Raw genomic sequence first — 43,858 nt, 5'->3', positions numbered from 1 at the left:
TCATACGGTCGATACGTCTTCTTGCTCATGCTGAAGACATTGGACACCGAACCCTTTTGCTCCTACAGAACTGGCTTACTCAGACAGGCTCCTAGGTAAGAAGTGGTCATTCGGAAAACCCTTAGCGATGTCATGTTCCACATGGCCGTTTCTGGGACGTGGAGGTCATCGGGCGTGGGAGTCGGTTCGAAACCTGATGGCAAAGACTGTAGCGTAGGCCAGCGAGCCGCCCCCCGACTGGGGCAGCACCGTCTCCAGCCAGGAAAAGACTATGAACTACGCGTACGTTTTCTGACATCCCGGACGGAACAGACGACCATCGCTAGCCAGTTCTTACCGGGCGTAGGAAGCGGACCGTCACACGCAGACAGGGTATTTGAGTCGGCTGCGAGAATCACTGTGGCAAAAGGGGGACGAAGCGCCACCATGACCTCCGCTATCGAACGTGACTTTCCGATCGAGCACATCAACCGTTTGGCCAAGGTTGAGAGCTACCGAAAGAACATCTATCGTCCTGTGTACCATATGCACAAATGGTGGGCCAAACGCCTTGGAAGCGTTTTCCGTGCGACTGTTTTGGGGTCCCTGCTTCCCGAGGATTCCGACGTGTGGGGGCAGTATTACATCGGATGCGATTTCACGGGCAAGGTCGTTCTTGACCCGTTCATGGGGTCGGGCACGACCCTAGGCGAAGCCTTGCGGCTGGGAGCTAAGGTTATTGGCCAGGACATCAACCCGGTAGCATGGTTCCAGGTCCGGAAGGCTTTCGAGGATGTTGCACTGGTAGACTTGGACCGTGCGTTTGAATACCTAGCGTCTCATGTTGCTCCGAAGATTACCCGCTTCTACAAGACCCAGTGCGGCAAATGTGGCAGTAATGAAGCCGACGTCATGTACACGTTTTGGGTCAAGGAACTCCCTTGCCCCGCCTGCGGGACTGTTACTCCCCTGTTTCCGACGCGAGTTTTTTCCAAAGCCGTCTATGCGGCCAAAGATCCCCGTGGGCATTCCTCCTGCCCAAAGTGCGGTGAGGTAAACGCCCTGCCGGATGTTCGTCACAAGATCGCACAATGTGGTTCCTGCCATCATATGTACAACCCGCATGAAGGTACGGCGACTCAGTCCTCCTTCAAGTGCCAGAATCCAGTCTGTGGCAAGACACACAGGATCATCGACGTAGTTCGGAAGCTGGAGAAAGTCCCCACTCATCGGATGTATGCCCTTGACTACCGTTGTGATAGGTGCGGATACCGAGACTACAAAGCTCCTAGCGAAGCTGACCTGAGGTTGTACGAAGAAGCGAGCAGGCTGTTGGTTGAGGAGGAGCATCTCGTCCCGGATGTCGCCATCGAAGACGGGTACAACACCCGACAGATCCTCAACTTCAACTATCGCCTATGGCGGGACTGCTTCAACCCTCGGCAACTCTACTGCCTCTCCACGCTGCTCCACGGGATCTTAGACCTACCCCCGCACGTAGCCACAGATAATGTGAAGGAACTCTTTGTTCTATTGTTCAGTGCCACTCTCGAGTTCAACAACATGTTCACTAGCTTCAAGGGTAGAGGTACGGGTGCTGTTCGGCATATGTTCAGCCACCACGTTCTGGCTCCTGAGAAGGTGCCGCTGGAGAACAATCTGTGGGGAACACCGGACTCCTCTGGAGCCTTTTCGACGCTGTTCTACTCCAAACTGCGGAAGGGCAAGGAATGGTGCCAGTATCCGAGTGAACGGCTGATCAATGACGAGGGTGAGAAGAGCGTTGTTTATCCTCCGCTAGACAAGCCGCTTCGAGCGCGCTTCGCCCGAACGTGGGATGACCTGGTGAACACCGACGCTAACGCTTTGGTACGGTGTGCTTCGTCAACCCGCCTGGAAGGAATTCCCGACGGTTCCGTCGATGCAGTGATTACCGACCCGCCATACTTCGATAACGTCAACTATTCGGAACTGGCGGACTTCTTCTATGCTTGGCTTCGGTTGGCCTTGAAGGGCCGTTACCCTGAGTTTGAGGAACCGACCACCCGGCGTGCCGAAGAGGCCATTGTCAACTCCGCCCAAGGAAAGGACGCGGCATTCTATTCGGATGTGATGACGAGGGTGTTCAAGGAAGCCCACCGGGTGCTCAAGGACGACGGCGTTCTGGTCTTTACGTTCCACCATGCCGACGAAAGAGCGTGGGTTAGCGTTGCTGAGGCGATCATCGATGCAGGGTTCAAGTGCGTGGCCGCATGGCCGGTGCAGGGGGAGATGAGCGTTGGGGTCCCGTTGCTAGGGAAGAACTCTATCGAGCATGACATCATGTTGGTCTGCAAGAAGGTAACTCCCAACGATGTCACGACCAGTGAAGCAGAATGGGAAGAAGTACTTCGGACCATTCTTGATGAAAGTACGGCTCTGTTTGACCGGCTGGTTAGCAGTAACCCTGATGCCCCGGCAGGCGACTTGGTCGTTATCGCAGAAGGAGTATGCTTGAAGCACTACAGCCAGCTGCGAACCGCGATCAGGAAGTCTGGACAGCCACTGGATGCTGCTACTGCTGTTGGAGACGTGGCTAGAGCCGTCTTGGACCGCTTGGTTAAGGCTAAGGCTAGGGCTGAGGCCAACGCCAATACCAACGCCAACGCTAAAGCCGAAGTCGCAGCCCTTCCCAGCGCCTCGGCAGACTAACAGAACAACGAAAAACGGGTCGGTCGTCATGACCGCCCCGTTTGTGCTTATTGGATCTCAACCGGTACTCGGAACTTGCCGCGTCTACCCTGCTGACGTTCCTTGGGAGTGGGGAACGGGTCGGTTACTTCGGCGGCACCCTTATACGTAGAGAGGTCGCTGTCTTGGTAGCAGTAGAACGTGTTGAACTCCTTACCGTCTGTTCCGGCGAGGGTACGCTTGATGGTACAGATTCGGCGAAGCCGACCGTCTACCCTTTCGAGATCTGGCGCCGGATGGATTAGCGAAGGTGTCCTGTCCAACCAGTCCACCCCAAGCGGATTCGGGAAGATTAGCATCGGCCGATTGCGAATCGCACCTTCGCCGTAGCTACCGACATCAGTTTGCTTGTCACGGGGAGCAACGATCTGCTTGTAGAGGTCAACGTCGGTGTTCAGTGCGGCACCGTCGCACAGTGTGAGGGCAGTCACGATGGTGTTCTTCTTGTCGGCGGCTGCCTCGGTGGAAACGAACAGGTAGAAGCAACGAACCATGAACGCTCTGTCGTTCTTGTCGTAGAGATAGACGTGGCTGGAAGGCGGGGTGGAATTATAGTCCATTCCGGTTGCCCTCGCGACGACCCCGTTCCTGCCCCGCTCGACCTTCTTGACCTCGATAGCGAGCGCCTTGTTGAGGTCTTGCAGGTCACTCTCCTTCCAGGTTCCCTGCAGCACAGAGCTGTCGAGGATAGCCAAGTCAGGGCTGGTAATGGAACCGGCCTTGAAGCACTCAACGCCTTTGATAGCCCCCGTGATTAGTTCACTGATGTGCTCGTCCAGCGGGTCGGACTGGGTGTTCGCCTTCTCACGTAGGAAAAACGGAATCGGCTTACCTTGAGCATCAAAGAATGCAGCGTGAAGCACCCCGAACACCTTAACAGCCAAGTCGCCTTCCATGTGCCTATCACGGCTCCCATGCATGGAGTGCGTTTACCAGTTTAATGTTTCAACGGGCAGCGTATTGTTCCTTCAACCGGGATTCGGCTGAGTCAGCGGTTTCTACCGGCGATCCTGGCCTATCGCGATAACGTGGCTGATAGTACCAGAAGAACAAGGGACGCTCCGGCGATCAACAGGAGCATCGGACTCCACATCATGTCGGTCACTTCACATGCGGTAGCTTTCTGGCTACTTAGGGCACGTTCGCCTTCGCTCCTTTGGTTACAACCGACGCCCTCCGCTGCGAACGCGAGGCGGCAATATGCGGGCTCCCAGGCCCCCCCTGCGCGGGGGTCCTCCCTGCTTGCCTACCCAGTACTCGGTTAGGCTGGTTGCGCCTCGCCGCAGCGATCGGGAGAATACGGCCGCCGGCGTGGGCGGCGGGCTGCACCTGGCCGCAGCCGCGACGCGGGAGCGCACCGCCTGCCCGTACCGGCAGACGGGGCGCCCCCTGCAAGCGGCTGTTACCTGCCTTTCCGCCGGTCGCAGTAGATCCGCATGGCGTCCCGCAGGAAGCGGGCCAGGCCGGGCCTGGTCTTGTCGATGTTCTTCGTGAACCGCTCGTCCTGCACGTACATCTCACCCAGGCCCCGGAAGACCTCCAGCGAGCAGGAGTAGTACCACTTGTTGATGTGCTCGTGCCAGCGGCCGACCCACTCCTGGACCGCCTCGTCGCCGGGGTCCCGGTCCATGAGGTTCGCGATGTTCACGTAGATCTCGCCGGCCTCTGCCTTGATCTTCTCCCAGTCCGCCCGGGTGTACTTCCGGGTGCGCTCCATGGACTCTGCAAACTCGCGGCCGCCGCCCCAGCGCTGCCGGGCCTCGTCCTCGTACTCGCTCGGGTCGAAGCCGTCGAACAACTGCTTCATCTCTTCCCTCGTCATCGGGGCATCCTCCTTCTCAATGCTCTCCAGCGTCCGGTCGATCGTGTGGATCAGCCGGTCGATGCGTTCCCGTCGCTGCTGCAGGGCGGCCCTGTGGGCCAGCAGGGCCTTCCGGCGATCGAAGTCGGGGCTGTCGATGATCTCCCTGATCTCCTTGAGGCCGAAGCCCAGCTCGCGGAAGAACAGGATCTGCTGCAGCCGCTCCAGGTCTTGCTGGGAGTAGAGCCGATAGCCGGAGGCCGACTGCCCGGCCGGCTTCAGGAGCCCGATCTGGTCGTAGTGGTGCAGGGCCCGGATGCTGATGCCGGCCAGGTCGGCCACCGCCTTCACCGTCAGCGCCATCTGCTCACCTCCTGACGGTAGGATAAACCCTCACGTCGCGTGAGGGTCAACACCCAGATTCGCCTTTTCTGCGCGCGTTGGACTCCGCTCCCGCGCCTCGCCGTCGGGTGCCTGCGGCCCGCAGCACAGCGCGAAACCTACCGCACATTTGTTCCGTCTGTTACAGTTGGAAGGATCCGCCACCGTTTCGGTGCAGCGGGCGTCACTGCCCGGCGGCGCAGCCGGCTTCCGGGCGCGGCGACTCGCTGACGGTGGGGTCTGGACCGACCACAACGGACAAGGTGGGATGAGGCTGTGGACAGGCAGGATACCCTGGCACTCGAGTACATTCTCCAACACGGTACGACATGGGAGCAGTGGCGGGCGAAGCGGCTGACGGGGTCCGCGGAGCCGCCCCCGGCCGGTTGGGCGGAGCGGCAGAACCCGGACGGCGGCTGGCGGAGCCGGGAGTTCAACAGCCCCGTCTCCAACATGGGCTCCACGAGCGTCAGCCTGATGCGGATGATCTGGAGCGGGCTGGCCGACACGCCGGAGTGCCGGGCCACGGTAGCGTTCCTGCGGCGGACGCAGCAGGAGGATGGGCGGTGGACGGAGGATCCCGCACAGTACGGCGCGAACCCGCCCGAGTGGAACCGGCCCGGCGACCTGCACGTGGACCTCTGGGAGACCGCCAACAACGCGGCCTGCCTGTGTGCACTGGGACTGGCCGGCGACCCGGTCACCGAGAGGGCCGTCGCCTGGATGGAGGCCAACCGGCGGGAGGACGGGCGTTTCCCCGGTTACCTGTCCACCACGCACGCGATGGCGGCCGTCTACCACATGCGGGGACAGGCGCGCGCGGCGGAGAGGTACCTTGACGATTCGCTGCGGTTCCTGCGGCAGTACCGACATGAGCCGTGGTTCGATGTGATGGACCTTACCTGGGCCCTGATCCTGTGGGGGCTCGCAGGGCTCGACACCCGGGCGGAGGCCGTGCGGGCCTACCGGGACGAGCTGCTGCAGCGGCGGGGAGCCGAAGGCGTATGGACCAGCCGCTATCCGGGGTGCGACGCGCAGTATACGCTGGAGGCGCTGGAGATTCTGAAGGCGCTGAGCTGATGAGTGCCCGGCGACATGAGCTGGGGTGAACGGGCAGCGACCAGGGAGCGTGATCCCCCTGGTCGCTGCGTGTGACGGGCGGCCGTCGCCGAAGCGGGTCAAGCCGTGGCGCCGAAGGGCCGCGCGAAGCGGACAGGCCTCCGGGGCCAGAAGGTTCCGGCCGCGGCGAGAACCAGATCGGCGTTCGTCTGAGTCATACTCATTGACGGTCCCCGCTGAAGGGGTTCCCCGCACCGGGACGTCTTACGAGTATGTACCGCCGCACTGCGGCCCCGAGGAGGTTGAACTGCATGGCCCGGCTGGACGCACTCCTGTTCCAGCATGTCGCCCCGCTGCGCGCCGGTGCGGTCGCGCTGCCGGAGGGCGGTGTGCTCTTCGCAGACGGCTGCTTCGAGGACTTCCTTCGCGAGGGCCGGGTGGCGGCCGACGCCGAGGGGCCGCCCGGGCTCTCCGCGGGCGCGGACTGGGAGGAGCTGCGCACGGCCTGGCGGCGGGTTCTGCCCCTGGAGACCGTGTCGTACGAGGGGTGGCTCGCCGAGCTTCAGACATACGCCAACCTGGACTGGAGCGGCCTTGACGCCCTGGGCATCAACCTGTAGCGGAGGGGTGCAGATGCAGGACCTGATCTTCCCGGCAGTGGGCCGGTGGGTGGGCGCCCAGCGGGAATGGGACAACCTGGTGGCCGAGCTCAGGCACGAGCTGCCCGAGCGGCTGGCCGAGCACCTGATCAGGCGGGCCGAGGCGAGGGCACAGGAGTCCAACTGGGCCTTCGTCAAGCCGCTCGCGCGCCGCTTCAAGGAGATCGAGCACGCACGCAAGAAGGAGACCAAGCACCCCGGGCACAAGGAGGAGCTGAAGGCCCTGCGCAAGCGGCTGGTGCTGATGAACCCAGCCGCCATCGCCCGCGACCTGGCGGCGGGCCTGACCCCGCCTGACCTCAGCGACTACAACCAGATCGTCGCAGACCTGGCGCGCGCCGTGCCGCACCCGGGCATCGCCCGGCGGTACGCCCTGCCGCCCCAGGCCCTGCGCGCCCTGGCCGACCAGATCGCCGCCGCCGGCCGGCCGGTGGCGCAGGCGCTGAGCGAGCACGCGCAGAACATGCGGCTGTACGCGGACCTGGTCGCCCGGCTGCGGTCCCAGCCGCTGATCCAGAAGGGCGCCCGCATCATCGGCAGCGCCGTGGCGTCGGCGCTGGAGCCGCTGGTGGGCCGCGAGACGGCCGCCCAGCTGCTGGGCGTCGACCGGTCGCTGGACCGCGTGGCGAAGGAGGTGGAGACGGGCTGGGCCGCCTTCCAGCGGGAGTACGCCGAGTTCGTCCCCGAGCGGCAGCGGCGGTTCCAGTTGATCTACCTGAGCCTGGTGGGAGGCCTGTTCCTGCGGGTGCAGCGCGACCTGAGGCGCCTGGGCTGCGAGCTGGACGCCGACGCCCAGGGCAACTGCCGGGTGGTGCCCACGGCCGAGCGGCAGGCGCGGCTCCGGCAGCACCTGCGGGCGGCCCTGCCCCCGATCCGGGAGCTGCTGGACGCGGGCCAGGCCGCCGAGGCCGAAGCCAGGGCAGCGAGGCTGGTGGCGCAGGTGGTCACCGACCCGGTGGCCGCCCGCACGCCGGTGGACGGCAAGTCGGTGGGTTACCTGGCCTACGCCGTCCACCTCAGCGCCTTGCTGGCCCGGGCGAGGGAGGCCTGGGGCGAGGGGCGGCCCGAAGAGGCCGCCGCCATCTGGCGACAGGTCTTCACCGAGTACCCCTGCCTGGTGGCCGACGCCGACCTGCACCCGGTGCCCGGCGAGCCCCTGCCGCTGGTGACGGCCGGCTTCCGCCTGGCCGCCTACGCCGAATGGCTGCGCCAGTCCCAGCGCGGGGCCGAGGCGGACGCCCTGCTCCTGGCCCAGGTCCGGTTCGTGGAGCGGGTGGCGCAGCTGAACCCCGAGCTCTGCCTGCCCGGCGAGTCGCTTTCGCCCGAGATGCAGGAGTGGGCGGCCACGCTCTCCGCCTACCTGCGCCGGTCCGTCGCGGATCCCCACGTCCTGGATCTGCCTGAGCGGCCGCTGCCGCTTACGCGCTACCCCAGGGTGCTGCGCCGCTTCCGGGAGGCTGTGGGCGAGAGCCTGGAGGTCTCGCCGCTGGACCGCTACCTGCGCGGGCGGGTCAACCTGATTCGCGGGGCCGCCGCAGCCGCCGCCACAGGCGGCGTGGGGCTGTTGGCGACCCTGGCCTGGCTGCTGCTGTAGCTCCGCCCCTGTTGGGGCCGGGAGCGGCGTGTGGCGCAGCCCCGCTCTGCTCGGGAGGTGAGCGCATGGATTTGCGGGAAGTGCAGCGGGAGGTCGACCGCTGGATCGCTCCCTTCGGCTACTGGGATCCGCTGGCCAACCTCGCCCGGCTGACGGAAGAGGTGGGCGAGCTGGCCCGCGAGGTCAACCACCGGTGGGGGCCGAAGACGAAGAAGCCGACGGAGGACACGGGGGATGTGGCCCTGGAGCTGGGCGACATTCTCTTCGTCGTGGCAGCCATGGCCAACCAGATGAACATCGACCTCGAGGAGGCGTTTGGCCGGGTACTGGCCAAGTACCGGGAGCGGGACGCAGATCGCTGGAAGCGGCAACCTTAGGCGTGGCCCCGCAGTCAAGATCAGACAGACTCAGCTTGGAGGTGCATATGGGGCGCTTCTGGGATGTGTTCAACACGGTGGCCGGGTAGCTCGCGTTCGTTGCTTTTGTGGCCGGCAGTGTCTGGGTCTTTCGGCTGGAAACGAGAGTGAGGCGCCTGGAGTCTCGCAAGGACCGACGGCCCAAGGATTGAGGGAGTTGTGGGCGCACTGCCAGGCACCGGCCAACGCCCTGAGGGATCTCCGCACGATGTCAATACGAACCCCTTGACAGGCGCGGTCGGGCCGCCTATACTCAAACAGGCGACGGCGCTGTCAAGGGGAATTCCTTGACAGGGGATCACGCCGGAGGGGGCGGCTTCGATGAAGGATATTCCACGGATCGCCCTGCTCTTTGATTTCTACGGCCCGCTGCTCACGGAGCGGCAGCAGGAGCTGATCCGGGCCTACTACCTCGAGGACCTCTCGCTCGCCGAGATCGCGGACGCCGACGGCGTGAGCCGGCAGGCCGTGCACGAGCTGATCCGGCGGTCGGAGGCGGCGCTGCAGGAGTACGAGCAGCGGCTGGGCTTCGTGGCCGAGCACCTGCGGCGCAAGGAGCTGCTGGCCGAACTCGCGGCGGCCCTGGACCGGGATGACCTCGCCGCCGCCCGCCGCACGCTGGCGGCCCTGCAGGCGGAAGCATGATGCCAACCCTTCTATATAAGAAAGGGTGGGAAGCGCTTGTTTGAATCCCTTCAAGAACGCCTTCAGGAGGCGTTCAAACGGCTCAGGGGCAAGGGTAAGCTGACGGAGTCTGACGTGACCGAGGCGCTGCGGGAGGTGCGGCTCGCCCTCCTGGAGGCCGACGTCAACTTCAAGGTGGTCAAGTCGTTCATCGCCCGGGTGAAGGAGCGGGCCGTGGGCCAGGAGGTCCTCGAGACGCTGAACCCGGCGCAGATGGTCATAAAGATCGTCTACGAGGAACTGGTCACGCTGATGGGCGGCGCCAACGTCGGCCTCACCATGGCCGACCGGCCGCCGACGATCATCATGCTCTGCGGCCTGCAGGGCGCCGGCAAGACCACGCACGCGGCCAAGCTGGCGCTCAGGCTGAAGAAGGAGGGGAAGAAGCCTCTCCTGGTGGCCGCCGACGTCTACCGCCCGGCCGCCATCAAGCAGCTGCAGGTGCTGGGCGAGCAGGTGGGCGTGCCGGTCTACGCCGAGGGCGACCAGGTGAGCCCGGTGGACATCGCCCAGCGAGCCTTCGACTACGCCGCACAGGAGCGGCGCGACGTGATCATCGTCGACACGGCGGGCCGGCTCACGATCGACGAGGAGCTGATGGAGGAGCTCCGGCAGATCAAGGAGCGCCTGAAGCCCCACGACACCCTGCTGGTGATCGACGCAATGATCGGCCAGGACGCGGTGACGACGGCCGAGCACTTCCACGGCAAGCTGGGAATCGACGGCGTCATCCTGACCAAACTGGACGGCGACACCCGCGGCGGCGCTGCGCTTTCGGTGCGCGAGGTGACCGGGCGGCCGATCAAGTTCGTCGGCGTCGGCGAGAAGCTGGACGCGCTGGAGCCCTTCCACCCCGACCGGATGGCCTCCCGCATCCTGGGCATGGGCGACGTGCTGACGCTCATCGAGAAGGCCCAGGAGCAGGTGGACCGCAAGCAGGCCGAGGAAATGACCAGGAAGATGCTGAAGGCGCAGTTCGACTTCGAGGACTTCCTGGAGCAGATGCGGGCCATGCGGCGCATGGGGCCCCTGCAGGACATCCTGAAGCTGCTGCCCGGCGTCGGGGCCCAGCTGAAGGACATCAACATCGACGAGAAAGAGCTCAAGCACATCGAGGCGATGATCCTCTCCATGACGCCGAAGGAGCGGCGCAACCCCGACATCATCAACGTGCGCCGCCGGGAGCGCATCGCCAAGGGCTCCGGCCGGCCGATCGCCGAGGTGCACCGGCTGATCAAGCAGTTCGAGCAGGCCCGGAAGATGATGAAGCAACTCGGCGGTCTGGAGAAGATGATGAAGCGAGGCGGCAAGATGCCCCGGCTTCCGGGCGGGGGCTTCGGCGGGCTCTTCGGCCGCCGCTAGGACAGTGCGGTGCTCCATCCCTCCCGTCCGGGACGGGATGTGCACAGATAGATTGGGCTGTGAACACTCAAGGAGGATGAACCAGAATGGCTCTCAAGATTCGCCTGAAGCGGATGGGTATGAAGAAGGCTCCGTTCTACCGGCTCGTCGTCGCCGAGTCCACCTCGCCCCGCGACGGCCGGTTCGTGGAGGAGATCGGCTACTACGACCCGACCAAGCAGCCGGCCGTGCTGAAGGTTGACGAGGAGAAGGCGCTGAACTGGCTGCTGAAGGGCGCCACCCCCACCGATACCGCCCGCTCGCTGCTCTCCCAGGCCGGCGTGATGAAGAGGCTGGACGAGGCGAAGAAGTAAGGGGCGAGGACGACCCACCCCAGAACAGGGGGTTGTTGCTTCATGCTGGAGCGGCTCGTAGAGATCCTGGTGAAGGGGCTCGTGGAACACCCGGATCAGGTCAAAATCACGGCGGTGGAATCCCCCCGGTCCGTCACGCTTGAGGTCCGCGTGGCCGACAGCGATATGGGCAAGGTGATCGGACGGCAGGGGCGGGTCGCTAAGGCGATTCGCACGGTGGTCAAGGCGGCCGCCGTGAAGGATGGCCGCCGAGTAATGGTGGAGTTCATGTCATGAGCTTGCAGATCTTGCGTCCCGTCACGATCAAGGCGCGGGTGACCGACGGCCTCAAGGCCCGGCTGACCGCGGAGCTGAACGCGGCGATCCAGCAGCTGGACGCCGAGATGAACGAGCTGGAGAGCCAGGTCAAGCGCGCCCAGCTGACCGCCTCCATCAGCCCGCAGCAGCAGATGCAGCTGCGGCAGCTGGTGGAGCAGGAGCGGGCGGTGCGCGCCGAGAAGAAGGCGCAGCTCCAGCAGGAGATCAGCCACATCCAGTCGCTGCCGCTGGGGTCTGAGGTCGTGCAGGGCACGGTGCAGGCGATTGCCACCGTGGGCGTCGGCGACAACCTCGAGGCCGTCATGGCGACCGAGATCGTGGTTGAGGACGGAAAGGTGATTGCGATCCGGGGTGAGGCGTAGTGGCCCAGCGGTCCAGTACCGAGCTGGTCCGGATCGGGCAGGTGACCGCGCCCCACGGGGTGCGGGGGGCGGTGCGGGTCTTTCCCGTCACCGACTTCCCCGAGCGGTTCACCACCCTCCGGCGGGTGTTGCTGGACGGTCCGGAGCGGCCGGCGGGGGTTCGGTTCCGCGGCTTCGTCAAGAACCTGGTGATCCTGGAGATCGAGGGCATCACCGACCGGAACAAGGCCGAGACGCTGCGCGGCGTGAACCTGCTGGTCCCGCGCGCCGAGGCGTACCCGCTGCCCGAGGGCTATTACTACGACTTCGACCTGATCGGCCTGGACGTGGTGGACACCCGGGGCACCCTTCTGGGGCGGGTGGTCGAGGTGGACCACAACAGCCCGGTGCACGATCTCTACGTGGTGGAGACGGCGCCCGGGAAGCGGTACATGGTTCCCGCCGTGCGCCAGTTCGTCAAGGAGATCGACCTCGAGGCCGGCCGCCTGGTGATCGACCCGATCCCCGGCCTGCTGGAGGACTAGCCCGATGCTGATCCAGCTTCTCACGATCCACCCGGCCATCGTGGCGCCGGTCTTCCGCGAGTCGATCCTCGGCCGCGCCAACGAGGCGGGGATCATCGACCTCAGGGTGGTCAACATCCGCGACCACGCCCTGAGCAAGCACCAGCAGACCGACGACTACCCCTACGGGGGTGGGGCCGGCCTGCTGATGAAGCCGGAGCCGGTCTTCGCCGCGGTGCGCTGGGCGGCGGGGCGCGGCCCCGCAGGCGCCCGGCCGCCGCGCATCATCCTCATGGACCCGCAGGGGCGCCGCTTCGACCAGCGGCTGGCCGAGGAGCTGGCGCAGGAGGATCACCTGATCCTCGTCTGCGGCCGCTACGAGGGGTTCGATGAGCGCATCCGGGCCCTGGCCACCGACGAGATCTCCATCGGCGACTACGTGCTGATGGGCGGCGAGCTGGCCGCCCTGGTCGTGGTGGAGGCGGTGGCCCGTCTGATCCCGGGCGTGCTGGGGGACCTGGAGTCCAGCGTCGCCGAGTCGCACACCTCCGGCCTGCTGGAGGGGCCGCAGTACACCCGCCCCGTCGAGTTCGAGGGGATGCGGGTGCCGGAGATCCTCCTGTCGGGCAACCACGGCGCCATCGAGCGGTGGCGGCGGGAGCAGGCGCTGCGCCGCACGCTGGAGCGGCGGCCGGACCTGCTGGAGACTGCTGACCTCACGCCGGCCGAACGGGCCCTCGTGGCGGAGTGGCGCCGGGCACAGGAACGTTGATGTTGCCAGGGGCAACCTGCCCTGGTATAATGGTTTGCGTGTAATCACGGACGGTCCGCTGCCGGCCCGCTTGCTACGCTCGGAAGCACCGGTACGAACGTCACGTACAAGGGGTGAAATCATGCCTGACATTATCAAGGAGATCGAGCGCGAGTACCTCCGCAATGATATCCCCGCCTTCCGGCCTGGCGACACCGTCCGGGTGAACGTGAAGGTCATCGAGGGTTCCCGTGAGCGCATCCAGGCCTTCGAGGGCGTCGTCATCAAGCGGCAGGGCTCGGGGGTGAACGAGACGTTCACCGTCCGGCGCATCTCGTACGGCGTCGGCGTCGAGCGCACGTTCCCCGTCCACAGCCCGCGCCTGGCCTCCATCGAGGTCGTCCGCCGCGGCGTCGTCCGCCGAGCGAAGCTGTACTACCTGCGGAACCTGACCGGCAAGGCCGCCCGTATCCGGGAGCGTCGGGTTGCCCGGCCGGAAGAGGCCTGATCCGGGTTCAAAAGCGCATCGCTCCGCTCGACACCCTCACCGGGTTGAGCGGAGCGTTCCACTATAGGGCGCAGGCGCGGGGGCAGACCCCGCACCCACATCGGAATCCGACGGGGAGGAGAGGCTAGATGGCGGAAGTCTCGGAAGAGAGACCGGCCGTCAAGCGGAAGTCGCCCGTGCGTGAGCTGCTGGAAACCCTGGTTCTGGCCCTGCTGTTCGCCTTCGTAATCCGCACCTTCGTGGTGGAGGTCTACCAGGTGTCGGGCAGTTCGATGACCAACACGCTTCACGACCACGAGCGGGTGCTGGTGAACAAGTTCATCTACCGGTTGCGCGACCCGCAGCCCGGTGACATCGTCGTCTTCCGTTACCCGCGCCAGCCGGAGCGGGACTTCATCAAGCGGGTGGTGGCGGTGGCCGGCGACACCGTGGAGATGCGCGGCGGCGAGGTGTACGTCAACGGCGTGCGCTTCCCCGAGGTGAGCACCGTCCGCATGAGCGCCGGCGATTTCGGTCCGTACGTGGTGCCGGAGGACTCGGTCTTCGTCCTGGGCGACAACCGGTCCAACAGCGAGGACAGCAGGTACTTCGGCGAGGTGCCCCTGGAGAACATCCGGGGCCTCGCATTCGCCCGCATCTGGCCGCTTACGGAGATCGGCGGTCTCACCTCCCCGGCACAGGGAGACCGCTCGTAAGGGAGGGAGCCCCGTGCCGGTGATTCAGTGGTTCCCCGGCCATATGGCCAAGGCGCGGCGCATCCTGCAGGAGAACGCACCGCTGGTGGACGTGGTCCTGGAGATCGTCGATGCCCGCTGCCCGCTGGCCAGCCGGAACCCCGACCTGATGCGGCTGGTGGCCCACAAGCCGCAGGTGCTGATCTTGAACAAGGCCGACCTGGCTGACCCCGCCGCTACCTCCGAGTGGGTGCGGCGGCTGAACGAACCGGGCCGGCCTGCTGTCGCGCTGGACGCGGTGAAGGGAACCGGCGCCCGGGAGGTGCTGGCCGCCGTGCGCAGGGCGTTCGCCCCGGTTCTGGCGGCCTGGACGGCCAAGGGCCGAAAGCCCCGCCCTGCGCGGGTCATGGCGGTCGGCATCCCCAACGTCGGCAAGTCGTCGGTCATCAACCGGCTCGTGGGGGCTCGCCGCGCAGCGGTGGGCGACCGCCCCGGGGTGACCCGGGGCAAGCAGTGGATCCGCATCGGCGCCGACGTCGAGTTGCTGGACATGCCGGGCATCCTGGTGCCCAAGTTCGAGGACCAGCGGGACGGCCTGCTGCTGGCGGCCATCGGCTCGATCAAGGACGAGGTCTTCGACCGGCGGGACGTCGCCGGCGAGCTGCTGACGCTGATCTGGGAGCCGCTGGGTCCGGCCCTGGCGGAGCGGTTCGGGCTCACCCGGCTGGACCCGGATCCAGAGGCGAACCTGGAGGCGGTGTGTCGCCACCGGGGGATCCTGCGCGCCGGCGAACAGGTGGACGTGGATGCGGCCGCGGCGCTGGTGCTGCGCGAGTTCCGCGAGGGGCGGCTCGGGCGCGTGACGCTCCAGCCCCCGCCGCCTGCAGATGCGAAACTGTGATATTACGAGTACACAAGGAAATCCCTACACGTCCAATAATGAGGGAGGATTTTTCACACAACCCGCCGAAACTCACACTTGTGATTTCAACTGCAAACTGTGCTGAAGGCCTAAAGGGGTACGGCTGGCGAGTTGCGGCCGGGCTGAAGCAGTCAAGAGGGTGAGGGGTGACCACAGGTGAAGAGATTCATCCTGAAGAGGATGAGCTTGAAGCGTTTGCAAGCACTGATGGCGGAGCAGGGCCCCGATATCTACCCCGACATCATTGCCGCCCTGGCCGACGATCCGCGCGAAGGTGCGCAGAAGCTCGTACGCCAGTGCCGTACTCACCTGGAGGAGCGTGACCGGCGCCGCACCCAGCTGCATCGTATGTACAGCTACGAGCGGCAGCTCTGGTCGATGGGGTACCGCAACGTGGCCGGAGTCGACGAGGTGGGGCGGGGGCCGCTGGCGGGGCCGGTGGTGGCTGCGGCGGTGATTCTGCCGGGGGAGGTGGAGCTGCCGGGCATCGACGAGGTGAAGCGGCTGTCGCACCGGCGGCGCCAGGAGCTGTACGGGCACATCCGCGCGACGGCGGTGGCCGTCGGCGTGGGCATGGTGCAGCCTGAGGGCATCGACGAGGCCAGCGTGGTCGTGGCGACGTACAAGGCGCTGCGCAAGGCCGTGGCCGACCTGCCCGTCACGCCGGACTACCTGCTGATCGACGGCGTGCACCTGCCCGGCGTCACGCAGCCGCAGGTCCCCGTGGTGGGCGGCGACGCGCTCTCCTGTTCCATCGCAGCCGCCGCGGTGGTGGCCAAGGTGGTGCGGGACGAGTACATGATCGAGATGGACGCCAAGTACCCAGAATACGGGTTCGCGCACCACAAGGGTTACGGCACCGCGGAGCACAGGCTCGCCCTCGAGCGGTACGGCCCGTGTCCGCTGCACCGGAAGCCCGCCGAGGGCGGCACCTCCGTCGGTGCGCCCCTGCTCTTCACGGAGGGCTAGGTGAGCACGCGGGTCGGCCAGGAGGGGGAGGACGCGGCGGCCGCGTACCTCGCCTCGCTGGGCTACCGGATCGTCGCCCGGAACGTGCGCTTCCGGGCCGGCGAGATCGACCTGGTGGCGGAGGACGGGGGCGTCCTGGTGTTCGTGGAGGTCAAGACCCGTCGGGGCCGCGGCTTCGGCTCGCCTGCGGAGGCGGTCACGGCGGAAAAGCGCCGGCGCCTTGTGCGCCTGGCGTCGCTCTACCTGGCCCGCCGGGGCGGTCCGGTGCCGCCGTGCCGCTTCGACGTGGTCTCGGTGGAGCCCGGACCCGACGGACGCTACCGGTGCGAGGTCATCAAGGGTGCGTTCGGTGCGTAGCGAAAGGGCATAACAGGAGCCGTCCGGCACGGACCGGGCGGCTCCTTTCGCGCACTAGCTGATCACGGTACCGCCTGTGGTGGTGACGTCCGAAACCATGTTGTTCGCCGCGCCGGCCTGGCCCGTCACCTGCACCTGCGTACCCTGAAGGCTCACGATCGCGTTCATGGGCGGAACCGTCGTGGGGATGCCCGGATTGAGCACGCCGGGGAAGATCAGCGTCGGACCGACGAACGTGCCGGGCAGGAGCCCGGGCTTCGCCCGCGGGATCGTGCCGTTGCCGCCGGGGAAGAAGCCCGTGGAGCGCCGCTGCGGGCAGAGCATGGCGCCGTTGTTGTTGCCGTTGCCGTTGACGACGACCCCCGTGGTACTCGCGCCCATGCCGTTACCTAGCGTGTCGGTGACCACGTCGCGCACCACCTTCACGCAGAGGAAGATGATCGACTTGTCGACAAGTGACCGGAAGGCGCCGTTGGGCTGGATGTCGGCCGGCTCCTCCTTTTCGCCTTCCACGAACGCTTGAAGCACGACGCACTTGTCACCGGGCTGCGCGCCCGGTACAGGGATCAGGGCGTTGAAGGTGATCTCGACGTCGAGGTCCACCACGGGGCCGCTCACCGTTCGCGTGATGCCCGTGCAGCCCTGCACCGTGCCGGGGATGGGGAAGCCTCCGCTCGCCTGCTTGAACATGATGTCCTTGCGCAGGCGACCGTCGACGATCACCTTGTCGAAGACGACCAGACAATTGTCGATGATGACCGTCTTTGCGATCTGCTTGATTTCCTCGGCGTCTGCACCCAGCTGGATCGTTTGGCAGAGCAGCTGCTGCACGTTGCCGGAACCCACCACTTGTTCGACTTCAAACGCCATCGGCCTCCCTCCTGTGCCGTCCGCGTCAGGTCACGGCGGTCCGCTACCAGCCTATGTTTACATAACGACGGTGGTCACCCTCGACGCACGGGGGCGCTTGCGAAGTGCACATGCGCCGAGGCGCCCCTCCTGCGACACCCGGCGGTGCCTTCCATCTGGGGTTCACCCGGCATCCGCCGCCCCTGCCGTGTCACCCGAGATCGGTCCAGAGGGCAAAAGGAGTAAAATAACAGGAATGGCACGGATTGACAGAACACTCGCGGCCTGGCATGATGATGGTGAGGCGAACAAGTGTTGGCGGGGTGGGAACGGTGTTCGTGCGGGTGTGGAGCTTTGCCCTGCAGGGGATCGACGCGGTGCCGGTGGCGGTGGAGGTCGACGTGAGCCCCGGACTCCCTGCCTTCGAGATCGTGGGGCTGCCGGACGCGGCCGTGCGCGAGGCCCGGGAGCGCGTGCGTGCGGCCATCCGCAACGGGGGCTGGCCCTTCCCGCTGCAGCGGATCACCGTCAACCTGGCTCCGGCGCACACGCGCAAAGAGGGGGCCGGCTTCGACGCCGCCATCGCCGTGGGTGTGCTGGCCGCATCCGGCGCCTTCGACCCCGCCGCACTCGAGGGCGTGGCGGTGGCCGGCGAGCTGGCGCTGGACGGCGCCCTCCGCCCGGTCCGGGGCGCCCTGGCCATGGCCCTGGCGGCGCAGCAGGGCCTCCGGCTCATCCTCCCGCCGGAGAGCGCGGCGGAGGCGGCAGCGCTGTGTCGCGGGCACTCCGGGCCGCCCGGGGCGGCTCCCGACCCGGCGGGAGGGCATGCGCACCCGGTCGATGGCCGGGCCGCCGGCAGCGCTCTGGCGCCCGTCCTCTCCGCCCCACACCTGTCCGATCTGGTGGCCCACCTGCGGGGCGAGCGGCATCTGGCCGTGCCCGAGCCGGCCGCACCGGCCGAGGGCGGCGGCGAGCCGGACGGCGACCTGGCGCTGGTGCGCGGCCAGGCGGTGGCCCGCCGCGCCCTAGAGGTGGCGGCGGCCGGGGGCCACAACCTCCTGATGGTGGGCCCGCCCGGGGCCGGCAAGAGCCTGCTGGCGCGCTGCCTCCCCACGGTCCTGCCGCCGCTGGATGACGCCGAGTCGCTGGAGGTCAGCCGCATCTACAGCGTCGCGGGCGAGCTGTCGGGCGGCGGGCTGATGCGCCGCAGGCCCTTCCGGGCGCCCCATCACTCCGCCTCCCGGGCGGCGCTGCTCGGCGGCGGCACCCCGATCCGGCCGGGGGAGGTCACGCTGGCCCACCGGGGCGTCCTCTTCCTGGACGAGCTGCCCGAGTTCCGGCGCGACGTGCTGGAGGCGCTGCGCCAGCCCCTGGAGGACGGTGTCGTCCGGCTGGCCCGGGCGAGCGGCCACGTCGCCTTCCCCGCCCGGCCCATGCTCGTCGCCGCGGCCAACCCCTGCCCCTGCGGGCACCTGGGCGACCCCGTGCGGGCCTGCACCTGCTCCGCGTCCGCGGTGCACCTCTACCGCGGCAGGCTCTCCGGCCCGATGCTGGACCGGTTCGACTTGCAGCTCTTCCTGCAGCCCGTCGACTACGAGCAGTACCGTTCCACCGCCGCAGCCGAGCCCTCCGCGGCGGTGCGTGAGCGGGTCCTGGCCGCGCGGGAGCGGCAGCGGCGCAGGCTGGCCGGATCGGGCTGCAGCACCAACGCCGAGATGGGTCCGGCGCTGCTGCGCCGCTTCTGCCGGCTTCCCGCGGGCGGAGAGGCGTTGATGCGGGAGGCGATGGATCGGTTCGGCCTCACCCTGCGCGGGCACGACCGCGTCCTGCGGGTGGCCCGCACCCTGGCGGACCTCGACGGCCAGGACGCCATCGGTCTCGCCCACCTGGCAGAAGCCCTGCAGTACCGCGTGGCCGGAGCGGAGCCCGTCCCCGCCGGCGGGATGCAGGCGCAGCCCTCCCGGGACCGGGTTGGGCGGCGGCTCCCTGCGCATGCTAACGCCTGACCGCGCCCAGCGGTCAGCCCGAGCGGGGGGAGGGAGAGCGATGGCGAAGAAGGAAGGACAGCCGGTCCACGAGGGGCCGATGGCCGACCGCCGGGGAACCGGTTGGCGGGAGGATGCCGCCAAGCTGGAGGCCCGGGACCAGGAGCGGCTGGAGAACCCGATGAAGACGGCGCCCGACAACCTGACCAGCGTCGACAAGGCACACGGGATCAGGGCGAAGTCCGACGAGGGCACCGTCTACGGGCAGACGGGCGCAGCAGGTGGCGATGGCGTCAGGGGCGAAGATTAGCCCGACGACCGGTGGGGGAGGCAGGCGCCGCCGGCCTCCCCCGCGCTGTGGGACGGGGGGTGTGCGAGTGCAGACGGCCGAGATCCGGGAGCTCCTGGCGGCCACCGGCCAGGAGATCTGCGACGCCGATGGCCGGGTGATCGGATACGCGGCCCAGCCGGCCCGCTTCAAGCTGAACCGGCCGCATCTGGCGCGGGGCGGCTTTCTGGTGGTGGTGCGCGACGAGGCGACCGGCGAGTACATCGGCACGGAGTTCGACGCGCTGCCGCATCCCCGCACCGAGAAGCTCTACCCCGCCGGCCACTCGGAGCAGGTCTGGCGCACGGCCGACTTCGAGGAGGCGGTGCGGCTGGTTCAGGAGAGTCTGTCGCAGCCGGAGTAGCAACGGAGGAGGATGCCCCATGACGCCAACTGGCCCCGACGCGCTGCCGCAGCCGGACCGCATCATCGACCTGCGCGGCGATGTCTGCCCCATTACCTTCGCCAAGACCAAGATCGCCCTCGAGGAGATGGAGGTGGGCCAGGTCCTGCTCGTCCGGCTGGATTACGAGCCGGCCACCCGGAACGTGCCCCGCAGCGCCCAGATGTACGGCGACGAGGTGCTGGCGGTGCGCGCCGCGGGCGAGGGCGAGTGGGAAGTCGTGCTGCGCAAGCGGGTGGAGTAGCCGCCGGACTGGTCACTCTTTCCAACCTTACAACCTTCCGCTATAATCGGAGATTGAACTGCCAAAGGGGGCGACGCCGCATGCACTTCGAGCGCCCTACCGCCCTCCGCATGGTGGCCGGGGCGGAGACCGCACTGCCTGATCTTGTGCAGGAAGTCATCGCAATCTGTCAGATCCCGGCGCCCACCTTCCACGAGGAGCAGCGCGCCGCCTACGTGGCGCGGCGCATGGTAGAGGTAGGGCTGCGAGAGGTCAGCCGCGACGCCGCCGGCAACGTCATCGGCCGCCTGCGGGGGCGGGGCACCGGCCCGAACCTGCTGCTGGCGGCCCATCTGGATACCGTGTTTCCCGTGGAGACGGACGTGACCGTGCGCGTGGACGGCGAGATCCTGCGGGCCCCCGGCGTCGGAGACAACTCGGCCAGCGTGGCGACCATGCTGCACGCCGCCCGGCTGTTGGTGGAGTCGGATGTGAGCCTCACCGGCGACGTGATCTTCGCCGCCACATGCGGCGAGGAGGGGCTGGGCAACCTGGAGGGCATGCGGGCCATCGTGCGGGCCCTACAGGAGGAGATCGACTACGTGATCGCCCTGGACGGCAGCCTGGGCGGGATGGTGCGTGAGGCGGTGGGCAGCCGGCGCTTCCGCCTGGTGGTCACCACCAGCGGCGGCCACTCCTGGGGTGCGTTCGGGGCGCCCAGCGCCATCCACAGCCTCGGCCGGATCATCGCCCGCATCAGCGAGCTGCGCGTTCCTGCGCACCCGAAGACCACCTACAATGTCGGCCTCATCTCCGGTGGCACGTCGGTGAACACGATTGCGGCGCGGGCGGAGGCGGTGCTCGACCTCCGGTCGCTGGACCGGGCGGAGCTGATCCGCCTCGAGGAGCGGGTGCAGCGCATCATCCGGGCGGTGGAGCGGGAGACGGGCGTGAAGGCCTCGCTGGAGCTGCTGGGCGACCGGCCCACGGGGGCGATCCCCGACGAGCACCCGCTCTGCAATCTCGTGCGGGCCGTCCACCGGGAACTCGGCCTGCAGACCCGCACCTACCCCTCGTCCACCGACGGCAACGTCCCGCTCTCGATGGGCATCCCTGCGGTGACGGTGGGGGTCACCCTGGGTGGCAACGGCCATCGGCTTGACGAGTACATCTATACTTCCCCGCTCGCCAGGGGGCTGGCTCAGGTTCTGCTCCTGGTGCTGGGGGTTCAGGAGCTGCCCCTGCGAGCCCGGTAGCGGAGCCACCGGGCTTTTCGCGTGCGGGCAGGCGTGCGGCGGCTGGGAGGGGCCGCCGCATGCGCAGGGCGGCGGCCGGAGAGTCCCGGGGAGCCGCAGTCGTGGGGGTGAGCGCGATGGAACCGGCCCTGGTCTGGTTGATCTACGGGCGCGCCGAGGGCGTCGGCCGGCACCGGCTGGCGGAGCTGATGCGGGCGCACCCCAATCCGGAGGAGGCGTGGCAGCTGGGCGAGGCGGAGCTCGCCGCGGTGAACGGCTTCACGCCGGCCGTCGCCCGGGCGGCGGTGGCGGTGCGCAGGAGCGCCGACGCGCGGCGCGAGGCGGAACGGGACCTGGAGCGGGCCCGGCGGGTCGGACTCCGGGTGCTTTGCTTTGGGACGCCCGGCTACCCGGAGCGGCTGAAGCACATCCCGGAGCCGCCGCCCGTGCTCTACCAGTACGGCCCGTGGGAGCCCAACGCCGAGCCCGACCGCCCGGTGGTCGCCATCGTGGGCACCCGGCGGCCCACCAGCTACGGCCTGGCCGTGGCCGAGCAGCTGGGCCGGGAGCTGGCGCAGCTGGGGGCGGTGGTTGTCAGCGGCATGGCCCGGGGCATCGACACCGCCGCCCACCGGGGCGCGCTCGGCGCGGGCGGAACTTCCGTGGCGGTGCTTGGCGGCGGCGCCGATGTCTGCTATCCTCGTGAATCGGTGGCCATGTACCGGCAGATGCGGGAGTCGGGGGCGGTCTTCTCGGAACAGCCCCCCGGCAGCACCCCGCGCCCCGAGCACTTCCCCGAGCGCAACCGGATCATCAGCGGGCTCAGCCACGCCGTGATCCTGGTGGAGGCGGGCGAGCGGTCGGGCACGCTCATCACCGCACGCCACGCCATCGAGCAGGACCGGGAGCTCTTCATCGTCCCGGGGCCGATCACCAGTCCGCTCTCGCGCGGCCTGTTCCGGTTCGTCCGGGACGGCGCCGGGCTTGCGGTCAGCGGCCGGCAGGTGCTCGAGGACCTGGGCTTCCTGACGCCGCCCGAGGGGCCCCTGCACTTTGCGCCGCGGGGGCTGACCGAGTTGGAACAGCGGGTGCTGGGCTGGATGGGCGACGCCCCGTGGTGGCCGGGCGACCTGGCGGAGACGTGCGGTCTTCCCATCGCGGAGGTACAGGCCTGCCTGACGATGTTGGAGATCCGCAGCGCGATTCGGCGCTTACCTGACGGGCAATACATACGTATTGGATAGGCCACTGGCAGGAGAGACGCGTCCCCGCCGTGGCGTGTCGCACGGAGGTGTGATCTGGGTGCCCAAGAGCCTGATCATCGTAGAGTCCCCGGCCAAGGCCAAGACCATCGAGAAGTTCCTCGGGCGGAAGTACACCGTGAAGGCCTCCATGGGCCACGTGCGCGATCTGCCCAAGAGCCAGCTCGGGGTCGCGGTCGAGGACGGGTTCGAGCCCAAATACATCACGATCCGCGGCAAGGGCGACGTCCTGAAGGAGCTGCGGGACAGCGCCCGGAAGGCGGAGCGCGTCTACCTCGCCACTGACCCTGACCGGGAGGGCGAGGCGATCTCCTGGCACCTTGCGCAGGCGCTGGGCATTCCCACCGACGAGCCCGTGCGCATCGAGTTTCACGAGATCACCAAGGACGCGATCCAGAAGGCGATCCGGCGGCCGCGGCCCATCGACCTCGCCCGGGTCGACGCGCAGCAGGCCCGTCGCGTGCTGGACCGGCTGGTGGGCTACAAGCTGAGCCCGCTGCTCTGGCGCAAGGTGCGGCGCGGCCTCTCCGCCGGTCGGGTGCAGTCGGTGGCCGTGCGGCTGATCGTCGACCGGGAGCGGGAGATTCAGGCCTTCCGCCCCGAGGAGTACTGGACCCTCACGGCCCGGCTGCAGACCGGCGACGGGCAGAGCTTCAGCGCCCGCTATCAGGGCGCTGGCCAGGAGAAGACCGAGCTGAAGAACTGGGAGGAGACGGCCCGGGTGCTGGCCGGCGTGCTGGGGCGCCCGGCCGACAACCTCGTCCCCGGCGAGCCGGTCGACCTCAGCGGCGCGGGCCTCACCCTCGAGGTGCGCTCCGTCAAGCGGCGGGAGAAGAAGCGGAACCCGGCCTTCCCGTTCACCACCTCCAGCCTGCAGCAGGAGGCCTCCCGGAAGCTGGGTTTCACCGTGCGGCGCACGATGGCGGTCGCCCAGCAGCTCTACGAGGGCCTTCCCCTCGGCGAGGCGGGCCACACGGGCCTGGTCACCTACATCCGCACCGACTCCACCCGCGTCGCCGACGAGGCGGCCCGGGCGGCCGCGGCCTTCATCGAGGGGCAGTATGGCCGGGAGTTCCTCCCCGCCAAGCGGAGAGAGGCCGACAGGCGCGCGGGCGAGCAGGGTGCGCATGAGGCCATCCGCCCCACGGACGTGAACCGCACGCCCGAGTCGGTGAAGCCGTACCTGACCCCCGACCAGTACCGGCTCTACAGGCTGATCTGGGAGCGCTTCGTCGCCAGCGAGATGGCGCCTGCGGTGCTCGACACCGTGTCGGTGGACCTGGCGGCCGGCGAGCACCTGTTCCGCGCCACCGGGCAGACCCTGCGCTTCCCCGGCTTCATGAAGGTCTACATCGAGAGCGAGGACGAGGAGACCAACCGGGAGGAGGCCGAGGGGCTTCTGCCGGAGCTGACCGAGGGCCAGCGGGTGGAGCTGCGCCGCCTGGAGCCCAGGCAGCACTTCACCCAGCCGCCGCCCCGGTACTCCGAGGCGATGCTGGTCAAGGCCCTGGAGGAGCGGGGCATCGGGCGGCCCTCCACGTACGCCCCGATCATCCAGACGATCCAGACGCGCGGCTACGTGGTGAAACAGGATAAGCGCTTCCACCCGACCGAGCTGGGCATACTGGTGACCGACATCCTGAAGGAGTACTTCCCCCGGATCATCGACGTGGAGTTCACCGCACACCTGGAGAACGACCTCGACGCCGTGGCGGAGGGCGCAATTCATTGGAGGGATCTGATCCGCCAGTTCTACGAGCCCTTCGAGTCGACGCTGAAAGAGGCGGAGGAGAAGGTGGGCGGGTTCGAGCTGGAGGACGAGGTCTCCGACGTGCCCTGCGAGAAGTGCGGCCGGATGATGGTCGTGAAGTACGGGCGCTTCGGGAAGTTCCTGGCGTGTCCCGGCTTCCCCGAGTGCAAGACGACCAAGCCGATCTTCGAGGAGACCGGGGTGACCTGCCCGAACTGCGGCACCGGCCGCATCGTGGAGCGCAAGGCGAAGAAGGGCGGCCGCCGCTTCTACGGCTGCACCAACTACCCCGACTGCGACTTCGTCTCGTGGGAGAAGCCGGTGAACCGTCCCTGCCCCGAGTGCGGCGCGCCCTACATGGTGGAGAAGCGCACCAAGGAGCTGGGACTCGCCCACGTCTGCAAGACGCCGGACTGCGGCTACGCCGAGCCGGTGGAATCCATGGAAGAGGTGCATGCCTGAGTGAAACAGCCCCATATCACCGTCGTCGGCGCCGGCCTGGCGGGCTCGGAGGCGGCCTGGCAGGCCGCCTCGCGCGGCGTCAGGGTAACGCTGTATGAGATGCGGCCGAAGGTCAGCACCGCGGTGCACCGGACCGGCCTGTTCGCGGAGCTGGTCTGCTCCAACTCGCTCAGGGGGGCCAGCCTGGAGAACGCGGTGGGCCTGCTCAAGGAGGAGATGCGCCGGCTGGGCAGCCTCGTCATGCGGGAGGCGCTGGCCAATGCCGTGCCCGCCGGCGGGGCGCTGGCGGTGGACCGCACCGGGTTCGCCGCCGGCGTCACTGCGGCGCTGGAGCAGCACCCCAACATCACCGTGGTCCGGGAGGAGGTGCGGGAGATCCCGGACGAGGGCGTGGTGGTGGTGGCCTCGGGGCCGCTGACGTCGGAGCCGCTGGCCGCGGCCATCCTGCGCTTTACCGGCGAGAAGGCGCTCTCCTTCTACGATGCCGCCGCGCCGATCGTGAACATCGAAACGGTGAACATGGAGAAGGTCTTCCGCATGAGCCGCTACGGCAAGGGCGAGGGCGACGACTACCTCAACTGCCCGATGACGAAGGAGGAGTACGAGGCCTTCTACCAGGCGCTGCTCTCCGCCGAGAAGGCGATGCCCCACAACCCCGAGGACGAGAGGGTCTGCTTCTTCGAGGGCTGCCTGCCCGTGGAGGAGATCGCCCGCAGGGGGCCCGACGCCCTGCGCTACGGACCGATGAAGCCCGTGGGCCTGATCGACCCGCGCACGGGGCGGCGCCCCTGGGCCGTCGTCCAGCTCCGCCAGGACAACGCCGCCGGAACGCTCTACAACCTGGTGGGCTTCCAGACCAGCCTGAAGTGGGGCGACCAGATCAGGGTCTTCCGCATGATCCCCGGGCTCGAGCAGGCGGAGTTCGAGCGGCTTGGCGTCATCCATCGGAATACGTTCATGAACTCGCCGCGGCTGCTCCATCCTACCGGAGAGTCGCGCACCCGGACCGGCCTCTTCTTCGCCGGCCAGATGACGGGCGTCGAGGGGTACGTGGAGTCGGCGGCCGGCGGCCTGGTGGCCGGGATCAACGCGGCGCGGCGGGCGCTGGGCCAGGAGCCGATCGCCTTCCCGCGGGAGACCGCCATCGGCTCCCTGATGCACTACATCACGCACGCCGATCCGGAGCACTTCCAGCCGATGAACATCGCCTTCGGCCTCATGCCCCCCCTGGAGGGCCCGACGGTCAAGGACCGCCGGGCGCGCAAGCGGATGATCTCCGAGCGGGCGCTGGAGGTCCTGGCCTCCTGGGCTCCGGCGGCTCTCGGGTTGCCCGCGGCGGCCGAGTAGCTCTGTGTGCGCACCCCGGACAGCACTTCATCCTGCGCGCTTTTCGCCTGCCGAGAGGTTGTAACAAAACTGTCATCTGAGTGGAAGACCATGGAAACCCGTCGATTTCTCGTGAAAGTAGAAGCAAGCCGCCATTAAGTGGCGAAAATCGGAGAGCGTAAATTGGCACCGGGTAGAGGTATTTTCTGAATTGTGGCCTTGCCTTCTGGACACACTCTATGCTAGGATAGAGACCGATTGGATAAGCCCCGTAACAAAGTGGCTGGCGGGCAGGGGAGGTGCGCACAGGTGACGGCCGGTCCTGCTGGGGAACACCTCGGTCCGGAGGTCGCTGGCTTTCTCACCCGCCTGTCCGTGGAGAAATCGGCATCCGATCACACCCTGCGCAGCTACCGGCTCGACCTGGAACAGTTCTACGCCTGGCTGGCCAGCGGCGGCACCAGCGTCCCGGTGGTGGGGGGGCGCAGCAGCGGGCGCACTCGCCGGCACGATTTCGCCACCGGCGAGTATGCCGCAGCCCCTGCCGTGGGCCTGCCCGAGTTGCGCGCCGTGACGCACCTGACGATCCGGTCGTACCTCGCCTACCTCCAGTCCCAGGAGTTCAGCCGGCGGACCATCGCGCGCAAGCTGTCGTGCCTGCGCTCCTTCTTCAAGTACCTGCTGAAGTCCGACCTGGTCACCTCCAATCCCGTGGCCGGCGTGCACACCCCGAAGCTGGAGCGGCGGCTCCCCGTCTTCCTGGACGAGGAGGAGGTCGGCGGGCTGCTCTCCCAGCCGGACACGAGCACGCCCCTCGGCCTGCGCGACCGGGCGCTGCTGGAGCTGCTGTACGCCACGGGCCTGCGCGTGAGCGAGCTGGTTGCCCTGAACAGGGGCGACATCGATTACAGCGACGGATGGGTGGTGGTGTACGGAAAGGGGCGGAAGGAGCGGGCCGTACCGGTGGGGAGCGAGGCGCTCCAGGCGCTTGGCGCCTACCTGTCTCGCGCCTGGCCCGAGCTGCGGGCACGGGCCCCGGCGAAGGACCAGGCCCTTCCGGAGGCGCGGCAGCCGCTGTTCCTCAACAAGCTGGGCATGCGGCTCTCCGATCGGTCGGTGCGGCGCCTCCTGGACCGGTACATCGAACAGATGGCGTTGAACCGCCACATCAGCCCGCACAAGCTGCGCCATTCGTTCGCGACCCACATGCTGAACCGCGGTGCGGACCTCCGCGCCCTGCAGGAGATGCTGGGACATGCCAGCCTTTCCACGACTCAGGTCTACACGCACGTCACCACGCAGCGGCTGCGGCAGCAGTACCTGGCGGCGCACCCGCGCCAGCGGCGGACTCAGCCGGGCGGTGATTCCTGACGTGTTGGTCAGTTTGGGCGTCCCAGGCCGTTCTGGCACGTGATGGTTCCCGCGACCTTCACGGCGGCGACCCACATACACCCCTTTTTTGCATTCCTGGCAGCGGAGGCGATTGATTTAGCAGAGAGTTGGGGCATCATTAGCTTTGAGACAGAGTAGTCGGCGCATGACCTAGAACACATGGAGACAGCCGGGGCGGCTGTCAGGAAGGGAAGCGTTTGGCAGGGCCGCACCTAATTGCCATCACATAGGAAGACCGAAATGGAGGCAGATTTTCAATGAAGACACTGCTGGAGAAGACCCGTCGGATCAACCGCCTGCTGCAGAAGAGCGCTGGAACCCAGGTCAACTTCAACGAACTGGCCGGTGTGCTGGCCGATCTGGTGGGGGCCGACGTTTACGTTGCATCGCGCAAGGGCAAGATCCTCGGGCTCGGGCTGACGAGCGGGGAAGTCGAGTCCTATCAGAACGCGACGTTCACCGAGGAGTACAACAACGCCCTGATGAAGGTGGACGAGACGACGCCCAACGCATCCCAGGAGAACCTGACCATCGTCCGCGAGGGCAGCGAGATCCAGATGCGGGGCGGCCTCGTGACCATTGTGCCCGTCAACGGCGGCGGCGAGCGGCTCGGCACCCTCGTGCTCGCCAGGGGCGAGTCGCTGGGTGACGAGGACCTGATCCTGGCCGAGCTGGCGGCCACCGTCGCCGGCGTGGAGATCCTCCGGGCGCACGCGGGCGAGCTGGAGGAGGAGGCCCGCAAGAAGGCCGCCGTGCAGATCGCGCTGGCCACGCTCTCCTACTCCGAGCTGGAGGCCGTGCAGCACATCTTCGACGAGCTGGACGGGAACGAGGGCCTGCTGGTCGCCTCCAAGATCGCCGACCGGGTGGGCATCACCCGCTCCGTCATCGTCAACGCCCTGCGCAAGTTTGAGTCCGCCGGCGTTATTGAGTCCCGGTCGCTCGGCATGAAGGGCACCCACATCAAGGTGCTGAACGACCGCCTGGTGGAGGAACTGCGGAAGCTCCGCTGAAGAAGGCGAACAACCTCACCCCACGCCAAGCTGCGTGGGGTTTTCCTTCGTCCGGCCCGCGCGCAGAAGGGAACTGCGTGGCGGAGAGCGAACTTTTCGCTAGAGCTAGTGTCTGCCTTTGACCATTTGCCCTTGACCATGCTTATCCAGTGAGGCCAAGACCAGAAGGGGGAGGCGCCGTGATCAAGCTCCGGCGATTCAGGGCGAAGGGTGGGGAGTTCGTCGTCAACGCCGACCTGATCGAGACGGTCGAGGCGACCCCGGATACCGTCGTTACGCTGACCACAGGGCACAAGCTGATCGTGGAGGAGTCGGTGGACGAGGTCATCCGCCGAGTGGTCGAGTTCAAGCGTGCCTGCCACACCCCGCTCACCGAAGGCCGGGACCAGGCGGACTAGCTTCCCGGAAGCCCCTCTGCCACCTGCATGCACCCGGGGGCTAGCGGCCACACGCAGACCAAGGAGGATATGGCCCGTGCGATTGCCCACGATCAACCAGCGAGTGACGATCTTCATCCCGCAGGGCCCCTGGAAGGGCCGCTACTCGACGTACATGGAGGCGGTGGATGCGTCGACGATCCGGGTGGCGCACCCGATGTTCGGCTCCGCCCTGGTTCCGCTGATGCCGGGCGACGAGGTGGTCGTCGAGTACCTGGAGGGCGGCGACCGGATCGGCTTCGAGGCCACGGTCGTGCAGCGGGCCAACGACGCCACTCCCGGGTTGATCCTCACCCGGCCCGAGCCCAGCGCCATTCGCAGTCTGCAGCTGCGCGACTTCGTGCGGCTGGACGTCAGCCTGCCCATCGAGTACGTCCTGAGCGGTACGCACCGGGAGGAGGGCGGCAAGGTGCAGCTCAAGCCGGGGCGCCTGATCGATCTGAGCGGCGGCGGCGCGCAGATCGTGACGGAAGAGGAGTTCCCCGTGGGTACGCGCCTCGACCTGGTGATCCACCTGCCCAAGCAGCTGATCCCCGCCGAGGCCGAGGTCGTCCGCCGAGCGACGGACTCGGAGGGGCCGGTGCGGCTCGGGGTGCGCTTCAGCGCCATCGAGGAGCGGGACCGGGAGCAGATCGTGAAGTACATCTTCGCGGAGCAACGCCGTCGTCGCAAGAAGGGTCTGGTGTGAGTCTGTCGGGGAGGGGTGCTCAGTGAGTGACTGGGGCGTGACGCAAGGAACCGACCAGAACGCGCCGCGCGATGGTGAGGTTCAGCTCACGATCGCCCCGGACAACATGACCGTGGAGGCGCGCATCATACCGCCCGAACCGGGCGGCCAGCCGGTCACGGTGGAGCACGTGCTGGCGGCGCTGGCCGCGCACCGGGTAACCTACGGCATTGACCACGAGGCGATCGCGCGCCTGGTGGAGATGGCCGAGAAGGGGCATCCGCAGGTCCGCGCGGGCGTGGTGGTGGCCGAGGGCCGGCGGCCGGTCGACGGCCAGGACGGCGCAATCATCCACCACCCGCTGCTGCAGACGCCCTCGGGCTACCCGCGCCTCACCGAGGACGGCCGGGCCGACTTCTTCAACCTGAACATGGTGCGCAACGTCGCGAAGGACACGGAGCTGGCCCGACGGCAGCCGCCGACCGAGGGCGAGCCCGGCTGTGACGTGTTCGGGCGCACCATCAAGCCGCGCCCCGGCCGGGATGTCCGGTTGCTGGCGGGGCAGGGGACCCGGCTCTCGCCCGACAAGCAGGCCGTGATCGCCCAGGTGGAGGGCCACGCCTCCATCTCCGCCGGCGGGGAGGTGACGGTCTCGCCGGTGTATGTCGTGCCGGGCGACGTGGGCTACGCCACCGGCAATATCGACTTCGTCGGCACCGTGATCGTGCGCGGGGACGTGACGCAGGGGTTCACCGTGAAGGCGGGCCAGAACGTCGAGGTCCACGGCGGGATCATGGGCGGCAGCGTGGAGGCCGGCGGCGACCTGCTGGTGCGCTACGGCATCGTCGGCGGCGGCCGCAGCCAGATCAAGGTCGGCGGCAAGGTGCGCTGCCGGTTCATCGAGTCGGCCGAGGTGGAGGCCGGCGCCGACGTGGTGGTGGCCGACAGCATCCTGGGCTCGCGCGTCTCGGGCGAGCAGGTGATCGTGACCAGCGGCCGGAGCTCCATCGTGGGCGGCCGGATCCGGGCGCTGCGCGAGATCAGCGCGCAGATCATCGGCTCCCCGAGCGGGACGGCAACCGAGCTGCAGGTCGGCGTGCCGCCCGCAGTGCGGGCGGAGCTGGAGCAGATCCGCGAGCGGCTCGCCCAGGTGGAGGAGCGGTTCGGCTACGCCGGCCGCGGCACAGCCTACCCTGAACAGCCCGCCGGTGACCGGAACAGGCCCCGCCCGTCTTCGCAGTTTATCGAGAAGAGCAAGCGGCTGACCGCCGCCGAGCGCGAGCAGCTGGCCGCCCGGGCTGCGGCCCTGCAGGCGCAGTTCACGCCCGTCCCGGGGGCGTGCGTGAAGGCAATCACCGCGGTCTACCCCGGGGTGCGGGTCACGATTGGCGCAGAACGTCACACCGTTGTGGATGAGTCGACCAACAGTTGTTTCGTGATCGGCGAGGACGGCTCGGTGGTGCTCGTGCCGGCCTACTAGCGCCGAGGTGACATGTCGACGCGGAGGTCACCGGTGGGAGGTGTCTGACGATGTCGGTGCGACCGATCGACTCGCTCACGATGCTGCCGCGCCTCACGGAGGCAGGGCGTGCCGTGCAGCAGAACGAGCAGTACCCGCACGCGTTCCAGCAGGTGCTGGGGACGCAGGTCGTGCAGGAGGGAGAGCGGAGCCAGAAGCAGGTGCGGCGCCGCACGGAGGCCGAGAAGCCGACGATCAACCCCGACGCCCAGCAGCGGGGCGGCGCCCAGGCAGGGCCGCGCTCCGGCGGCGAGCGCCGGCAGCGTCAGGCGCCGGCGCCCCGGCAGGAGCAGCCGGCCGGCACGGGCCGCCTCGACGTGAAGGTCTGACGGCATGTACATATCAACCCCGGCATACCCTCGTGGTAGCCGGGGTCGCGTCGCGGATGGCGCCCCGGGCGGGGGAGTGTGCGGGATGAGCGGGGACATGCTGACAGGAGAGCGTTCGGCGTGGGTTCTGCGGGGCGTGGTGGCCGGGGTCGGGGCCGCGGCCGCGGTACTGGCGCTCGCCCTGGGTTACCTGATGCAGGCTGGGCTGGTGGTGACGGTGGAGACGGGCGCCCTCTCGGCGCGGGTGGCGGCCGAGGTCCGGTCGGCCGTTCGCCGGGAGCTGCCCGCCGCCCTGGAGGCTGTGCGCGCCGAGGTGCCGGCGCAGGTGAGCGCGGAGGCCCGACGGCGCCTGAGCGAACTGCGGGTGGAGCTGGGCGGGATGACGTTCGACCTGCCCGAGGTGGCCGAGGTGCAGGTGGAGCAGGCCCTCGACCAGGCGGTGCGGGCCGGGGTGGACGCGGTCGCGGGTGTGGTGGACATGGACGCGCTGGCCGAGCGCATCGCCGAGCGCGCGGCGGCCCTGGCAGAGGAGCGGGTGGCGGAGGTGCTGGAAGGGCAGCGGCTCGAGGTGCGGGTGGCGCCCGGCGTACCGGTTCCCGTGCGCATCCGTGCCCGGTGACGGTTACTCGCGGGTTCGCCCCGGCGTGAACCAGGCGCCGGGGCGTTTCGTATGTAAGGGTGTGAACATGCGCGGCAGAGGGAGGAGCGGGCGTGACAGACTGGCTGACAGAGCGCGAACTGCTGGTCCAGGCCGGAATCAGCGCCGCCGAACTGCGCTGGTTCAGCGAGCGGTTCGCGGCCCAGATGCGCTGCCTGACCGCACCCGGCCCGGGCGGCGAGGCGCGCTACGCGCCGGACACGGTTCTGCTTCTCCGTAACCTGTCGGCGATGGTCGCGCAGGGGGCGACACCGGAACAGATCCGGACGTGGTTTGGACTCTAGCTGCGAAAACCCTTTGCCACTGTCCCCTGATTATGCTAAGATATCGGTTGGTGTGTGACTACACACGTCCGTCGACCACAGCGGCGATGCTGCCTCAGGGCAGTTCCGGTGCGGGATGAGGCGGGCGGAGGCTCCAAAATCAGCGGAGGTGAATGTTACCCGTGTCTGTGATTTCCATGAAGCAGCTCCTCGAGGCGGGTGTCCACTTCGGTCACCAGACCCGCCGGTGGAACCCGAAGATGAAGGAGTACATCTTCACCGAGCGGAACGGCATCTACATCATCGATCTGCAGAAGACCGTCCGCATGGTCGACGCCGCTTACAACGCGGTGCGGCAGATGGCCGCCGACGGCGGGAAGATCCTCTTCATCGGCACCAAGAAGCAGGCGCAGGATGCGGTGCGGGAAGAGGCCGAGCGCTGCGGCATGTTCTACGTCAACCAGCGCTGGCTGGGCGGCATGCTGACCAACTTCGAGACCATCAAGAAGCGCATCAACCGCCTGATCGAGCTCGAGGAGATCGAGGGCACCGAGTACTGGACCAAGCTGACCAAGAAGGAGCAGGCCCAGCTGCAGCACGAGCGGGAGAAGCTCGAGAAGTACCTCGGTGGCATCAAGGGCATGAAGAGCCTGCCCGACATGGCCTTCGTGATCGACCCCCGCAAGGAGCGCATCGCGGTGGCCGAGCTGCGGAAGCTGCGGATCCCGATCGTCGCGATCGTCGACACCAATTGTGACCCTGACGAGATCGACCATATCATCCCGGGCAACGATGACGCCATCCGTGCGGTCAAGCTGCTCACCAGCAAGATTGCCGACGCCGTCATCGAGGGCCGCCAGGGTGTGGACGCTTCCGCCACGGTCGACGAGGTTGAGGAGGCGGCTGCGGACGCCGAGCCGGCCGAGGAGTTCGAGGCCGGCGTGGACGTGGAGGCGGAGTAGCTGCAGTTGAGCATGAGCGGGGCGGACTCGAGGAAGCCTATCCCACGAGACGGGATTGACGCCTTGGTCGCCCCGCCTTTCTATAGGAATACGGATCCCCTGCGCCAGGCGGGGGGCATGCCGGGGGAGAGTGGACGGCACGCCGCGTCCCCCGGTCCGTTATGACCGTGCGGACCAAAAACTGGTATCCAATGTCCCGGAAGGTGGAATCCTAACCAACAGGGGGTAGTTTGCACATGGCCGAGATTACCGCAAAAATGGTCGCTGACCTGCGGGCCCGCACCGGAGCCGGCATGATGGACTGCAAGAAGGCGCTGATCGCCACCGACGGCGACTTCGACAAGGCGATTGACTACCTGCGGGAGAAGGGGCTGGCCACCGCTGTCAAGAAGGCCGGCCGTGTCGCTGCTGACGGCCGCGTCTACGCGATCGTGGAGGAGGGCGACCGGCACGGCGTGCTGGTCGAGGTCAACTGCGAGACCGACTTCGTGGCCAAGGGCGAGCAGTTCATCGACCTGTGCAACCACGTGGCCCAGCTGGTGCTGAAGACCAAGCCGGCGAACATGGAGGCGCTGCAGGAGGCCCTGGGCGACACCGTCAAGGAGGCCGTCGCCCGCATCGGCGAGAACATCCAGGTGCGCCGCTTCGCCCGGTACGAGGCCCCGGAGGCGGGCCGCGTTCACGCCTACATCCACGGCGATGGCCGGGTCGGCGTGCTGATCGAGCTGGCGACCGCGAGCAAGGCCGTGGCGGACCATCCCGAGGTGAAGAACCTCTGCCACGAGCTGGCGCTGCAGATCGCCTCGATGAAGGCCCGCTACGTGGCGCCGGCCGACGTGCCGGCCGCCGAGATCGAGCACGAGAAGGAGATCCTGAAGGCCCAGGCCGTCAACGAGGGCAAGAAGCCTGAGATCGCCGAGAAGATGGTGGCGGGCCGGATCCAGAAGTACTACAAGGAGGTCTGCCTGCTCGAGCAGGAGTGGGTGAAGGACTCCAGCAAGACCGTCGGCGCCCTGGTGAAGGAGGTCGCCGCCACCGCAGGCGGCGAGATCACCGTCAAGCAGTTCGTCCGCTACGAGAAGGGCGAGGGCATCGAGAAGAAGCAGGACGACTTCCAGGACGAGGTCATGCGTCAGGCCGGTCTGAAGTAAGAGCATGTCGGGGGGCGGGAGGCGTTTGCACCTCCCGCCCTCATGGCCGAATCGGCCGCTTCCGGGAATCGCGGTATTTGCTGGAGGAAACGCTTTGGAAGACGTAGAAACGATTGAACATCGGCCGTGTGCGGCCGACGGGGAACTGGAGGCCTGAGCATGCAGACACCGAAGTACCGCAGGGTCGTGCTGAAGCTCAGCGGTGAGGCGCTGGCCGGGCAGAACGGTTTCGGCCTGGATCCGCAGGTGCTCACCACCATCGCCCGCCAGATCAAGGCGGTCCACGCCATGGGGGTGCAGATCGCCATCGTCGTGGGCGCCGGCAACTTCTGGCGCGGCCGCCTGGGCCAGCAGATGGGCATGGACCGCGCCTCGGCAGACTACATGGGGATGCTGGCCACGGTGATGAACGCCCTGGCGCTGCAGGACGCCATCGAGAAGCAGGACGTGGACACCCGGGTGATGTCTGCCGTGGAGATGCGCCAGGTGGCCGAACCCTTCATCCGCCGCCGCGCCATCCGGCACCTGGAGAAGGGGCGGGTGGTCATCTTCGCCGCCGGCACGGGCAACCCGTACTTCACCACCGACACCACCGCCGCACTCCGGGCCGCCGAGATCGAGGCCGAGGCCATTCTCATGGGCAAGCAGGGCGTCGAGGGCGTGTACGACTCCGACCCGCGGGTCAACAGGCATGCGGTGAAGTACGGCGAAGTAACGTATCAGGAGGTCCTGGCCAAGAACCTCCAGGTGATGGACGCCACGGCCACCGCGCTGTGCATGGACAACCAGATCCCGATCGTCGTCTTTGACATGATGGGGCCCGACTACGTCGTCAAGGTCGTCCTCGGCGAGGACGTGGGTCAAACCTATGTCAGGGGGGTATAACCGGTGACCAAGGAGATCATCAAGGATGCAGAGGAGCGCATGAAGAAAGCGGTTGATGTCTTCCGCCAGGACCTGGCCGGCATGCGGGCCGGGCGGGCCACGCCGGCATTGCTGGACAAGGTCCGCGTTGACGCATACGGCTCCCCGGTTCCGGTGAACAACGTCGCCACGATCGAGGTGCCCGACCCCCGCACGCTGGTGATCAAGCCCTGGGACCGCTCCCTGATCAAGGCGATCGAGAAGGCGATCAACACCTCGGATCTGGGGCTCAACCCCAATAACGACGGCACGGTGATCCGCCTCTCCATCCCGCCGATGACCGAGGAGCGGCGCAAGGAGATGGTCAAGGTCGTCCACAAGCGCACCGAGGAGCAGCGGGTGGCCATCCGCAACATCCGGCGCGACGCGAACGACCAGATCAAGAAGATGGAGAAGGACAAGACGATCTCCGAGGATGAGTCCAAGCGCGCACAGGACGAGGTGCAGAAGCTGACGGACAAGTACATCAAGGAGAGCGAGCAGATCATGGCCGCCAAAGAGAAGGAGATCATGGAGGTCTGACCTGTGCATGGCGGTTCATGGCGGTGGGATCTTGTCGGACTCCCCTGGGCTGAGGCGGAGCCGATCCTGATCGACCGCGGCCTTGCCTATACCTGGAAGGTTACCGCTCCTCCCAGCCGCCCTGTGGGGGTCGGGGAACTGAGGGTCGTCGCCCAGCGCGAGACGCCCGAGGGCCTGACCCTCGTGCTGGCGCACCGGGAGTATGCGCGCCGGGAGCAGGCGCCGGGGCAGGGAGGTTGTGGAGAGGCGTGCTAGACGACTTGCGCAGAATGGTTCGGCGGGAGCGGGAGGCCTCCCCCGGTGTGGGGCCGGGGCCGGAGCCGAAGGCGGAGGGGCCCCGCCACGTTGCCATCATCATGGACGGCAACGGACGGTGGGCGGTGCAGCGCGGCCTTCCCCGCACCGCCGGACACCGCGCCGGGGTCGAGGCCCTGCGCGGCGTGGTGAAGGCAGCCCCCGAACTGGGCATCAAGGTCCTTACCTGCTACGCGTTCTCCACGGAAAACTGGAAGCGGCCCAAGGACGAGGTCGATACCCTCATGAGCCTGCTGCTGGAGTACTGCAGGCTGGAGGCCACGACCCTGCACAAGAACGGCGTGCGCATCAACGCGATCGGCCGTATCCACGAGCTGCCTCCGGCGCAGCAGCGGGAGATCGAGCGGGCGGTGAACCTGACGCGGGGCAACGACCGGCTCATCCTGAACCTGGCCGTGAACTACGGCGGCCAGGCGGAGCTGGTGGATGCCTTCCGCAGCCTTGCTGCCGAGGTTCAGGCCGGCCGGCTGGACCCCGACCGCATCGACGCGGCCGCGGTGGCCAGCCACCTGTACACGGCCGGGCTTCCGGACCCCGACCTGGTGATCCGGACGGCCGGTGAGATGCGCCTATCGAACTTCCTGCTGTGGCAGGCGGCGTATGCCGAGATCTGGGTGACGGACGTGTACTGGCCCGACTTCACGCGGGAGCACCTGGAACAGGCTCTGCGGGAGTTCGCCCGCCGCGAGCGCCGCTTCGGCGCCGTCTGAACAGGGGCGGCCCCCGGCCAGCCGCAGCTCTAGTAAAGCAGGTGACGCTGTGCTCGTTCGCATTCTGACGGGCCTGGTGGGTATACCGGTGTTCCTGGGCCTGCTTTTTCTCGGGCGGTGGCCCCTCCTCGCGCTGGTCACGGGGATGGGCCTTGTTGCCTTCTACGAGTATTCGCGCCTGGGGCGGGCCATGGGCTTCAACCCCTCGCTGCCCCTGGGCGGCGCAGCCGTGCTCGCCCTCCTGCTCACGGCGGGGCTGATGCCGCCCGACGGCCTCTACCTGGGGGCGGTCCTCGCCCTCTCCGCCATGGTGATCCTCTCCCGGTCGCTCTTCCGGCCGGAGTCGTTTTCCGTCGTCGACGCGCTGATGACCCTGGCCGGCGTGCTCTACGTGGGGCTCTTCAGCCACCTCCTGCTGCTGCGCAGGCTCGGCGGCGGGAGCGGCTGGGATGTGGGCCTGGCGTGGGTGGGCCTCGCCTTCCTCTGCACCTGGGGCGCCGACACCATGGCCTACTTTGTGGGGATCTCGCTGGGCCGGCACAAGCTGGCGCCGAAGATATCGCCGCAGAAGTCCGTGGAAGGGCTGCTGGGCGGCGTGGCCGGCGCGGCGGCGGTGGGCCTGCTCCTCGCGCCGACCGTTGGCGTTCTCCACTGGCACGGGGCGCTCCTCGGGGTCGCCATCGCCCTGGTGGCGACGCTGGGCGACCTGACGGAGTCGGCGCTGAAGCGTGCCGCGGGCGTGAAGGACTCGGGCAGGCTGCTTCCGGGACACGGGGGCGTGCTGGACCGGTTTGACAGTAGCCTGTTTGTCCTGCCGTTCGTCTACTATATAGCGACACTGATATTCGGGCTCTCGTGAGCCTTCGCTGGTGCCGGAGGTGGAGCGGTTGGACCGGACCTGGCTCTTTTCGGTGCTCGGCCTCACTGGTTTCCTGCTCATCTCCTGGGCGCTCCTGACCTACGGGCTGCCCGTGGTGTTCCCGTTCGTGCTGGCCCTGCTGGTCGCCGAACTGATGGAGCCCCCGGTCCGCTGGCTCGTGCGCCGGGCCCGCCTGCCCCGGTCGCTGGCGGTGGCCCTGGTCCTGCTGATCGTGGTGGGCGCCCTGGGCGGGCTGCTCACCGTGGGCATCGCCTACCTGGTGGGCGAGATCCGCACGCTGATCAGCAACCTCCCGTACCTCTACACGGCGGGCCTCGACCTCTCGGGGCAGCTGCTCGCCAAGCTGGAGGAGCTGGTCGGCAACCTGCCGGAGACGGTGCAGCAGCAGATCAACGTCAATCTCGCCAAGCTCCAGTCCCACCTGGGTACTTATCTGGAGGGCCTGGCCGGCAAGCTGGGCATCGTGACCAGCGTCCCCGGCTTCCTGATTAACGTGGTCATCACGCTGGTGGCTACGTTCTTCATGGCCCGGGACCGCTCCCAGATCGGCGCGTTCCTGCTCTCGCTCTTCCCCGTCGGCTGGCGCGACCAGATCCGGCAGGTGAAGACCGAGGTCTGGAACAACGCCATCGGTTGGGCGAAGGCACAGGCGCTGCTGATCACGATCACGGCCGTGGTCTCGATGATCGGCCTCGCCATCATCGGCGCGCGATACGTGGTGCTGGGCGGACTGCTCATCGGCCTGGCGGACGTCCTGCCGATCATCGGCCCCGGCGCCGTCTTCGTGCCCTGGGCGCTCTACTCCGCCTTCACCGGCAACCTCTGGCTGGCCGTGAAGCTGCTGATCGTCTACGCCATCGTCAGCGCCAGCAGGCAGATGCTGGAGTCGAAGGTGGTGGGCGACCGGGTGGGCCTGCACCCGCTGGCGGTGCTGCTGGCCATCTACCTGGGCATCAAGTTCTTCGGCGCCCTCGGCGTGCTCTTCGGGCCGCTGATCACGATCCTGCTGAAGGCGATGATCACCTCGGGGCTGCTGCCGATCTTCCCCGACGAAAGCCGCAAGCGTTGATACCTGCAAGCGAAGGAGTACTGGTTTCATGAAGAAAGCCATCGCCATCCTCGGGTCCACCGGCTCCATCGGCACCCAGGCGCTCGACGTGATCGCCCACCTCCCGGACCGCTTCCGGGTGGTGGCCCTGGCGGCCGGGAGGCAGGTGGACCTGTTGGCGGATCAGGCCTGTCGCCACCGCCCGAAGCTGCTCGCGGTGGCCACCGAGGAGCTGGCCGGCGAGCTGCGCCGGCGGCTGCAGGCCCTGGCGCCCGAGTACCGTCCGGAGATCGCCTGGGGCGACGGCGGGCTGGAGCGGGTGGCGACACACCCCGAGAGCGAGCTGGTGCTCACCTCCGTGGTGGGTGCCCTCGGCGTGCGCCCGACCCTGGCGGCCATCCAGGCCGGCAAGGACATCGCGCTGGCCAACAAGGAGACGCTGGTGGCCGCCGGTGAGCTGGTGATGGCCGCGGCGCGGGCCCGCGGGGTGCGGATCATCCCGGTGGACTCGGAGCACTCCGCCATCTTCCAGTCCCTTGGCGGCGCGGACCCCTCCCGGGTGCGGCGGATCCTGCTCACAGCCTCCGGCGGTCCGTTCCGGGGCTGGAAGGACCTCTCGGGCGTGACGCGTGAGGCTGCCCTGCGCCACCCGCGCTGGAACATGGGGGCCAAGGTCACCATCGACAGCGCCACGCTGATGAACAAGGCGCTGGAGATGATCGAGGCCTACTGGCTCTTCGGTGTGGACATGGCGCACATCGAGGTGGTGGTCCATCCCCAGTCGATCCTGCACTCGGCGGTGGAGTTCTGCGACGGCAGCATCATCGCCCAGCTGGGTCCGACGGACATGCGGCTGCCCATCCAGTACGCCCTCTGCTACCCGGAGCGGTGCGAGGGCGTCACCGAGCCGCTGGATCTGGCGGCCCTGGGCAGCCTGACCTTCGAGCGCCCGGACGTGGAGACCTTCCCTTCCTTGAACTACGCGCGACAGGCCATTACAATGGGGGGGACGATGCCGGCGGTGCTCAACGCTGCCAACGAGGTCGCGGTGGAGCGGTTCCTCGCCGGCGAGATTCCGTTTACGGGGATCTTCAAGTTGGTTTCCGGGGTGATGGGGCGCCATGAGGTGGTCCACCAGCCCGATCTGGAGGCGATTTTCGCCGCGGACCGGTGGGCCCGGGCGGTGGCGCGGCAACAGGTGGTGAGTGCGTGACCCTGATCGACTGGCTGTGGGCAATCCCGGTCTTCGGGTTGATGATCTTCATGCACGAGCTTGGCCACTTCGCCGTGGCCAAGTTCTTCGGCATCCGCGTGCACGAGTTTGCGCTGGGCTTCGGCCCGAGCGTCCTGGGCTTCGACCGGGGCGAGACCCGGTACAGCCTGCGCGCGATCCCGTTGGGGGGATTCGTGCGCATGGCCGGCATGGACGCGTCCGAGCAGGACGACCCGGCCGGGTTCAACAGCAAGCCGATCCACGCGCGGGCGCTGACGATCTTTGCCGGCCCCTTCATGAACTTCCTGCTGGCCTCCATCCTGCTCTCGGTCTTCGTCTGGGTGCAGGGCGAGCCCCTGCAGGAGCCGATCATCGGCCAGATCGTCACGGACTGCGAGGGGCAGCCGTGCCCGGCGAAGGTCGGCGGCCTGCAGCCCGGCGACCGGGTGCTGGCGATCGGCGGCAAGCCGGTGGGGACCTGGCGGGACATTCCGACCTATGTGGCCGAGACCGGCGGCCAGCCCGTGGAGATCCGGGTGGAGCGCGGCGGGCAGCAGCTCAACCTTGTGCTGACCCCGGTGCAGGTGGGAGACGACTACCTCATCGGGATCCGGCAGGCGTTCCGGCGCGGCTCCTTCTGGAAGGCGCTGGCCCAGGGCCCGTCGATCACCTACGGGTACTCGAAGGCCTGGGTAGTCTCGCTGATCGACGTCGTGGTCGGTCGGGCGCCGATGGAGCTGTCGGGGCCGGTGGGCATCACCCGGGAGATCGCGACCCAGGCATCGGCCGGGGTGACCAACCTGCTCTGGCTGACGGCCTTCCTCTCGATCAACCTCGGCCTCTTCAACCTGCTGCCGATCCCGGCGCTGGACGGCTCGCACCTGCTCTTCATGGCGGTGGAGGCGATCCGCGGCCGTAAGCTGGACCCCGAGCGGGTCAACATGGTGCACTTCTTCGGCTTCCTGCTGCTGATGGGGCTGATCCTGGTGGTCACCTACGGCGACCTCCGGTCTGCGATTCTGGGGCGGTGACCGCCACGCCGTCTGCGGACGGCGCCGGGTGGCGGGCCCCGGCTGTGCGGAGACAGGTGGTGAGCGCATGACCCTGGCGCACTGGTTGTGGGCGGTCCCGGTCTTCGGGCTCATGATCTTCGTCCACGAACTCGGCCACTTCGCCGCGGCCAAGTTCTTCGGCATCCGCGTGCACGAGTTCGCCCTGGGCTTCGGCCCCAGCGTGCTCCGCTTCGCCAAGGGCGGGACGCGCTACAGTCTGCGGGCGGTTCCGCTGGGCGGCTTCGTCCGCATGGCGGGCATGGATCCCGACGAGCCCGAGGATCCGGCAGGCTTCAGCAACAAGCCGGTCTACGCCCGGGCGCTGACCATCCTGGCCGGCCCCCTCATGAACTTCCTGCTGGCCTCCCTGCTGCTCTCCGCTTTCGCTTACGCCAGGTGGGCGGAGGCGCCGGTCATCGGCCAGACCCTCGCGGAGTGCGGGGGGCAGCCCTGTCCCGTTGCCGTCGCCGGGCTGCAGCCGGGTGACCTGGTACTGGAAATCGATGGCGAGCCGGTCGGCGCCTGGTCGGAGGTCCGGCTTCGCGTGGCCGGCTCGGGCGGCGCACCGCTGGAAGTCCGGCTGGCGCGGGACGGCAGGCAGTTCAGCGCGGTGCTGACCCCGGTGCAGGTGGAGGGGGAGTACGTCCTCGGGATTCGGCAGGCGACCCCTTCCGTGTGGAGAGCCCTGGCCTGGGGCCCCGCGATGACCTGCCGGTATGCCGGGACCTGGATCGGCTGGCTGGTCGACACCGTGACCGGGCGGCAGCCGGTGGAGCTGTACGGCCCGGTGGGCATGACGCGTGCGATCGCCACGGAAGCCTCAGCCGGCGTGACCAACCTGCTGGCGCTGACCGCGGCCCTCTCCATCAACCTGGGGCTGTTCAACCTGCTGCCGATCCCGGCGCTGGACGGCGCGCATCTGCTGTTCATGGCAGTGGAGGCGGTCCGGGGCCGCAGGCTGGACCCGGAGTTCGTCGGCATGGCGCACTTCTTCGGGCTCCTGCTGCTGGTGGGGCTCACGCTGGTCGTGACCTACGGCGACCTGCGGGCCGCAATTCTTGGGAGCTGAGTCCGTACGGTTGTGGAACGGCTGCAGGCCGGCGGCAGTCTTACGAGCGAGAGGTACCAAAGAGGGAGCAGTGACGGGCGATGACGGAGCGGAGGATGACGAGGGCCGTACGGGTGGGGAACCTGCAGATCGGCGGGGGTGCCCCCATCTCCGTGCAGTCCATGACCAAGTGCGACACGCGCAACGTGCCCGAGGTGCTGGCGCAGATCCGCGCCCTGGAGGAGGCGGGCTGCGACATCGTCCGCGTGGCCGCCCCCACGATGGAGGCGGCGGAATGCTTCAAGGAGATCCGCCAGGGGTGCAGGATCCCGCTGGTGGCGGACGTGCACTTCGACTACCGGATCGCGCTGAAGGTGCTGGAGGCCGGCATCGACAAGCTGCGCATCAACCCTGGCAACATCGGCGCCCGCTGGAAGGTGGAGGAGGTCGTCCGGGCCTGCAAGGACCGGGGCGTGCCGATCCGCATCGGCGTCAACGCCGGGTCGCTGGAGGACGAGTTCCTGGAGAAGTACGGCTACCCCACGCCCGACGGCATGGTGGAGTCGGCGCTGAAGCACGTGGCCATCCTGGAGGAGCTGAACTTCACGGACATCGTCATCTCCATCAAGGCCTCGCGGGTCGACATGATGATCGAGGCCTACCGCAAGCTGGCCGAGAAGGTCGACTACCCGCTGCACGTGGGCGTCACCGAGGCGGGCACGCCGTTTGCCGGTACGATCAAGTCCGCGGTGGGCATCGGCACCATCCTGGCCGAGGGCATCGGCGACACGGTCCGGGTCTCGCTCTCCACCGACTGCACCGAGGAGGTGCGGGTGGGCTACGAGATCCTGAAGGCGCTGGGCCTGCGCACCCGGGGCATTAACATCATCTCGTGCCCCTCCTGCGGCCGGGTCCAGATCGACCTGGTGCGGGTGGCCAACGAGGTGGAGCGGCGCCTGCAGCACATCGACGTGCCCCTGAACGTGGCCGTGATGGGCTGCGTGGTCAACGGCCCCGGCGAGGCGGCCGAGGCCGACGTGGCGCTCTTCGGCGGCCGCGGCGTGGGCATGCTCTACGTGGGCGGCGAGCAGGTGCGCAAGACCACCGAGGAAGAGATGGTGGAGTCGCTGGTGGAGCTGGTGGAGCAGAAGGTCGCCGAGATCAAGGCCTCGGGCCAGCAGCTCACCGGCTACAGCCGCCACGCTCGGGGGTAGTAAGGGAAGACGCAGCTGACCGCAGCCCGGCCGGGCTGCGGTCTTGCATCAGGGGGAGTTTCCATGGCGAACAGGCCCGAGGAGCGGTGCCCGCGGTGCTTCGAGCCGGATGTGGAGATCGCCGTGCGCTCCGGCGGACGGGGCAGCGCCGGCGGCTTCCTCGCCCGTGCGCTCTTCGGCAGGCGCAGCCAGTCCGGTGAAGGCGCCGGTACCGGTGCGACGCGGTACCACGCAAAATGCCGGGTATGCCGGCACGAGTGGGAGATCAGCCCGGAGCGTGCCCGGGAGCTGGGGCTACCGGAATAGTCACGGGTCAGAGCGCGACCTCCTCGTCGG

General features: G+C 67.9%; 50 protein-coding genes (1 of these 50 cut by a window edge). 46 read left to right on the top strand and 4 right to left on the bottom strand.

Annotated elements, in window-relative coordinates:
• Nucleotides 1-426 precede the first annotated feature (426 nt).
• Nucleotides 427-2,670 (top strand): DUF1156 domain-containing protein, encoded by a 2,244-nt coding sequence (locus J2Z79_RS05530; protein WP_209465863.1) that lies wholly within the window; start codon nucleotides 427-429, stop codon nucleotides 2,668-2,670.
• Between the two features lie 47 nt (nucleotides 2,671-2,717).
• Here J2Z79_RS05530 and J2Z79_RS05525 read toward each other — a convergent pair whose 3' ends face one another.
• Together J2Z79_RS05525 and J2Z79_RS05520 are read right to left on the bottom strand one after the other, a co-directional pair.
• Nucleotides 2,718-3,605: a hypothetical protein gene (locus J2Z79_RS05525; RefSeq protein ID WP_209465862.1), complete on the bottom strand. Its 888-nt coding sequence runs from the start codon at nucleotides 3,603-3,605 to the stop codon at nucleotides 2,718-2,720.
• Between the two features lie 506 nt (nucleotides 3,606-4,111).
• Nucleotides 4,112-4,873: a MerR family transcriptional regulator gene (locus J2Z79_RS05520; RefSeq protein WP_209465861.1), complete on the bottom strand. Its 762-nt coding sequence runs from the start codon at nucleotides 4,871-4,873 to the stop codon at nucleotides 4,112-4,114.
• A gap of 294 nt (nucleotides 4,874-5,167) precedes the next feature.
• Between J2Z79_RS05520 and J2Z79_RS05515 the strand changes: the two genes are divergently transcribed.
• From J2Z79_RS05515 to J2Z79_RS05440, 16 genes are all read left to right on the top strand, one after another.
• A complete protein-coding gene (locus J2Z79_RS05515) occupies nucleotides 5,168-5,971 on the top strand; it encodes a terpene cyclase/mutase family protein (RefSeq protein WP_209465860.1) in 804 nt (267 codons plus the stop codon).
• A 290-nt stretch (nucleotides 5,972-6,261) separates the two neighbouring features.
• The gene (locus J2Z79_RS05510; protein ID WP_209465859.1) at nucleotides 6,262-6,570 is read left to right on the top strand and encodes a hypothetical protein; all 309 of its coding nucleotides are present in this window, start codon (nucleotides 6,262-6,264) and stop codon (nucleotides 6,568-6,570) included.
• A gap of 13 nt (nucleotides 6,571-6,583) precedes the next feature.
• Nucleotides 6,584-8,203 carry a hypothetical protein gene (locus J2Z79_RS05505; protein ID WP_209465858.1) on the top strand — a complete coding sequence of 540 codons (1,620 nt, stop codon included), beginning with the start codon at nucleotides 6,584-6,586 and terminating at the stop codon, nucleotides 8,201-8,203.
• Between the two features lie 65 nt (nucleotides 8,204-8,268).
• The gene (locus J2Z79_RS05500) at nucleotides 8,269-8,580 is read left to right on the top strand and encodes a nucleotide pyrophosphohydrolase (protein WP_209465857.1); all 312 of its coding nucleotides are present in this window, start codon (nucleotides 8,269-8,271) and stop codon (nucleotides 8,578-8,580) included.
• Nucleotides 8,581-8,940: 360 nt separating this feature from the next.
• On the top strand, nucleotides 8,941-9,264 hold the full coding sequence (gene ylxM / locus J2Z79_RS05495) for a YlxM family DNA-binding protein (protein WP_209465856.1): 324 nt from the start codon (nucleotides 8,941-8,943) through the stop codon (nucleotides 9,262-9,264).
• Nucleotides 9,265-9,300: 36 nt separating this feature from the next.
• Nucleotides 9,301-10,665 carry a signal recognition particle protein gene (gene ffh / locus J2Z79_RS05490; protein ID WP_209465855.1) on the top strand — a complete coding sequence of 455 codons (1,365 nt, stop codon included), beginning with the start codon at nucleotides 9,301-9,303 and terminating at the stop codon, nucleotides 10,663-10,665.
• 86 nt (nucleotides 10,666-10,751) lie between these two features.
• On the top strand, nucleotides 10,752-11,018 hold the full coding sequence (gene rpsP, locus J2Z79_RS05485) for a 30S ribosomal protein S16 (RefSeq protein WP_209465854.1): 267 nt from the start codon (nucleotides 10,752-10,754) through the stop codon (nucleotides 11,016-11,018).
• Nucleotides 11,019-11,063: 45 nt separating this feature from the next.
• Complete coding sequence (locus J2Z79_RS05480) at nucleotides 11,064-11,294, top strand: KH domain-containing protein (RefSeq protein WP_209465877.1); 231 nt, start codon at nucleotides 11,064-11,066, stop codon at nucleotides 11,292-11,294.
• On the top strand, nucleotides 11,291-11,698 hold the full coding sequence (locus J2Z79_RS05475; RefSeq protein ID WP_209465853.1) for a YlqD family protein: 408 nt from the start codon (nucleotides 11,291-11,293) through the stop codon (nucleotides 11,696-11,698). Before J2Z79_RS05480 ends, J2Z79_RS05475 begins: the two co-directional genes overlap by 4 nt.
• Nucleotides 11,698-12,222 (top strand): ribosome maturation factor RimM, encoded by a 525-nt coding sequence (gene rimM / locus J2Z79_RS05470; RefSeq protein WP_209465852.1) that lies wholly within the window; start codon nucleotides 11,698-11,700, stop codon nucleotides 12,220-12,222. The genes J2Z79_RS05475 and rimM overlap by 1 nt, the downstream gene beginning before the upstream one ends.
• Nucleotides 12,223-12,226: 4 nt before the next feature.
• Nucleotides 12,227-12,973, top strand: coding sequence for a tRNA (guanosine(37)-N1)-methyltransferase TrmD (gene trmD / locus J2Z79_RS05465; RefSeq protein WP_209465851.1), 747 nt, complete (start codon nucleotides 12,227-12,229; stop codon nucleotides 12,971-12,973).
• A gap of 121 nt (nucleotides 12,974-13,094) precedes the next feature.
• The gene (rplS, locus tag J2Z79_RS05460) at nucleotides 13,095-13,460 is read left to right on the top strand and encodes a 50S ribosomal protein L19 (protein WP_209465850.1); all 366 of its coding nucleotides are present in this window, start codon (nucleotides 13,095-13,097) and stop codon (nucleotides 13,458-13,460) included.
• Nucleotides 13,461-13,588: 128 nt separating this feature from the next.
• Nucleotides 13,589-14,155, top strand: a complete 567-nt coding sequence (gene lepB, locus J2Z79_RS05455; RefSeq protein ID WP_209465849.1) for a signal peptidase I — start codon at nucleotides 13,589-13,591, stop codon at nucleotides 14,153-14,155.
• Between the two features lie 13 nt (nucleotides 14,156-14,168).
• On the top strand, nucleotides 14,169-15,035 hold the full coding sequence (gene ylqF, locus J2Z79_RS05450; protein ID WP_342589421.1) for a ribosome biogenesis GTPase YlqF: 867 nt from the start codon (nucleotides 14,169-14,171) through the stop codon (nucleotides 15,033-15,035).
• 207 nt (nucleotides 15,036-15,242) lie between these two features.
• Nucleotides 15,243-16,025, top strand: coding sequence for a ribonuclease HII (locus J2Z79_RS05445; RefSeq protein ID WP_209465848.1), 783 nt, complete (start codon nucleotides 15,243-15,245; stop codon nucleotides 16,023-16,025).
• Entirely contained in the window at nucleotides 16,026-16,382 is a 357-nt protein-coding gene (locus J2Z79_RS05440; protein ID WP_209465847.1) for a YraN family protein, read from the top strand.
• Nucleotides 16,383-16,436: 54 nt separating this feature from the next.
• Here J2Z79_RS05440 and J2Z79_RS05435 read toward each other — a convergent pair whose 3' ends face one another.
• Nucleotides 16,437-17,252 (bottom strand): DUF3794 domain-containing protein, encoded by an 816-nt coding sequence (locus J2Z79_RS05435; protein WP_209465846.1) that lies wholly within the window; start codon nucleotides 17,250-17,252, stop codon nucleotides 16,437-16,439.
• Between the two features lie 302 nt (nucleotides 17,253-17,554).
• On the opposite strand from J2Z79_RS05435, the gene J2Z79_RS05430 reads away from it, so the two are divergent.
• From J2Z79_RS05430 to J2Z79_RS05290, 29 genes are all read left to right on the top strand, one after another.
• Nucleotides 17,555-19,237, top strand: a complete 1,683-nt coding sequence (locus tag J2Z79_RS05430) for a YifB family Mg chelatase-like AAA ATPase (protein ID WP_342589420.1) — start codon at nucleotides 17,555-17,557, stop codon at nucleotides 19,235-19,237.
• Between the two features lie 40 nt (nucleotides 19,238-19,277).
• Nucleotides 19,278-19,526 carry a hypothetical protein gene (locus J2Z79_RS05425; protein WP_209465845.1) on the top strand — a complete coding sequence of 83 codons (249 nt, stop codon included), beginning with the start codon at nucleotides 19,278-19,280 and terminating at the stop codon, nucleotides 19,524-19,526.
• 67 nt (nucleotides 19,527-19,593) lie between these two features.
• Nucleotides 19,594-19,908 carry a hypothetical protein gene (locus tag J2Z79_RS05420; RefSeq protein WP_209465844.1) on the top strand — a complete coding sequence of 105 codons (315 nt, stop codon included), beginning with the start codon at nucleotides 19,594-19,596 and terminating at the stop codon, nucleotides 19,906-19,908.
• 19 nt (nucleotides 19,909-19,927) lie between these two features.
• Nucleotides 19,928-20,191 carry a sulfurtransferase TusA family protein gene (locus J2Z79_RS05415; RefSeq protein ID WP_209465843.1) on the top strand — a complete coding sequence of 88 codons (264 nt, stop codon included), beginning with the start codon at nucleotides 19,928-19,930 and terminating at the stop codon, nucleotides 20,189-20,191.
• An 80-nt stretch (nucleotides 20,192-20,271) separates the two neighbouring features.
• Nucleotides 20,272-21,426: a M20/M25/M40 family metallo-hydrolase gene (locus tag J2Z79_RS05410; RefSeq protein WP_209465842.1), complete on the top strand. Its 1,155-nt coding sequence runs from the start codon at nucleotides 20,272-20,274 to the stop codon at nucleotides 21,424-21,426.
• A 59-nt stretch (nucleotides 21,427-21,485) separates the two neighbouring features.
• Entirely contained in the window at nucleotides 21,486-22,649 is a 1,164-nt protein-coding gene (gene dprA / locus J2Z79_RS05405; protein ID WP_209465841.1) for a DNA-processing protein DprA, read from the top strand.
• Between the two features lie 58 nt (nucleotides 22,650-22,707).
• The gene (topA, locus tag J2Z79_RS05400; protein ID WP_209465840.1) at nucleotides 22,708-24,879 is read left to right on the top strand and encodes a type I DNA topoisomerase; all 2,172 of its coding nucleotides are present in this window, start codon (nucleotides 22,708-22,710) and stop codon (nucleotides 24,877-24,879) included.
• Nucleotides 24,880-26,226, top strand: coding sequence for a methylenetetrahydrofolate--tRNA-(uracil(54)-C(5))-methyltransferase (FADH(2)-oxidizing) TrmFO (gene trmFO, locus J2Z79_RS05395; RefSeq protein WP_209465839.1), 1,347 nt, complete (start codon nucleotides 24,880-24,882; stop codon nucleotides 26,224-26,226).
• A gap of 288 nt (nucleotides 26,227-26,514) precedes the next feature.
• The gene (xerC, locus tag J2Z79_RS05390) at nucleotides 26,515-27,576 is read left to right on the top strand and encodes a tyrosine recombinase XerC (protein ID WP_209465838.1); all 1,062 of its coding nucleotides are present in this window, start codon (nucleotides 26,515-26,517) and stop codon (nucleotides 27,574-27,576) included.
• A 278-nt stretch (nucleotides 27,577-27,854) separates the two neighbouring features.
• Nucleotides 27,855-28,610, top strand: a complete 756-nt coding sequence (gene codY, locus J2Z79_RS05385) for a GTP-sensing pleiotropic transcriptional regulator CodY (protein WP_209465837.1) — start codon at nucleotides 27,855-27,857, stop codon at nucleotides 28,608-28,610.
• A gap of 179 nt (nucleotides 28,611-28,789) precedes the next feature.
• Nucleotides 28,790-29,008 carry a flagellar FlbD family protein gene (locus J2Z79_RS05380; RefSeq protein WP_209465836.1) on the top strand — a complete coding sequence of 73 codons (219 nt, stop codon included), beginning with the start codon at nucleotides 28,790-28,792 and terminating at the stop codon, nucleotides 29,006-29,008.
• A 76-nt stretch (nucleotides 29,009-29,084) separates the two neighbouring features.
• On the top strand, nucleotides 29,085-29,735 hold the full coding sequence (locus J2Z79_RS05375) for a flagellar brake protein (protein ID WP_209465835.1): 651 nt from the start codon (nucleotides 29,085-29,087) through the stop codon (nucleotides 29,733-29,735).
• A gap of 22 nt (nucleotides 29,736-29,757) precedes the next feature.
• Nucleotides 29,758-31,194: a flagellar assembly protein A gene (locus tag J2Z79_RS05370; RefSeq protein ID WP_209465834.1), complete on the top strand. Its 1,437-nt coding sequence runs from the start codon at nucleotides 29,758-29,760 to the stop codon at nucleotides 31,192-31,194.
• Between the two features lie 50 nt (nucleotides 31,195-31,244).
• A complete protein-coding gene (locus J2Z79_RS05365; RefSeq protein ID WP_209465833.1) occupies nucleotides 31,245-31,562 on the top strand; it encodes a hypothetical protein in 318 nt (105 codons plus the stop codon).
• A gap of 85 nt (nucleotides 31,563-31,647) precedes the next feature.
• The gene (locus J2Z79_RS05360; RefSeq protein WP_209465832.1) at nucleotides 31,648-32,181 is read left to right on the top strand and encodes a hypothetical protein; all 534 of its coding nucleotides are present in this window, start codon (nucleotides 31,648-31,650) and stop codon (nucleotides 32,179-32,181) included.
• Between the two features lie 92 nt (nucleotides 32,182-32,273).
• A complete protein-coding gene (locus J2Z79_RS05355; protein ID WP_209465831.1) occupies nucleotides 32,274-32,504 on the top strand; it encodes a MerR family transcriptional regulator in 231 nt (76 codons plus the stop codon).
• Between the two features lie 161 nt (nucleotides 32,505-32,665).
• A complete protein-coding gene (rpsB, locus tag J2Z79_RS05350) occupies nucleotides 32,666-33,445 on the top strand; it encodes a 30S ribosomal protein S2 (protein WP_209465830.1) in 780 nt (259 codons plus the stop codon).
• A gap of 236 nt (nucleotides 33,446-33,681) precedes the next feature.
• Nucleotides 33,682-34,596 carry a translation elongation factor Ts gene (tsf, locus tag J2Z79_RS05345; protein ID WP_209465829.1) on the top strand — a complete coding sequence of 305 codons (915 nt, stop codon included), beginning with the start codon at nucleotides 33,682-33,684 and terminating at the stop codon, nucleotides 34,594-34,596.
• A 159-nt stretch (nucleotides 34,597-34,755) separates the two neighbouring features.
• Nucleotides 34,756-35,481, top strand: a complete 726-nt coding sequence (pyrH, locus tag J2Z79_RS05340) for a UMP kinase (RefSeq protein WP_209465828.1) — start codon at nucleotides 34,756-34,758, stop codon at nucleotides 35,479-35,481.
• A 3-nt stretch (nucleotides 35,482-35,484) separates the two neighbouring features.
• Nucleotides 35,485-36,042 carry a ribosome recycling factor gene (gene frr / locus J2Z79_RS05335; RefSeq protein WP_209465827.1) on the top strand — a complete coding sequence of 186 codons (558 nt, stop codon included), beginning with the start codon at nucleotides 35,485-35,487 and terminating at the stop codon, nucleotides 36,040-36,042.
• A gap of 3 nt (nucleotides 36,043-36,045) precedes the next feature.
• A complete protein-coding gene (locus tag J2Z79_RS05330) occupies nucleotides 36,046-36,297 on the top strand; it encodes a hypothetical protein (protein WP_209465826.1) in 252 nt (83 codons plus the stop codon).
• A gap of 14 nt (nucleotides 36,298-36,311) precedes the next feature.
• Nucleotides 36,312-37,067, top strand: coding sequence for an undecaprenyl pyrophosphate synthase (locus J2Z79_RS05325; protein ID WP_209465874.1), 756 nt, complete (start codon nucleotides 36,312-36,314; stop codon nucleotides 37,065-37,067).
• A 49-nt stretch (nucleotides 37,068-37,116) separates the two neighbouring features.
• Nucleotides 37,117-37,926, top strand: a complete 810-nt coding sequence (locus tag J2Z79_RS05320) for a phosphatidate cytidylyltransferase (protein ID WP_209465825.1) — start codon at nucleotides 37,117-37,119, stop codon at nucleotides 37,924-37,926.
• 28 nt (nucleotides 37,927-37,954) lie between these two features.
• Nucleotides 37,955-39,016, top strand: coding sequence for a sporulation integral membrane protein YtvI (gene ytvI / locus J2Z79_RS05315; protein ID WP_209465824.1), 1,062 nt, complete (start codon nucleotides 37,955-37,957; stop codon nucleotides 39,014-39,016).
• Between the two features lie 28 nt (nucleotides 39,017-39,044).
• Complete coding sequence (locus tag J2Z79_RS05310) at nucleotides 39,045-40,208, top strand: 1-deoxy-D-xylulose-5-phosphate reductoisomerase (RefSeq protein WP_209465823.1); 1,164 nt, start codon at nucleotides 39,045-39,047, stop codon at nucleotides 40,206-40,208.
• Nucleotides 40,205-41,239, top strand: coding sequence for a M50 family metallopeptidase (locus J2Z79_RS05305; RefSeq protein WP_342589419.1), 1,035 nt, complete (start codon nucleotides 40,205-40,207; stop codon nucleotides 41,237-41,239). The genes J2Z79_RS05310 and J2Z79_RS05305 overlap by 4 nt, the downstream gene beginning before the upstream one ends.
• 67 nt (nucleotides 41,240-41,306) lie before the next feature.
• Complete coding sequence (locus J2Z79_RS05300; protein WP_209465822.1) at nucleotides 41,307-42,329, top strand: M50 family metallopeptidase; 1,023 nt, start codon at nucleotides 41,307-41,309, stop codon at nucleotides 42,327-42,329.
• A gap of 80 nt (nucleotides 42,330-42,409) precedes the next feature.
• Complete coding sequence (gene ispG / locus J2Z79_RS05295) at nucleotides 42,410-43,522, top strand: flavodoxin-dependent (E)-4-hydroxy-3-methylbut-2-enyl-diphosphate synthase (RefSeq protein WP_209465821.1); 1,113 nt, start codon at nucleotides 42,410-42,412, stop codon at nucleotides 43,520-43,522.
• A gap of 63 nt (nucleotides 43,523-43,585) precedes the next feature.
• A complete protein-coding gene (locus tag J2Z79_RS05290; protein WP_209465820.1) occupies nucleotides 43,586-43,828 on the top strand; it encodes a hypothetical protein in 243 nt (80 codons plus the stop codon).
• 7 nt (nucleotides 43,829-43,835) lie between these two features.
• Here J2Z79_RS05290 and J2Z79_RS05285 read toward each other — a convergent pair whose 3' ends face one another.
• A protein-coding gene (locus J2Z79_RS05285; RefSeq protein WP_209465819.1) for a YdcF family protein crosses the window boundary here: on the bottom strand, nucleotides 43,836-43,858 show its 3' portion. It continues 577 nt past the right edge of the window; the window shows 23 of its 600 coding nt (coding positions 578-600); its start codon lies off the right edge, out of view; the stop codon is at nucleotides 43,836-43,838.

The organism is Symbiobacterium terraclitae (assembly GCF_017874315.1).
GTDB classification, from domain to species: Bacteria; Bacillota; Sulfobacillia; order Symbiobacteriales; family Symbiobacteriaceae; genus Symbiobacterium; species Symbiobacterium terraclitae.
This window is presented reverse-complemented; position numbering and strand designations above follow the sequence as displayed.

Coding starts and splice junctions, on each gene's coding strand:
- J2Z79_RS05530 (WP_209465863.1), top strand. CDS start 427: ATGACCTCCGCTATCGAACGTGACTTTCCGATCGAGCACATCAACCGT.
- J2Z79_RS05525 (WP_209465862.1), bottom strand. CDS start 3,605: ATGGAAGGCGACTTGGCTGTTAAGGTGTTCGGGGTGCTTCACGCTGCA.
- J2Z79_RS05520 (WP_209465861.1), bottom strand. CDS start 4,873: ATGGCGCTGACGGTGAAGGCGGTGGCCGACCTGGCCGGCATCAGCATC.
- J2Z79_RS05510 (WP_209465859.1), top strand. CDS start 6,262: ATGGCCCGGCTGGACGCACTCCTGTTCCAGCATGTCGCCCCGCTGCGC.
- J2Z79_RS05505 (WP_209465858.1), top strand. CDS start 6,584: ATGCAGGACCTGATCTTCCCGGCAGTGGGCCGGTGGGTGGGCGCCCAG.
- J2Z79_RS05500 (WP_209465857.1), top strand. CDS start 8,269: ATGGATTTGCGGGAAGTGCAGCGGGAGGTCGACCGCTGGATCGCTCCC.
- ylxM (WP_209465856.1), top strand. CDS start 8,941: ATGAAGGATATTCCACGGATCGCCCTGCTCTTTGATTTCTACGGCCCG.
- rpsP (WP_209465854.1), top strand. CDS start 10,752: ATGGCTCTCAAGATTCGCCTGAAGCGGATGGGTATGAAGAAGGCTCCG.
- J2Z79_RS05475 (WP_209465853.1), top strand. CDS start 11,291: ATGAGCTTGCAGATCTTGCGTCCCGTCACGATCAAGGCGCGGGTGACC.
- trmD (WP_209465851.1), top strand. CDS start 12,227: ATGCTGATCCAGCTTCTCACGATCCACCCGGCCATCGTGGCGCCGGTC.
- rplS (WP_209465850.1), top strand. CDS start 13,095: ATGCCTGACATTATCAAGGAGATCGAGCGCGAGTACCTCCGCAATGAT.
- lepB (WP_209465849.1), top strand. CDS start 13,589: ATGGCGGAAGTCTCGGAAGAGAGACCGGCCGTCAAGCGGAAGTCGCCC.
- J2Z79_RS05435 (WP_209465846.1), bottom strand. CDS start 17,252: ATGGCGTTTGAAGTCGAACAAGTGGTGGGTTCCGGCAACGTGCAGCAG.
- J2Z79_RS05425 (WP_209465845.1), top strand. CDS start 19,278: ATGGCGAAGAAGGAAGGACAGCCGGTCCACGAGGGGCCGATGGCCGAC.
- J2Z79_RS05415 (WP_209465843.1), top strand. CDS start 19,928: ATGACGCCAACTGGCCCCGACGCGCTGCCGCAGCCGGACCGCATCATC.
- J2Z79_RS05410 (WP_209465842.1), top strand. CDS start 20,272: ATGCACTTCGAGCGCCCTACCGCCCTCCGCATGGTGGCCGGGGCGGAG.
- dprA (WP_209465841.1), top strand. CDS start 21,486: ATGCGCAGGGCGGCGGCCGGAGAGTCCCGGGGAGCCGCAGTCGTGGGG.
- codY (WP_209465837.1), top strand. CDS start 27,855: ATGAAGACACTGCTGGAGAAGACCCGTCGGATCAACCGCCTGCTGCAG.
- J2Z79_RS05365 (WP_209465833.1), top strand. CDS start 31,245: ATGTCGGTGCGACCGATCGACTCGCTCACGATGCTGCCGCGCCTCACG.
- J2Z79_RS05360 (WP_209465832.1), top strand. CDS start 31,648: ATGAGCGGGGACATGCTGACAGGAGAGCGTTCGGCGTGGGTTCTGCGG.
- tsf (WP_209465829.1), top strand. CDS start 33,682: ATGGCCGAGATTACCGCAAAAATGGTCGCTGACCTGCGGGCCCGCACC.
- pyrH (WP_209465828.1), top strand. CDS start 34,756: ATGCAGACACCGAAGTACCGCAGGGTCGTGCTGAAGCTCAGCGGTGAG.
- J2Z79_RS05325 (WP_209465874.1), top strand. CDS start 36,312: ATGGTTCGGCGGGAGCGGGAGGCCTCCCCCGGTGTGGGGCCGGGGCCG.
- J2Z79_RS05310 (WP_209465823.1), top strand. CDS start 39,045: ATGAAGAAAGCCATCGCCATCCTCGGGTCCACCGGCTCCATCGGCACC.
- J2Z79_RS05300 (WP_209465822.1), top strand. CDS start 41,307: ATGACCCTGGCGCACTGGTTGTGGGCGGTCCCGGTCTTCGGGCTCATG.
- ispG (WP_209465821.1), top strand. CDS start 42,410: ATGACGGAGCGGAGGATGACGAGGGCCGTACGGGTGGGGAACCTGCAG.
- J2Z79_RS05290 (WP_209465820.1), top strand. CDS start 43,586: ATGGCGAACAGGCCCGAGGAGCGGTGCCCGCGGTGCTTCGAGCCGGAT.